The 48,896-nt window shown below is 65.4% G+C and carries 45 protein-coding genes and 2 tRNA genes (1 of these 47 cut by a window edge); 37 read left to right on the forward strand and 10 right to left on the reverse strand.

The window, feature by feature from the left end; translation table 11 throughout:
- The 5 genes from OOZ63_RS04750 to OOZ63_RS04770 form a co-directional block, all read left to right on the forward strand.
- On the forward strand, positions 1-1,017 hold the 3' portion of the coding sequence (locus tag OOZ63_RS04750) for a hemolysin family protein (RefSeq protein ID WP_137944019.1). Its footprint begins 285 nt before the window's first position; only the last 1,017 of its 1,302 coding nucleotides appear in the window; its start codon lies beyond the left edge, outside the window; its stop codon occupies positions 1,015-1,017.
- Entirely contained in the window at positions 1,014-1,766 is a 753-nt protein-coding gene (locus OOZ63_RS04755; protein ID WP_266004219.1) for a SapC family protein, read from the forward strand. The genes OOZ63_RS04750 and OOZ63_RS04755 overlap by 4 nt, the downstream gene beginning before the upstream one ends.
- A gap of 101 nt (positions 1,767-1,867) precedes the next feature.
- On the forward strand, positions 1,868-3,250 hold the full coding sequence (pcaB, locus tag OOZ63_RS04760) for a 3-carboxy-cis,cis-muconate cycloisomerase (RefSeq protein ID WP_266004221.1): 1,383 nt from the start codon (positions 1,868-1,870) through the stop codon (positions 3,248-3,250).
- Complete coding sequence (locus OOZ63_RS04765) at positions 3,247-4,494, forward strand: alpha/beta fold hydrolase (RefSeq protein ID WP_266004222.1); 1,248 nt, start codon at positions 3,247-3,249, stop codon at positions 4,492-4,494. Before pcaB ends, OOZ63_RS04765 begins: the two co-directional genes overlap by 4 nt.
- 173 nt (positions 4,495-4,667) lie before the next feature.
- Positions 4,668-5,435 (forward strand): N-acyl amino acid synthase FeeM domain-containing protein, encoded by a 768-nt coding sequence (locus OOZ63_RS04770; RefSeq protein ID WP_266004225.1) that lies wholly within the window; start codon positions 4,668-4,670, stop codon positions 5,433-5,435.
- On the opposite strand, the gene OOZ63_RS04775 is transcribed toward OOZ63_RS04770, so the two are convergent.
- Both OOZ63_RS04775 and OOZ63_RS04780 read right to left on the reverse strand, forming a co-directional pair.
- Positions 5,417-6,013 (reverse strand): nucleotidyltransferase family protein, encoded by a 597-nt coding sequence (locus tag OOZ63_RS04775; protein WP_266004226.1) that lies wholly within the window; start codon positions 6,011-6,013, stop codon positions 5,417-5,419. The two genes, OOZ63_RS04770 and OOZ63_RS04775, sit on opposite strands and share 19 nt — an antisense overlap.
- Positions 6,013-6,792, reverse strand: coding sequence for an IclR family transcriptional regulator (locus OOZ63_RS04780; RefSeq protein ID WP_266004227.1), 780 nt, complete (start codon positions 6,790-6,792; stop codon positions 6,013-6,015). Before OOZ63_RS04780 ends, OOZ63_RS04775 begins: the two co-directional genes overlap by 1 nt.
- A gap of 144 nt (positions 6,793-6,936) precedes the next feature.
- Here OOZ63_RS04780 and OOZ63_RS04785 point away from each other — a divergent pair, with 144 nt between their 5' ends.
- Genes OOZ63_RS04785 through fahA form a run of 7 tightly spaced genes read left to right on the forward strand, consistent with a single transcriptional unit; the run spans position 6,937 to position 13,891 of the window.
- Entirely contained in the window at positions 6,937-7,902 is a 966-nt protein-coding gene (locus OOZ63_RS04785; protein WP_266004229.1) for an MBL fold metallo-hydrolase, read from the forward strand.
- Positions 7,903-7,915: 13 nt separating this feature from the next.
- Positions 7,916-8,461, forward strand: coding sequence for a VOC family protein (locus tag OOZ63_RS04790; RefSeq protein WP_266004231.1), 546 nt, complete (start codon positions 7,916-7,918; stop codon positions 8,459-8,461).
- A 9-nt stretch (positions 8,462-8,470) separates the two neighbouring features.
- Entirely contained in the window at positions 8,471-10,057 is a 1,587-nt protein-coding gene (locus OOZ63_RS04795; RefSeq protein WP_266004233.1) for an FAD-dependent oxidoreductase, read from the forward strand.
- Positions 10,054-10,260, forward strand: coding sequence for a DUF2783 domain-containing protein (locus OOZ63_RS04800; protein WP_262970902.1), 207 nt, complete (start codon positions 10,054-10,056; stop codon positions 10,258-10,260). Before OOZ63_RS04795 ends, OOZ63_RS04800 begins: the two co-directional genes overlap by 4 nt.
- Before the next feature lie 37 nt (positions 10,261-10,297).
- On the forward strand, positions 10,298-11,260 hold the full coding sequence (locus OOZ63_RS04805; protein WP_266004234.1) for a Bug family tripartite tricarboxylate transporter substrate binding protein: 963 nt from the start codon (positions 10,298-10,300) through the stop codon (positions 11,258-11,260).
- A gap of 7 nt (positions 11,261-11,267) precedes the next feature.
- Positions 11,268-12,572, forward strand: coding sequence for a homogentisate 1,2-dioxygenase (gene hmgA, locus OOZ63_RS04810; RefSeq protein ID WP_266004235.1), 1,305 nt, complete (start codon positions 11,268-11,270; stop codon positions 12,570-12,572).
- Positions 12,569-13,891 carry a fumarylacetoacetase gene (fahA, locus tag OOZ63_RS04815; protein ID WP_266004236.1) on the forward strand — a complete coding sequence of 441 codons (1,323 nt, stop codon included), beginning with the start codon at positions 12,569-12,571 and terminating at the stop codon, positions 13,889-13,891. The genes hmgA and fahA overlap by 4 nt, the downstream gene beginning before the upstream one ends.
- Before the next feature lies 1 nt (position 13,892).
- Here the strand turns inward: fahA and OOZ63_RS04820 are convergent, their stop codons facing one another.
- Genes OOZ63_RS04820 through egtB form a run of 3 tightly spaced genes read right to left on the reverse strand, consistent with a single transcriptional unit; the run spans position 13,893 to position 16,363 of the window.
- Positions 13,893-14,174: a DUF427 domain-containing protein gene (locus OOZ63_RS04820; RefSeq protein WP_266004238.1), complete on the reverse strand. Its 282-nt coding sequence runs from the start codon at positions 14,172-14,174 to the stop codon at positions 13,893-13,895.
- Positions 14,175-14,192: 18 nt separating this feature from the next.
- On the reverse strand, positions 14,193-15,143 hold the full coding sequence (gene egtD / locus OOZ63_RS04825) for an L-histidine N(alpha)-methyltransferase (RefSeq protein ID WP_266004239.1): 951 nt from the start codon (positions 15,141-15,143) through the stop codon (positions 14,193-14,195).
- The gene (gene egtB, locus OOZ63_RS04830) at positions 15,140-16,363 is read right to left on the reverse strand and encodes an ergothioneine biosynthesis protein EgtB (protein ID WP_266004240.1); all 1,224 of its coding nucleotides are present in this window, start codon (positions 16,361-16,363) and stop codon (positions 15,140-15,142) included. Before egtB ends, egtD begins: the two co-directional genes overlap by 4 nt.
- Before the next feature lie 170 nt (positions 16,364-16,533).
- On the opposite strand from egtB, the gene OOZ63_RS04835 reads away from it, so the two are divergent.
- From OOZ63_RS04835 to OOZ63_RS04855, 5 genes are all read left to right on the forward strand, one after another.
- Positions 16,534-17,565: a TRAP transporter substrate-binding protein gene (locus tag OOZ63_RS04835; protein ID WP_266004241.1), complete on the forward strand. Its 1,032-nt coding sequence runs from the start codon at positions 16,534-16,536 to the stop codon at positions 17,563-17,565.
- A gap of 5 nt (positions 17,566-17,570) precedes the next feature.
- Complete coding sequence (locus OOZ63_RS04840) at positions 17,571-18,053, forward strand: TRAP transporter small permease (protein WP_266004242.1); 483 nt, start codon at positions 17,571-17,573, stop codon at positions 18,051-18,053.
- A gap of 73 nt (positions 18,054-18,126) precedes the next feature.
- Complete coding sequence (locus tag OOZ63_RS04845) at positions 18,127-19,446, forward strand: TRAP transporter large permease (protein ID WP_266004244.1); 1,320 nt, start codon at positions 18,127-18,129, stop codon at positions 19,444-19,446.
- Positions 19,447-19,518: 72 nt separating this feature from the next.
- Positions 19,519-20,313 carry a helix-turn-helix transcriptional regulator gene (locus OOZ63_RS04850; RefSeq protein WP_266004246.1) on the forward strand — a complete coding sequence of 265 codons (795 nt, stop codon included), beginning with the start codon at positions 19,519-19,521 and terminating at the stop codon, positions 20,311-20,313.
- A 91-nt stretch (positions 20,314-20,404) separates the two neighbouring features.
- Complete coding sequence (locus OOZ63_RS04855) at positions 20,405-21,304, forward strand: TIGR02285 family protein (protein ID WP_266004247.1); 900 nt, start codon at positions 20,405-20,407, stop codon at positions 21,302-21,304.
- Between the two features lie 12 nt (positions 21,305-21,316).
- Here the strand turns inward: OOZ63_RS04855 and OOZ63_RS04860 are convergent, their stop codons facing one another.
- The 5 genes from OOZ63_RS04860 to prfB all read right to left on the reverse strand — a co-directional run bounded on the left by OOZ63_RS04860 (position 21,317) and on the right by prfB (position 26,773).
- The gene (locus tag OOZ63_RS04860) at positions 21,317-21,703 is read right to left on the reverse strand and encodes a VanZ family protein (RefSeq protein WP_266004249.1); all 387 of its coding nucleotides are present in this window, start codon (positions 21,701-21,703) and stop codon (positions 21,317-21,319) included.
- Positions 21,704-21,784: 81 nt separating this feature from the next.
- A tRNA-Thr gene (locus OOZ63_RS04865) sits at positions 21,785-21,860 on the reverse strand.
- A gap of 26 nt (positions 21,861-21,886) precedes the next feature.
- Positions 21,887-22,900, reverse strand: a complete 1,014-nt coding sequence (locus tag OOZ63_RS04870) for a class 1 fructose-bisphosphatase (RefSeq protein ID WP_266004251.1) — start codon at positions 22,898-22,900, stop codon at positions 21,887-21,889.
- A gap of 20 nt (positions 22,901-22,920) precedes the next feature.
- The gene (gene pepN, locus OOZ63_RS04875) at positions 22,921-25,608 is read right to left on the reverse strand and encodes an aminopeptidase N (RefSeq protein WP_266004252.1); all 2,688 of its coding nucleotides are present in this window, start codon (positions 25,606-25,608) and stop codon (positions 22,921-22,923) included.
- A gap of 60 nt (positions 25,609-25,668) precedes the next feature.
- Positions 25,669-26,773 (reverse strand): peptide chain release factor 2 gene (gene prfB / locus OOZ63_RS04880; RefSeq protein ID WP_266004254.1). Its coding sequence is split into 2 segments (ribosomal slippage): positions 25,669-26,691 and positions 26,693-26,773, totalling 1,104 coding nucleotides; the frame shifts between segments, so codons are not numbered across the junction.
- Between the two features lie 210 nt (positions 26,774-26,983).
- On the opposite strand from prfB, the gene OOZ63_RS04885 reads away from it, so the two are divergent.
- The 20 genes from OOZ63_RS04885 to ltrA all read left to right on the forward strand — a co-directional run.
- Positions 26,984-27,280 carry a hypothetical protein gene (locus tag OOZ63_RS04885; protein ID WP_266004256.1) on the forward strand — a complete coding sequence of 99 codons (297 nt, stop codon included), beginning with the start codon at positions 26,984-26,986 and terminating at the stop codon, positions 27,278-27,280.
- Complete coding sequence (locus tag OOZ63_RS04890; protein ID WP_266004257.1) at positions 27,271-27,861, forward strand: tetratricopeptide repeat protein; 591 nt, start codon at positions 27,271-27,273, stop codon at positions 27,859-27,861. The genes OOZ63_RS04885 and OOZ63_RS04890 overlap by 10 nt, the downstream gene beginning before the upstream one ends.
- Before the next feature lie 108 nt (positions 27,862-27,969).
- Entirely contained in the window at positions 27,970-28,227 is a 258-nt protein-coding gene (locus OOZ63_RS04895; protein ID WP_266004258.1) for a DUF4212 domain-containing protein, read from the forward strand.
- A gap of 1 nt (position 28,228) precedes the next feature.
- Positions 28,229-30,355 carry a sodium:solute symporter family protein gene (locus OOZ63_RS04900; protein ID WP_266004259.1) on the forward strand — a complete coding sequence of 709 codons (2,127 nt, stop codon included), beginning with the start codon at positions 28,229-28,231 and terminating at the stop codon, positions 30,353-30,355.
- A 77-nt stretch (positions 30,356-30,432) separates the two neighbouring features.
- Positions 30,433-32,325, forward strand: a complete 1,893-nt coding sequence (locus OOZ63_RS04905; protein WP_266004260.1) for a DUF294 nucleotidyltransferase-like domain-containing protein — start codon at positions 30,433-30,435, stop codon at positions 32,323-32,325.
- The gene (locus OOZ63_RS04910) at positions 32,322-32,972 is read left to right on the forward strand and encodes a PolC-type DNA polymerase III (protein WP_266004261.1); all 651 of its coding nucleotides are present in this window, start codon (positions 32,322-32,324) and stop codon (positions 32,970-32,972) included. The genes OOZ63_RS04905 and OOZ63_RS04910 overlap by 4 nt, the downstream gene beginning before the upstream one ends.
- 178 nt (positions 32,973-33,150) lie before the next feature.
- Positions 33,151-35,490, forward strand: coding sequence for a Tex family protein (locus tag OOZ63_RS04915; protein WP_266004295.1), 2,340 nt, complete (start codon positions 33,151-33,153; stop codon positions 35,488-35,490).
- Between the two features lie 185 nt (positions 35,491-35,675).
- Positions 35,676-37,829: a TonB-dependent receptor plug domain-containing protein gene (locus OOZ63_RS04920; protein WP_266004262.1), complete on the forward strand. Its 2,154-nt coding sequence runs from the start codon at positions 35,676-35,678 to the stop codon at positions 37,827-37,829.
- A gap of 11 nt (positions 37,830-37,840) precedes the next feature.
- Positions 37,841-38,911: a patatin-like phospholipase family protein gene (locus OOZ63_RS04925; RefSeq protein WP_266004264.1), complete on the forward strand. Its 1,071-nt coding sequence runs from the start codon at positions 37,841-37,843 to the stop codon at positions 38,909-38,911.
- A 72-nt stretch (positions 38,912-38,983) separates the two neighbouring features.
- Positions 38,984-39,448: a glycine zipper 2TM domain-containing protein gene (locus OOZ63_RS04930; protein WP_266004265.1), complete on the forward strand. Its 465-nt coding sequence runs from the start codon at positions 38,984-38,986 to the stop codon at positions 39,446-39,448.
- A 209-nt stretch (positions 39,449-39,657) separates the two neighbouring features.
- Positions 39,658-41,577: a threonine--tRNA ligase gene (thrS, locus tag OOZ63_RS04935; RefSeq protein WP_266004266.1), complete on the forward strand. Its 1,920-nt coding sequence runs from the start codon at positions 39,658-39,660 to the stop codon at positions 41,575-41,577.
- A gap of 66 nt (positions 41,578-41,643) precedes the next feature.
- Positions 41,644-42,189: a translation initiation factor IF-3 gene (gene infC / locus OOZ63_RS04940; protein WP_266004296.1), complete on the forward strand. Its 546-nt coding sequence runs from the start codon at positions 41,644-41,646 to the stop codon at positions 42,187-42,189.
- A gap of 121 nt (positions 42,190-42,310) precedes the next feature.
- Positions 42,311-42,514: a 50S ribosomal protein L35 gene (gene rpmI, locus OOZ63_RS04945; RefSeq protein WP_137943977.1), complete on the forward strand. Its 204-nt coding sequence runs from the start codon at positions 42,311-42,313 to the stop codon at positions 42,512-42,514.
- Positions 42,515-42,543: 29 nt separating this feature from the next.
- On the forward strand, positions 42,544-42,900 hold the full coding sequence (rplT, locus tag OOZ63_RS04950) for a 50S ribosomal protein L20 (protein WP_102766472.1): 357 nt from the start codon (positions 42,544-42,546) through the stop codon (positions 42,898-42,900).
- A 118-nt stretch (positions 42,901-43,018) separates the two neighbouring features.
- Positions 43,019-44,056 carry a phenylalanine--tRNA ligase subunit alpha gene (gene pheS, locus OOZ63_RS04955; RefSeq protein WP_266004268.1) on the forward strand — a complete coding sequence of 346 codons (1,038 nt, stop codon included), beginning with the start codon at positions 43,019-43,021 and terminating at the stop codon, positions 44,054-44,056.
- A 34-nt stretch (positions 44,057-44,090) separates the two neighbouring features.
- The gene (gene pheT, locus OOZ63_RS04960; protein ID WP_266004269.1) at positions 44,091-46,526 is read left to right on the forward strand and encodes a phenylalanine--tRNA ligase subunit beta; all 2,436 of its coding nucleotides are present in this window, start codon (positions 44,091-44,093) and stop codon (positions 46,524-46,526) included.
- A 26-nt stretch (positions 46,527-46,552) separates the two neighbouring features.
- Positions 46,553-46,924, forward strand: a complete 372-nt coding sequence (locus tag OOZ63_RS04965) for an integration host factor subunit alpha (RefSeq protein WP_266004270.1) — start codon at positions 46,553-46,555, stop codon at positions 46,922-46,924.
- A gap of 34 nt (positions 46,925-46,958) precedes the next feature.
- Complete coding sequence (locus OOZ63_RS04970) at positions 46,959-47,390, forward strand: MerR family transcriptional regulator (protein ID WP_266004272.1); 432 nt, start codon at positions 46,959-46,961, stop codon at positions 47,388-47,390.
- A gap of 31 nt (positions 47,391-47,421) precedes the next feature.
- Positions 47,422-47,498 (forward strand) — tRNA-Pro (locus OOZ63_RS04975).
- A gap of 453 nt (positions 47,499-47,951) precedes the next feature.
- A partial coding sequence (gene ltrA / locus OOZ63_RS04980; protein WP_266004298.1) for a group II intron reverse transcriptase/maturase occupies positions 47,952-48,896 on the forward strand: 945 nt, incomplete at its 3' end.

The raw sequence follows: 48,896 nt of genomic DNA on the forward strand, positions 1-48,896 counted from the left end.
GCGCAGTACACGGCCACCGGCTTGGTCGTCGTGATATTGACCGTGGCCACCATCATCTTCGGCGAGCTGGTGCCCAAGCGACTGGGCCAGATGTTTCCGGAGACGGTGGCCCGCCTGGTGGCGCCGCCGATGGACTTTCTGTCCCTGGTGGCACGCCCGCTGGTGGTGTTTCTGAGTTTTGCGACCAATGCGGTGCTGGGTCTGCTGGGCCTGCGTGGCAGGGCGCAGCGCGGCGTTACCGAAGAGGAGATCGCGGCCAGCCTTGAAGAGGGGCTGGACGCCGGCGTGATCGAGGAGCAGGAGCACCAGATGGTGCGCAATGTGTTCCGGCTCGATGAGCGCCAGGTCGGCTCGATGATGATTCCCCGTGCCGAGATCGCCTGGCTCAATATCCATGACGAGGCGCCTCAGGTGCTGGCGATTCTGCAAGCGCATGGCTATAGCCGCTACCCGGTCTGCCGCGAGGGTCTGAACGATGTGATCGGGGTGGTCTCGGCTCAGACCCTGCTGCAGCGCGCGCTGTCGGGCCAGCCACTGAACTTGGGCGACGATCTGGAGGCGCCCATCTTTGTGCCCGAGACCTTGTCGGGCATGGAGCTGCTGGACCATTTTCGCGGCTCGGATGCACAGTTGGTCTTCGTCGTCGACGAGTACGGCGAGGTCCAGGGTGTGATCTCGGTGCGTGATGTATTGGAAGCGATCGCGGGCGAGTTTTCGGCGCCCAGCGATGGCGACGCCTGGGCGGTGCAGCGCGAGGACGGGAGCTGGCTGATGGACGGTCTGATTCCCAGTCCCGAGCTGAAGGACCGCCTGGACCTGAAGGAACTGCCCGAAGAGGATCGTGGGCGCTACAACACCCTGGCCGGCATGATCATGCTGCTCTTGGGACGTTTGCCGCGCACGGCCGATGTGGTGGAGTGGAACGCCTGGAGATTCGAGGTCGTGGACCTCGACGGCAAGCGTGTGGACAAGGTGCTGGTCGAACGACTGGCTCAAGATGGAGATGATGAGAAATGAGCAACCCCCCTCTGTACGGCTCGCTGGTGCCGCTGGACCGTGAACAGCACAAGAACCTGCGCCTGCAGGCCGAACTGCCGACGCTCGAGCGCGTCGCCGGCCTGAACTCGCTGTTCCTAACGGCAGTCGAATTCGCCGACGCCTGCAAGGAGTTCCCTATTGTGTTCGTGCGCGTCGGCGAGAGCGCGCAGCAGCCGGCTGAAGGCGCCAAACCCGCGGTGGCCCCGCTGGCCGTTTTCGGCCTGAAGCCCGGCAGCAATCTGTTCTTGAAGGATGGCAAGTGGACCGGCAACTACCTGCCCGCCTATCTGCGCCGCTACCCCTTCGCGATGGCCCGCATCAACAACAGTGACGACATCGCCGTCTGCTTTGACGAGCAGTGGAAGGGCTTCTCGCAGACCGAGGGTCAGCTGCTGTTCGCCGCCGACGGTCAGCCTACCGAGTTCACCGTCAATGCGAAGAACTTCCTCGAGAGCTTCGAGCGCGAAGCCGAGCGCACCCGCATGGTCTGCGCCCAGTTGCAGGAGTTCGACCTGCTGCAGGACATGCGCTTCGAGGCCACGCTGCCCAATGGCGAAAAGATCGATGTCGACGGCTTCCTGGCCATCAACGAAGACAAGCTCGCGCAGCTGGAGGACGAGAAGGTGTTGCAGCTGCACCGCAGCGGCTTGCTGGGTCTGATCGAGATGCACCGTGTCTCGATGGGCAATATGAGCCGTCTGGCACAGGCGCACAGCGCCGCCGCCTGAGTCCGCAGACGACGCCGGGGCAAACCCGCTGCGGGTAAGCCCCGGGCTCGCAGTCCTGCCAGCCCTCGTTAGCATCGCTGCAAAGATCCTCAGGATGGGTGATGTCAGTGCTGGTATTCGAGGGTTTTTTGTCCACGCCGCAGATGCTGGCGCTCTTCGACGAGAGCGCTATCGTGCAGGCCATGATGGACTTCGAGGCGGCGCTGGCGCGTGCCGAGGCCAAGGCCGGCGTGATCCCGCAGTCGGCCGCTCAGGCGATTGCCAGCCTGTGCCGGGCCGAGCTCTACGATGTTGCCGGTTTGGTTGCGGCCAGCGGCCGTGCCGGTAGCCTGGCGATCCCCTTGGTCAAGAAGCTCACCGAGACGGTGGCCTTGTTCGACCCCGCCGCCGCCGGCTATGTGCACTGGGGTAGCACCAGCCAAGACGTGATCGACACGGCGATGGTCTTGCAGACCCGCCGCGCGCTGCGCCTGATCGACGACGACTTGCTGAGCCTGTGCGGCCATTTGCTGGACCAGGCCGAGGCCGCCGATGCCACGCCGATGCTGGCCCGCACGCTGATGCAGCCGGCCCTGGTCAGCAGCCTGCGCTGCAAGCTGCTGAACTGGTTGATGCCGCTGCTGCGTTCGGCCCAGGCCTTGCGCGCCCAGGCCGACGAGGCCTTGCTGCTGCAGCTGGGCGGGGCCGCCGGCACGCTCGCCTCGCTGGGCGACAAGGCCGACGCGGTCGCCAGCCAGGTCGCGGCTGAGCTGCGCCTGCGCCTGCCGGATCAGAGTTGGCATACCCAGCGCGACCGCTGGGTGCGCCTTGGTGCCGAGCTGGGCGTGATGTGCGGCTCGCTGGGCAAGCTGGCGCGCGATCTGTCGCTGCTGGCCCAGGCCGAGGTCGGCGAGATGACGGAGGGCGCCGCCGGTGGGTCCAGCGCCATGCCGCACAAGCGCAACCCGGTCGCCTGCATGCAGGCGCTGGCGGCGGCCCAGCGCGCGCCGCAGCGGGTCGCGGCGCTGCTGGCTTGCATGGGCCAGGAACATGAGCGCGGCCTGGGCGGCTGGCAGGCCGAGCTGGCCGAGTGGACCGGCCTGCTGCTGAGCAGCCATGGCGCGCTGCAGGCGCTCGCCGGGGCGTTGGCGGGGCTGCGCATCGAGCCCGAGCGCATGCGGGCGAATATCGAGCGTCTCGATGATCTGGTCGCCGCAGAGGGCCTGGCCCTGCTCCTGGCGCGGGTCTGCGGCAAGGCGCGCGCGCATCAACTGGTCGAGGGCTTGTCTCAGCAAGTCGCGGCCCAGGGCCGGCCCTTGCGGGCGTTGGCCCAGGGCTTGTGGCAGGGCGATGCCGAATTTTCGCGCGGCATCAGCGCAGACGAGCTCGATGCGGTGTTCGATGTGCAGGCCGTCGCCCGCCATGCCGACGCCCGCGTGCACAAGGTGCTGCTGACAGCACGCTCACAATGGCAGTCCCTGATGGACCAACCGCTGGCACCATGACCGATTCCCCCGATTCCCCCGACCAACGCGACGACGATTTCGACCGCGGCCTTGTCAACCGTCGTCAGGTCCTGGGTGAGGACTGGGTGCGGCGCTCGACCGCCGGCGCCACCGCCTTCAACGCCGACTTCCAGGAGTTCATCACCCGCTACGCCTGGCATGAGATCTGGGGCCGGACGGGCCTGGACAAGCCGACCCGGCGCCTCTTGGTGCTGGGCATGACGATGGGCCTGGCGCGCTGGGAGGAGTTCGAGCTGCACTGCCGCGCGGCCGTTCGTGCCAGCAAAACCGGGGGCGGCGTGAGCTTGACGATGATCCAGGAGACCCTGCTGCAGGGCGCAATCTACTGCGGCGTGCCGGCCGCCAACACCGCCTTCAAGATCACCAGCGAGATCCTTAAGGCCGAGGGCCTCGGGCCGCTGCCGGCGCCGCTCACCCGCGCGCTGCGCCCGCGCGCGCAGCACACCTTCAGCCAGCCGCAGCTGCATCTGCTGCTACAGGGTGAGGGCAGCGGTGTGCCCATCGTGTTCGCCCACGCGCTGGGTCTGGACGCCCATCTCTGGGACGGCCTGGCCGCCGCGCTCGGCGGGCAACACCCGACCTTGCGCTATGACCAGCGCGGCCATGGCGAGTCCGCGCGGCCCGCCGGCCCCTACAGCCTGGACGAGCTGGTCGACGATGCCGCGCGGCTGATCCGCGAATGGGGTCGCGGGCCGGTCTGCTTTGTCGGCCTCTCGCTGGGTGGCATGGTAGGGCAGGGTCTGGCCCTGAAGCATCCCGAGCTGCTGCGCGGCCTGGTGCTGGCGCACACGACGGCGCAGTATCCCGAGGCCGCGCGCGCGGCATGGGCCCAGCGCATCGCGGCGGTCGAGGCCGGCGGCATGGCGGCGGTTGCCGGCATGGTCACCGAGCGCTACTTGCATGCCGATTTCCGCGCCGCCGAGCCCGAGGCCGCTGCCTTCTTGCACGGCCGTTTGCTGGCCCAGGATCCGGCCGCCTACATCGCCGCCTGTCAGGCGGTGCGCAGGGTCGACTATCTGGGGGCTTTGAGCGGCGTGCGCTGCCCGACCCTGGTGATCGCCGGTGCGCTGGACCAGGGCGCGACGCCGGCGATGGCCGAGGCCATCGCGCAGCGCATCCCGGGCGCGCGGCTGGAAGTACTGGCAGGTGCTTCGCACCTGAGCCCGCTCGAGCAGCCCGAGGCCTTGCTGGGCCTGCTCGGGTCATTTGCCGCCGGGCTTTGAGTTGCCCCCCCTGGAATCGGGGTTTCCCCCTTGAGTGGGGCTTGCAGTTGTAAGTTTCTTGTGTCAATTGTTTGGGTGACATGTCTTGCCACGATTTCGGTACTTCCTCACGCTAGACTCCGCCGCAGCGCGTTGGAACAGCAAAGGATGTCATGCAGCAAGACGGTTTTGCCATGGGTACACAAGAGGGCCTGCAGCAGTTGGTGGGACTGCAAGCACTGAGGTCCGGAGCTCATGGTGGTAGTTTTGCCATGTTCAGGGAACGCGCTACTCACCCCCATGTCAATGGCTTTGCCATTCATGCGGCGCATTCGAGCCATCACCGTGCGCTGGCTGGCCAACTGGTCCAGCAGCGCTATGCGGAGCGCGGCTATCGCGTCCATCAGGCGATGGGCGCGTCGCATGCGACACCGGAGTTGCTGACCCTGAGCGCGACCTCGCCCGAGGGCACGCTGGGCACTCTGGGCATACGCTATGACTCCGCACGCGGTCTGAATGCCGATGCGGTGTTCGAGCAGGAAATGAATGCCTTGCGTAGCCAGGGGCGAATCCTGTGCGAATTCACCCAGCTGGCTCTTGACGCGCAGGCCGCTTCCAAGCGCGTGCTGGCCGCCTTGTTTCACAGCGCCTACCTGCATGCCTCGCACCTGCGCGGCGCGGAGTTGCTGGTGATCGAGGTCAACCCGCGTCATGTGGCTTATTACCGCCGCATGCTGGGTTTCAAGGTTTGCAGCGAGGCCCGGCTGAACCCACGAGTGCATGCGCCGGCCGTGCTGATGGTGCTGGAGTTCTCCCACATCGCACAGCAGATCGCCCGCTACGGCGGCCAGCCGGCGCTGGCCACGGTGGCTCGCACCCTCTACCCCTACGCCTTCGATCCGGTCAAGGCGGCCGAGGTGTTGGCGAGCCTGCGCGACGAGGCTCAGCCGCAGATCTGCTGAGAAGGCTCGGCCGGGATGACGGTCACATCCGGCCAGCGTTGCGCGTAGCGCTTTTGCGCGACACGCTGGCGGTAGGTTTGAATGCTGACCCGCCGCGGGTTGCGCCTGACCACCATGCCGAACAGGTCGTCCAGACCAAGCGGTGCGATCACCGTCAGGCCCTCATCGGCCTCCAGTCGCACGCCTACCGCCGTCGCATACTCGGGCCACGAGGCCACCGCGTCCTCCAGTGAGGCCAGCGGCCCTACTGCATGGCCGAACACCGATTCGAACCAATGGTGCACGCCGGCTTGGTTGGTGACTTCCCAGGGAATGCCCGGCAGGGCCTGCTGCAAGCGAGCCTGCAGCGCCGCGTCGCGGGCCGGGGAAGTGTTCTGCTCATCGAAGAACACCAGATCCAGATCGGCCAATGGGGAGGGCTCCGTGTGGCCGTGCAAGGCATCCCAGACCAGGTTGCGCAGTACCCCGGCGCCGATGCACCAGGGCGGCAGTTCGAGCGAGCGCGCAGCACGCAGCGCGGTCATCAGCCAGGGGCTTGCACGCACCAGCGCACGCAGGGCCTCCTCATGCGTGCTCATCAGGCCGCCACGGCGCGCCAGCCAAGCTGACGCGACAACTCCAGCCCGACCCGTTTAAGTGTCTGTGCCAGTGCGCCATCCAGCCGCAAGTCGAAGCTGCCGCTGGGACCGATGGCGGTCAGGCTCAGGACCATGCGACCCTGGTCATCGAATACCGGCGCGGCCAGCGCGCTGACGCCGGCGACGACGCCGTCATGCGAGTGGGCGATGCCCAGCAGCCGCGCCTGCGCCAGATGGTCGTCCAGCGCGGCATCGAAGACGATGGCCGGGTCGGCTGACAGCACCTGCTCGCGCGGTAGATGGGCGGCGAACAGCCGGCCCGAGGCGGTACCGGCCAGGCTCATCACCGTGCCGTGGCGCATGCTGATATGAACTGGACTTGAGGCCTCGGCGACCCGCACAATGGTGGGCCCCCGATTGCCCCAGACGGCGATCGCCACCGTGTGACCCAGCAGCAGAGCCAGCTCCTCGATGCGCGGCGTCGCCAGACGCACCGGGTCGTACTGCTGCAGGCTGATCAGGCCCAGTTGCAAGGCCAACGGGCCCAGACCGTATCGGCCGCTGCCTGCCTCCTGCTCAACCAAGCCCAGCTTGATGAAACTGACCAAATAGGGATGTGCCTTGGCCGGGGGCATCTCGGCCTGGCGGGCCAGATCCTTCAGCGCCAGCGGCCGTCCATGATGAGCCAGCGCGATCAGCAACTGGCCGCCGACCTCCACGCTCTGGATGCCGCGTGGGCCGCGTTCGGTCGGGTTCGTCTCTGCGGTGCTGGGCTTCACTAGGGTTTCCACCTAAAACAATCAATTAGACATTAACAAACGCGATGACTAAGATCAAGCTGTTGATTCGTTATAGGCGAATGAATTTGTCAAAGGTTAAATTCATTCCTGACCTGCCAGCCACCCGAACCGAGCCGTCGCCACATGAACACCAAAACTTTTGCGTCCCACGCCGATCTGGAGGTCAAGAAGGTCAGCTTCGACAAGCTGTCCGACCATGCCTGGGCCTACACGGCAGAGGGCGATCCGAACACTGGCATCGTGATCGGCGATGACGCGGTGATGGTGATCGACACCCAGGCCACACCGGTGATGGCCCAGGACGTGATTCGCCGCATCCGCGAGGTCACGGACAAGCCGATCAAGTATGTGCTCTTGAGCCACTACCACGCGGTGCGCGTGCTGGGTGCCAGCGCCTATCAGCCCGAGCACATCATCGCCAGCCAGGACACGTATGACCTGATCGTCGAGCGCGGCGAGCAGGACAAGGCCAGCGAGATCGGCCGCTTTCCGCGGCTGTTCCAGGCAGTCGAGTCGGTGCCGCCGGGCATGACCTGGCCCACGATCACCTTCACCGGCAAGATGACGATGTTCCTCGGCAAGCTGGAGGTGCAGATCCTGCAACTGGGCCGTGGCCACACCAAGGGCGACACGGTGGTCTGGCTGCCGCAGGACAGGGTCTTGTTCTCCGGTGATCTGGTCGAGTTCGACGCCACACCCTATGCCGGCGACGCCTACTTCAAGGACTGGCCGCAGACCCTGGACAATATTGCCGCGCTCAAGCCCGAGAAGCTGGTGCCCGGACGCGGACGGGCGCTGCAGAACCCTTCCGAGGTGGCGGCCGGCCTTTGCGGCACGCGCGCTTTTGTCTCGGAACTGTACGAGAGCGTCAAGGCCGGGGCCAGCGCCGGCCTTGACCTGAAGACGGTGTACCGCGAAACCTATGAGCGTCTGGCACCGAAGTACGGTCAGTGGGTGATCTTTGCCCACTGCATGCCTTTCGATGTGACCCGTGCCTACGACGAGGCCACCCAGTACCCCGACCCGCGCATCTGGACTGCCGAGCGTGACATCGCGATGTGGCAGGCGCTGGAAGACATCAAGGCCTGAGAAAGAGCTTGCCATGAAGATCGAACGCATCCACCACGTCGCCTACCGCTGCCTGGACGCCAAGACCACGGTGCAGTGGTACGGCAAGCATCTGGGCATGGACTTTGTGCTGGCCATTGCCGAGGACAAGGTGCCCTCCACCAAGGCCGAGGATCCGTATATGCATCTGTTCCTCGACGCTGGCGGTGGCAATGTGCTGGCCTTCTTTGAGTTGCCGACCGCCAAGCCCATGGGCCGCGACGCCAACACGCCGCAGTGGGTTCAGCACATCGCGTTCAAGGTCGGCAGCGTAGCCGAGCTGGAGGCCAAGAAGGCCGAGCTGCAGGCCGCGGGCATCGAGGTGATCGGCATCACCGATCACACTCTCTTTAAGAGCATCTACTTCTTCGACCCCAACGGCCACCGCATCGAGTTGGCGGCCGATGTCGGCACACCTTCGATGTATGCGCAGCTCGATGCCTGCAAGTGGCAGATGCTGGAGGAGTGGAGCCAGACCAAGCGCGCACCCAAGCATGCGGCTTGGATGCATGACAAGGAATTCCAGGCCCAGGCGCACTGAGGCCGGCCCATGCTGAAGACCTATACCTTTCCGGTCTACGACTACCGGCAAAGCCCGGCCCAGCGCGAGAGCCAGGTCTTGCGCCATCCGGTAGTCATCATCGGTGCAGGCCCGGTGGGGCTGACGGCCGCGCTGGACTGTGCCGCTCGCGGCATCCCGGTGCTGCTGCTGGACGACAACAACAGCGTCAGCCAGGGCTCGCGCGCGGTTTGCTATGCCAAGCGCTCGCTAGAGATCTGGGACCGGCTGGGCGTCGGTGCCGGGCTGGCCGGGCAGGGCGTGCGCTGGCAGGTCGGCAAGGTGTTCTTCCGCGACGAGCTGGCCTACCAGTTCGACCTGCTGCCCCAGCCGGCCCACCAGTTGCCGGCCATGATCAATCTGCAGCAATACCATCTGGAAGAGCGCCTGGTCGCGGCCTGCGAGGCTCAGCCGCTGATCACGCTTGAGTGGAAGCATAAGCTGGTGGCCCTGGATCAGGGCGAGGAGGCCGCGATGCTGACGGTGCAGACGCCGGACGGGCAGTTCCAGATGGAAGCTCAGTGGCTGCTGGCCTGTGACGGTGCCGGCAGCGACACCCGCCGCATGCTAGGTCTGGACTTCGAGGGTCAGGTCTTCCAGGACCGATTCCTGATCGCCGACGTCATCATGAAGGCGGACTTCCCCACCGAGCGCTGGTTCTGGTTCGACCCCCCATTCCACCGCAATCAGTCGGTGCTGCTGCACAAACAATGCGACGGCGTCTGGCGCATCGACTTCCAGTTGGGCCGCGATGCTGATCCTGCTGAGGAGAAGAAGCCCGAGAAGGTGATCCCGCGCATCCAGGCCATGCTAGGTCCGGATGTCGAGTTCGAGCTGGAATGGGTGTCGGTCTACCAGTTCGCCTGCCGGCGCGCCCGGCGCTTTCGCCAGGGCCGGGTGCTGCTGCTGGGCGATGCGGCGCACCAGGTCTCACCCTTTGGCGCACGCGGCGCCAATAGCGGTGTGCAGGATGCCGACAACCTGGGCTGGAAGCTCAAGGCGGTGCTGGAAGGGGCCGCGCCTGACTCACTGCTGGACAGCTACCAGGTCGAACGTGCCGCTGCGGCCGACGAGAACATCCTGAACTCGACCCGCTCGACCGACTTCATCAGCCCCAAGAGCCGCGCTTCGCTGCGCTTGCGCAATGCGGTGCTGGAGCTGGCCAAGACCGAGGCGTTTGCCCGGCCGCTGGTCAATAGCGGTCGGCTGTCCATGCCCACCCATTACGCCAGTTCGCCGCTGAATACGCCCGACGAGGATGAGTTTGCCGGCGCGTTGCGCCCTGGCAGCCCCTGTCTCGATGCGCCGCTGGGCGAGGGCTGGCTGCTCCATCAGCTGGGCCGGGAGTTTTTTACGCTGCTGAGCTTCGGCCCGGCCGAGCCGGTCGGCGTCGGCACCACTGTGGCCGTGCCGCTGATCGTGCCTGCCGATGGTCTGCTGGCCGAGCGCTATGACGCGCGGCCTGGCAGCGTCTACCTCATTCGCCCCGACCAGCATCTGGCTGCGCGCTGGCGCCGCTTCGACGCGGCCAAAATCCAAGCCGCGCTGCGGCGTTGCCTGGGAGTTTTGCCGTCATGAGTCGACTCATACGCAGCCCCCATATCGCCGATCCCGACGGCTTTTACGAAGCCTTGATCGAGGCCCAGCGCGACCTGGGCGACGAGCAGGCCGACATGCTGCTGGCCAAGCTGGTGCTGATACTGGCCAACCACGTCGGCGAGCGCGAGGTGCTCGATGAAGCCCTGGCGCTGGCCCGTGCCAACACGCTGGCTGCTTCCTGATTTCTTTTCTCCTCTTCTTCCAAACGAGTCCTGATCCATGTCTGTTGTGTCCCGCCGTTCCCTGCTCCTGAGTATGGCCGCCGCTGCCGCCACACCGGCTTTTTCCTACCCCGACAAGCCGGTCGAGTGGGTCGTGCCCTACCCGGCCGGCGGTGGTGCCGATGTGGTGGCCCGCAGCCTGGCCGAGGCCATGGGCAAGACCCTGGGCCAGACCCTCATCATCAATAACAAGCCCGGCGCGGCCACCAATATCGGCGCGGACTATGTGGCCAAGTCCAAGGCGGATGGCCAGGTGCTGCTGACCGCCGACACTGCCACCCTGGCGGCCAATCCCTGGCTGTACAGCAAGCTACCCTACAAGGCCGAGCAAGACCTGGCCCCGGTGGGCCTGGTGGCACGTTTTCCGATGCTGCTGGTCGTCAACGCCGCTGTGCCGGTGAAGAACTACAAGGAGTTCCTGGCCTGGGCCAAGACCCAGGACGGGCTCAACTATGCGACCCCCGGTGCCGGCAGTCCCCATCATCTGGCCACCGAACTGCTGCGTGACCGTACCAAGCTGAGTTTGACCCATATTCCCTACCGCGGTGCGGCGCCGGCGGTGCAGGATGTGATCGGAGGCCAGGTGCCTTTCATGTTCGTCGACACCGCGGCCGGCTATCCGCACATCCTCTCGGGCAAGCTGCGCGCGCTGGCCGTGGCCAGCCCGGCCCGCATCAAGACCTTTGCCGAGGTGCCGACATTTGCCGAGCAGGGCCTGCCCGGTTTCGAGGCCTATGCCTGGCAGGGCCTGGTCGTTCCGACCGGCACGCCGGCCCCGGTGATCGCGACGCTGAACAAGTCGCTGCAGGATGCGCTCGCCAGCACCGCCGTGAAGGCGCGCTTCCAAACCTTGGGCCTGGAGGCGCTGGGCGGCACGCCCGAGCAGATGCGCGCCTACTGGAAGCAGGAGCTGGCCAAATGGGGGCAAGTGATCAAGGCCGCCAACATCAAACTGGACTGATGCGCAGATGAGCGAACTCAAGTACCAATCGGGCTTCGGCAACGAGCACGCCAGCGAGGCCCTCGCTGGCAGCCTGCCGATCGGGCGCAACAGCCCGCAGCAGGTGGCTCACGGCCTCTATGCCGAGCTGATCTCGGGCACGGCCTTCACCGCGGCGCGCGCCGAGAACTTGAGGACCTGGATGTACCGGCGCCAGCCCTCGGTAGTGATCGGCGGCTATGCGCCGCTGGACCATGCCTGGCTGAAGACGGGCGCAGCCCAGGGGCAAGTCGTGCCGCCCGATCCGCTGCGCTGGGCGCCCACGCCTGTTCCCCAGGCGCCGACCGATTTCATCGAGGGTCTGCGCACCCTGGTCGTCAACGGCGATCCCGATGCCCAGGTTGGCATGGCCGCCCATCTGTATCTGGCCAATCGCTCGATGGGCCGGCGCGCCTTCGTCAATGCCGACGGCGAGTTGCTGATCGTGCCGCAGCAGGGCGGCCTGAGCATCCGCACCGAGTTGGGCCGGCTGGCGGTGCAGCCCGGCGAGATCGCGTTGATCCCGCGCGGCCTGGCCTTCAAGGTCGAGGTGGACGGGCCCTCGCGCGGCTATGTCTGCGAGAACTATGGCGCGGCGCTGCGCCTGCCCGAGCTGGGACCCATCGGCTCGAACGGGCTGGCCAATCCGCGCGACTTTCTGGCGCCCGTCGCAGCCTTTGAGGACGAGGTCGGCCAGGGTTCAAGCGATTACGAGATCGTCAAGAAGTTTGGCGGCCGGCTGTGGTCCGCACGCCAGGACCATACGCCGTTCAACGTCGTCGCCTGGCATGGCAATCTGGCGCCGTATAAGTACGACACGGCCCACTTCATGACCATAGGCTCGATCAGCTTTGATCATCCGGACCCCAGCATCTTCACGGTGCTGACCTCGCCCTCTGACACCGCGGGCTGGGCCAATTTGGACTTCGTGATATTTCCGCCGCGCTGGATGGTGGCCGAGGACACCTTCCGTCCGCCCTGGTATCACCGCAACGTGATGAGCGAGTTCATGGGTCTGGTGACCGGTCAGTACGACGCCAAGCCTGGCGGCTTCAAGCCGGGCGGGTCCAGCCTGCACAATGCGATGGTGCCGCACGGGCCCGACACCGAGGCCTTCGCCAAGGCCAGCGGCGCGGATCTGAAACCGCACAAACTGGACAACACCCTTGCCTTTATGTTTGAGACCCGCTGGCGTCTACTGCCGACCGAGTTCGCCATGAAGGGCGGTGCGCTGGACGACGGCTATGCCGACTGCTGGCGCGATCTCAAAGACAACTTTCCCGCACAAGCATGAGCTCCATTGACCACACCCATGACGCCGCCGCCCAGAGCTGGGTGGCCTGTGCCAACGTCGCCGACAGCGAATTCCCGATCCAGAACCTGCCCTATGGCCTGTTCCGCCGTGCCGGCACGAACGAGAGCGCACGCGTCGGCGTCGCGATCGGCGATCAGATCCTCGACCTGAGGCTTGCTGCCAGCGCCGGGCGCTGGAGCAGCGCGGTTCAGGTGCTGCTGCAGCCGCTGGCCGAGGGCGATCTGAACGCCTTCATGGCCCAGCCTGCCGATAAGCGCCGGCTGCTGCGCCATGCCTTGTTCGACGTGCTGGCCGCCGACAGCAAGCAGCAGGCCGCGCTGACGCCCTGCCTGCTGGCACAAAGCGCCGCGCAGATGGCCGTGCCCTGCCGCATCGGCGACTACACCGACTTCTACACCGGCATCCACCATGCGACCACGGTGGGCAAGCTGTTCCGTCCGGACAACCCGCTGCTGCCCAACTACAAGTGGGTCCCTATCGGCTATCACGGCCGCAGCTCCTCGATCGGTGTCTCGGGCCAGCAGGTTCGCCGCCCGCTAGGCCAGTTGATGCCGCCGGGCGCCACCGTGCCGCAGCGCGCGCCCTGCAAACGGCTGGACTACGAGCTGGAACTGGGCGTGTTCGTCGCCGGTGGCAATCTGCTGGGCGAGCCTATTGCCATCGAGCAGGCCGACGCGCATCTATTCGGCCTGACCTTGCTCAACGACTGGTCGGCCCGCGATATGCAGGCCTGGGAATACCAGCCGCTGGGCCCCTTCCTGGCCAAGAACTTCGCGACCACGATCTCGCCCTGGATTGTCACCATGGAGGCGCTGGAGCCATTCCGCTGCGCCTTTGCCCATCCGGCAGAGGATCCGCAGCCGCTACCCTACCTGGATTCGGCGAAGAACCGCGCCGAGGGCGGCTATGCGATCGAGCTGGAGGTCTGGCTGCAGACCGCGCAGATGCGCGCGGCCGGTCAGGCACCGACCCGACTGATGCGCTCCAATTTCGGGCAGTCGGCCTACTGGACCCTGGCCCAGATGCTGACGCATCACGCCAGCAATGGCTGCAATCTGCAGCCCGGCGATCTGCTGGGTACCGGCACGCAGAGCGGGCCGCTGGCCGAGGAGGGCGGCTCGCTATTGGAGCTGTCGCAGGGCGGCAAGCAGGCCCTGACTCTGGCCAACGGCGAGACGCGCACTTTCTTGCAGGACGGCGACACCCTGATCCTGCGCGGCTACGCGCACAAGGACGGGGCACGCCGCATCGGCTTCGGCGACTGCGCGGCCACCGTGCTGCCGGCGCTGACCCCTTGAGTTACTCGGTAACCTGTACGCCCTTCCAGAACGCGACCCGGCCGGCGACCATCTCGGCGCCCGGCTTGGGGTCGGGGTAGTACCAAACCGCATCGGGATTGAGCTCGCCCTTGACCATCAGCGACAGATAGCTGGCCTGGCCCTTCCATGAGCACATGGTCTTGTGATTACTGAAGCTGGTGTACTCGCGCTTGAGCGCGCTGTCGGGGAAGTAGTGGTTGCCTTCGACAACCACGGTGTCATCGCTCTCGGCGATCACGGTGTCGTTCCAGATTGCTTTCATCGTCCGTCCATCCTTTGCTCAGTCGGGAGCTTGCAGCCAGTGCAGACTGAACCAGTCGCGCTCATCGGTCCAGACTGTAGCGGCTTTGAACCCGGCCCTGCCGGCCAGGGCCTGGAAGCCCTCGATGCTGAATTTGTAGGAGTTCTCGGTGTGCAGTGTTTCGCCGGCCTCGAACTCGTAGACGCGATGCTCCAGCCGCAACTGCTGGCGGCGGCGGCTTTGCAGATGCATCTCGATGCGCTGTAGCGGCGCGTTGTAGAAGGCGCTGTGCGCAAATCCATCGGGATCGATGTGTGCGCCCAGTTCCTGGCGCGCGCGGGCCAGAATGTTGAGATTGAAGGCGGCGGTCACGCCGGCCGCATCGTTGTAGGCCGCATGCAGCAGGGCAGGTTCCTTGATCAGATCCACCCCGATCAGCAGCGCGCCGCCGCGCAGCTGCTGGGCGGCCATGCGAAGAAAGTCCAGCGCCTGCTCGGGCGCGAAATTGCCGATGCTTGAACCCGGAAAAAAGCCGATGCGCCGCCCGAGCGCCGGACGCGCTGGCAGGTCATGCGGCCTGGTGAAGTCGGCGATGACCGGCTGCAGTGCCAGCGCCGGGAACTCGGCCTGCAGCGTGCGGCAGGCCCCAAGCAAATGCGGGCCCGAAATGTCCACCGGCACAAAGCTGTGGGGCGCGATCAGGTGTGCCAGCAGCAAGCGCACCTTGCGCAAGGCGCCGGCGCCATACTCGACCAACTGGGCGCCGGGCCCGATCAGCGTCGCCATCTCGGGAGCGTGGCGCTGCAGCAGGGCCAGCTCGGTGCGGGTCGGGTAGTACTCGGGCAGCTCGCAGATGCGCTCAAACAAGGCCGAGCCGACCTCGTCGTAGAAGTATTTGGGCGAGATTGTGCGCGGGCGCTGGCGCAGCGCGCGGTGCAGGTCGGGGGCAAAGCCCTCGTCGTCGGGGACCAGTTGCAGCAGTGGCTTCATTGCGGGGCTCCTTGTTGGGACTCACGCGCCAGGCGCAGGCCGCTGAACTGCCAGCGCGCGGCCGGCGGAAAGAAATTGCGGTAGGTCGCCCTGGCATGGCCGGGCGGCGTCGCCAGGCTGGCACCGCGCAGCACCAGCTGACCCACCATGAACTTGCCGTTGTACTCGGCCGCTGGCCCGGCCAGCGGCCTGAAGCCGGGGTAAGGGTGGTAGGCCGAGCGGGTCCACTGCCAGGCACAGTCATACAGCTGCACCAGTCCGGGCAGGGCGGTGGCTGCCGCCTCCCACTCGAACTCGCTGGGCAGTCGTGCCCCCGCCCAGTCCGCATAGGCGGCGGCCTCGTAAAAGCTCAGCTGCAGCACCGGCGCCGCCGGGTCCATGGCCCGGGCGCCGCCGAGACCGAAAACGCGGCCGTCGGTCAGCCAGTAGGCCGGCGCCTGCCAGTCCAGGGCGCGGGCCAGCGCCCAGCCGTCCGACAGCCAGAGCTCGGACCGGCGGTAGCCGCCATCGGCAATGAAGTCGGCAAACTCGCCGCAAGTCACCAGCCGGTTGGCGATCTCGAAGGGTTGCAGCAGGACCTGATGGCGCGGGCCTTCGTTGTCAAAGCAGAAGCCTGTGCCCGAGTGGCCGATCCCGACCACGCCGCCCGGATGGCTCAGCCATTGCAGCGCCGGCCCGGGCGGCAGCGCCGGCAGGTTTGGCATTTGGCCGTAGGCGGGCCACAGCGGATTGCAGGAGAAGGCATGCAGGATATCGGTCAGCAGCAGTTCCTGGTGCTGTTGCTCATGCTGCAGGCCCAGCGCCAGAACGGGCTCGCCGCGGGCCCAGCTGTCCGCGTCGCAGTGGGCGATCCAGTCCAGCACAGCCGCATCCACATGGGCTCGATAGGCGCGCACCTCGTCCAGCCCGGGCCGGCTCAGCAGCCCCCGCTGCGGGCGAGGGTGGCGCGGGCCCAGGGCCTCGTAATAGGAGTTGAAGAGGTAGAGGAACTGCTCGTTGAAGAGCCGGTAGCCGGGCTGCAGCGGCTTGAGCAGCAGGGCCTCGAAGAACCATGTGGTGTGGGCCTGGTGCCATTTGGCCGGGCTGGCATCGGGCATCGATTGCAGCGCCTGGTCCTCGGCGCTCAGCGGCGCGGCCAGCGCCAGCGTGTGGGCGCGTACGGCCGCGTAGCGTTGGGCGAGGTGCTGGGCTTGGTGCTGGCGGGAACTTGCTGCGGGCATCAGTGACTCCCTGTCGCGGTCTTCGCAGCGTAGCGCATCACGCCGCCTGAATCTGTCAGCAGCCGTACCGGTCGGCCCACAGGGCTAATCTCGATGGCGATGCGGTTCGCTGGGCATACGATAGGGTCTCATAACAAACATTTGCGGAGACAAGCGTGAGTGGAAAACAGATGCCCCGAACCGCGCTGCGCGCCCTGCTGGCATTGGCCGGCGCCCTGGGTGCCTCACTGGCGCTGGCGCAAGAGGTGACCCTGAAGGTTCATCACTTCTGGCCGCCCGGTGCGATGCCGCCCAGCAAGATCCTGCAGCCCTGGTGTGACAAGATCGCGGCGGACTCGGGTAACAAATTGAAATGCCAGATCTTCCCGGCCATGCAGCTGGGCGGCACGCCGGCCCAGCTGATCGACCAGGCCAAGGACGGTGTCGTCGACATTGCCTTTACCTTGCCCGGTTACACGGCCGGCCGTTTCCCCATCATGGAGGTGTTCGAACTGCCCTTCATGAACAACTCTGCCGAGGCCGGGGCGCGCGCCGCTTGGGACTTCTATGGCAAGTACGGCACGAAGGAGTTCCCGGGCATCAAGCCGCTGATGTTCAGCATCCATGACGAGGGCTATCTGCACAGCCGCGACAAGCCCATCAAGACGCTGGCCGACCTCAAGGGCATGAAGCTGCGCGCGCCGACCCGCCAGACCAACAAGCTGCTGGCCTCGCTGGGCGCTACGCCGGTGGGCATGCCGTTGCCGGCGGTGGCCGACGCGGTCAGCAAAGGCACGATCGACGGTTTCGCGCTGCCCTGGGAGGTGATCCCCTCGGTCAAGCTGCACGAGATGGTCAAGTACCACACCGAGACCGATGCCTCGCGCCCGGCGCTGTATTCGGCGCTTTTCATCCTCGCGATGAACCAGGCCAAGTACGACAGCTTGCCGGCCGATCTGAAGGCCGTGATTGACCGCAACAGCGGCGCGGCGCTGTCGCAGCAGGCTGGCAAGACCTGGGACGAGAGCCAGGCGGTGGGTCGCAAGCCGGCGGTGGAGCGCGGCAACACCTTCTACAAAGTGCCGGCAGCCGAGGTGGACCTGTGGATCAAGGCCAGCCTTCCGCTGTATGACGACTGGGTGGCCGATATGGACAAGCGCGGCCTTCCCGGCAGGCCGATGCTGAAGGACGCGCAGGACTTGCTGGCCAAGTACAAGAAGTGAGTTTGATGGGGGTCTTGCGGCGGCTGGCCCTGTGGAGCGCGCTGGCCGGCTGCTTGTGCGCCTGCCTAGTGGCGCTGCTGACGGTGGCCAGCATCGTCGGCCGATCCTGGCTGTCGCGGCCGATTCCCGGTGATGTCGAGTTGAGCCAGTTCGGCATCGCGCTGTGCATCGCGCTGTGCCTGCCCTGGTGCCAGCTTCAACGGGCCAACATCATCGTCGACTTCTTCACGCAACAGCTTGGCCCGCGCTCGCGCGGTCTGCTGGACGGCATCGGCGCACTGCTGCTGGCGCTGATGGTGGGCCTGCTGGCTTGGCGCACTGGCGTCGGCGCGCTGGCTGTGCGCGAGGCCGGCGAGACCACGATGATTTTGGATCTGCCGATGTGGATCAGCTATGCGGTGCTGGGGCCGGGTCTTGCGCTGACCGCGCTGATCGCACTGGTGCAGATGACTCAGGACCTGCTGGGCATGAAGGGGGCAGGCTCATGAGCGCGGCGACGGGCCGTCCCGGGCAAGTTCGCTCCCGCTTGACCGCACAGGCCGCAGGCCGCAGGGTGCGCCGATGAGCGGCGCCGGTCTGGGCGCCAGCATCTTCGCCGCGATGCTGCTGCTGATGGCGCTGCGGGTGCCGATTGCGGCTGCCATGTTCATCCCGGGCGCCGTCGGCTATGCGCTGATGACCAGCGATATGGCCTTGCTGAACACGCTCAAGGGCAGCGCGGTGGCCAGGCTCTCGGTCTATGACCTGTCGGTGATTCCGCTATTTTTGCTGATGGGCCAGTTCGCGACTCAAGGGGGATTGAGCCGGGCGCTCTTCAAGGCGGCGGCGGCCTTTGTCGGCCATGTTCGCGGCGGCCTGGGCATGGCGGCCATCCTGTCGGCGGCGGCCTTCGGTGCGGTTTGCGGCTCGGCCGTAGCCACCTCGGCGACCATCACCCAGGTGGCCTATGGCCAGATGAAGGCCCACGGCTATGCCGGCCGGCTCTCGACCGCCGCGCTGGCCACCGGCGGCACGCTGGGCATCCTGATTCCGCCCTCGGTGCCCCTGGTGGTCTATGCCATCCTGACCGAGCAGAACATCGCCAAGCTGTTTGCCGCCGCCACACTGCCGGGGCTGCTGGCGGCGCTGGGCTACATCGTCGTGATCTGGCTTTACTGCCGGGCCCGGCCCGAGCTGGCCACGCCCAGCGAGCCGTTGCCCTGGAGCGAGCGCTGGCAGGCGCTGTGGGGCGTCTGGCCCATCGTCGTGATCTTCGGCCTGGTGTTCGGCGGCATCTATGGCGGGGTGTTCTCGCCGACCGAGGGCGCGGCGGTTGGTGCGGCCGCGACCTTGCTGCTGGGTCTGCTCAAGCGCGAGCTGGGCTGGGCCGGCATCAAACGCAGCTTTTTGGGTACGGCCGAGACCACGGCGATGGTCTTCATGATCTTTCTGGGCGCCGACATGATGAACGCGGCACTGGCGCTGACCCAGATGCCTGCCCACCTGGCGGCCTGGGTCGGACAGCAAGACGTGGCCCCGCTGCTGATCGTCGCCGGCGTGCTGTGCTTCTACATCGTCCTGGGCTGCGTGATGGACGAGCTGTCGATGCTGCTGCTAACGATTCCAGTGATCTTTCCAACCATCATGGGGCTGGATCTGTGGGGGCTGAGTGCCGAGCACAAGGCGATCTGGTTCGGCGTCCTGGTGCTGACGACCGTGGGCATCGGCCTGCTGGCGCCACCGGTGGGTCTGAACGTCTATGTGGTCAACAGCCTGGCGCGTGAGGTGCCGATGAGCGAGACCTACAAGGGCGTGCTGCCCTTCCTGGCCTGGGACGGGCTGCGCCTGGCCTTGCTGCTGTTTTTCCCGGCGATCACATTGGCGCTGGTGAAAATGTTGTAGCGGGCGCTGCATTTCAACAAGCCGTCATGTGGGCCGTCTAAGCTGAGTAATTAGCAGCACGCCCGGCCACCCATGTCAGCCCAGTCCTCGGACGATTTCTACGGATCAACCCTGCTGAACCAAGCGCAGGTGCTGGCCCTGGTGCGCACGACCGAGGCTGCGCTGAGTCTGCGTCATGGCGCCCAGTTCTTTGTCTGGACCCAGGGCAGCCTGCAGCAGTTGCTGCCACATCAATTGCTGCTATGCGGCGCCTACCAGCGCAGCCATCGCGAGCTCGGCTTCGAGCTCTTCAACAGCAAGCCGCTGCCGGCCGCGCTGGCCACTTTGCTGAGCAGCCGTGGCGCTGCCTTGCCGGCTCAACTGCAGTCACTGTGGCTGAGCGGCGGCTGCAGGCCGCTGCGTGTACAGCTGCCGGCTGACAGCGGCGAGCCGGTGTGCGGCCTGCTGCGCCAGGCCGGCTATGGCGAATTGCTGGTGCACGGCGTGTCGCGACCGCAGCGCCCCAGCGAGATCGAGAGTTTCTTCGTGCTGGCGCGCCAAGATGGCGGCTACAGCGAACACCAGCAGGTGCTGCTGCAACTGCTGATGCCGCATCTGCACAGCAGCTGGTTGCGTGTCCGGGCCGAGGTGCCGGAGCCCGCTGCCGGGCCGCAAGCGGGCGTGAGCCTGACCCAGCGGGAGCTGGAGGTGCTGGAAGGCTTGCGTCGGGGCCTGAGCAACCACGATATCGGCCGCAGCCTGGACATCAGCGCGCTGACCGTGAAGAACCATGTGCAGCGCATTCTGCGCAAGCTCGGCGCGAGCAATCGCGCCCATGCCGTGGCGCTGGCACTCAAGCCCTGGGATGGCGGTGTCCAAGCCCGTTGATGCAGCGATTGGCCGCGCCGTGCTCGCCTAGCCTGCGCGTCAGCAGGGGCGCATCGACGCCTCGCTGAGCGTCATCGTGAGGGAGTGCCGGATGTTGAGAACGAGGAGGCTGCTGCTGTTGCGCCTTGGCCTGCTGTGCATGGCCATGCTGGCAAGGCCGGTGGTGGCCGAGCCCACCATCACCTGGAACCTGTCCGACTGGCCGCCGTTTCATCTGCTGCCCGGCGGCCAGGCGCCGGCGACGGCCGAGCAGCTCGGCGAGGGGCTGATGGACGGTTTTCTGCGCCTGGTGCTGCGACAGCTGCCGCAGTACCGGCACCGCTTCGTCGTTCTCAACGGCCCGCGTGCCGAGGTCGAGCGCAAGGCCGGCCTGCAGCTGTGCTCGCCGACCTCGATGCGCACGTCCGAGCGGCTGGCGCAGCGCCTGTTCACCCCGGCCCTGCTGGCCGGCCAGCTGCAGTTGGTGCTGCGACGCGACCGGCTGCAGGAGATTGCGCAGGGGCGCAGCAGCATCTCTCTGCGCGAACTCTCGTCGCGCGCCGAGCTGCACGGACTGGTGATGAGCCAGCGCCACTACGGCGCCGATCTGGCACCCTGGCTGAAGCCTGCACCGGACGGCAATGTGCAGTCCATGGTGGCGCCGCGCGCGGGCAGTCTGCTGACCATGCTCAGCGCCGGCCGCATGGACTACACGCTGGAATACCCGATGGTGGTCGGCTATCACCAACGGGGCCGGCCAGCCGAGCTGGTGAGCCTGCCGATCGAGGAGCTCGGCGAGTCGCCGGTCGGCTATTTCTCCTGCAACCGCAGCGACTGGGGCAGGGCGGTGATCACGGACATCGACCGCGCGCTGCGTGCGGTGGCGGCGCGGCCCGAGCAGGTCTTGCCGCTGTACCGGCGCTGGCTCAACGAGGAGCAGTACGCCCGGGCTGCGCCGGAGCTCAAACGCTTTCTGGCGCATCGCGCCCGCAGCGGGCCGAGCATCGAGTAGTCGGCATCGCGCTCAGCGGCGCCGCGCCAGGGCTTGTGCCGACGCGGCCAGTGCCAACCCGACAGCCAGGCCCAGTGCATCGGCCAGCACGTCGCGCCAATCGGCCGAGCGCGGCGGCAGCTGCGATTGCAGCAGCTCGATCAGCACACCATAGCCCAGCAGACCCAGCGGGCCCCACACCCAGCGAGTCCGCGCGGCGCCAGCGCCCATAAAGCCACAAAAGCCCAGCGCAGCGAACGCCAGCAGGTGATTGAGCTTGTCCCAGCCGCTGTCCAGTTTCGGTGGCGGGGCGGAGGACAAGGCCAGATAGCTGATCACCAGCAGCAGTACGGCCAGCACGATGTGCCAGGCCCTGCGGTGGTGCGGCGCGGTCAGCCAGGCTGCCAAGGCTTGGGACAAGATCAGTGCTCCATGAACAAAAAAGCCACCCCCTCTCGGGAGTGGCTTCTTGCGCTTTTTCTGCGCTTTCTTGCATTTATTTGGTGCCGGAGAGATGAATCGAACACCCGACCTTCTCATTACGAATGAGCTGCTCTACCGACTGAGCTACACCGGCTATCAAGCCCGCGATTCTAGCAGGAACTATTTTGTCGAATCAAGATGGTATGCCGTGACTCGCTCGACTTCGTTCTTCGAGCCCAAAACGACAGCCACCCGCTCATGCAGCTTGCCCGGCTGCAGCTCCATGATGCGCTGGCGCGCATTGGTGGCCGCGCCACCGGCCTGCTCGACCAAGAAGGCCATGGGATTGGCCTCGTACATCAGGCGCAGCTTGCCGGCCTTGCCAGGCTCGCGCTTGTCCCAGGGGTAGAGGAAGACCCCGCCGCGCGTCAGGATGCGATGCACATCGGCCACCATGGAGGCGATCCAGCGCATATTGAAGTCCTTGCCGCGCGGTCCGGTGGTGCCTGCCAGGCATTCGTCGATGTAGCGTGTCACCGGGGCGTCCCAGTGGCGCATATTCGACATATTGATCGCGAACTCCTTGGTGTCCTCGGGGATCTTGATGTCGTCGGCGGTCAGCACCCAGGAGCCTTGCTCGCGGTCCAGCGTGAACATCGCGACACCATCGCCCACCGTCAGCACCAGCGTGGTTTGCGGGCCGTAGACGCAGTAGCCAGCGGCGACCTGGGCCGTACCGGGCTGCAGAAAATCGTCCTCGCTGACGCCCTTGCTGCCTTCGGGCTTGGTCAGCACCGAGAAGATCGTACCGATCGAGACGTTGACGTCGATATTGGACGAGCCGTCCAGCGGGTCGAACATCAGCAGGTACTCGCCTTGCGGAAAGCGGTTGGGCACGACGTAGATGCCCTCCATCTCCTCGCTGGCCATGGCCGCGAGATGGCCACCCCATTCATTGGCCTCAATCAGCACCTCGTTGGCGATGATGTCGAGCTTCTTCTGCACCTCTCCCTGCACGTTCTCCGAGCCGGCCGTGCCCAGCACATCGCCGAGCGCGCCCTTGTTGACGCTGATGGCGATGCGCTTGCACGCGCGTGCCACCACCTCGATCAGCAGGCGCAGCTCCTGCGGGATGTGGCCGTGCTGGCGCTGTTGTTCGATCAGGTACTGGGTCAGGCTGATGCGACGGGTCATGGGGTCAATCCTTAGAGTCTTCAGGAACCGGAGGCCAGCGCGCGCTCGACGATCTCGCGCACATCGTTGGACAGATCGGGTTTGGCCGCGACGCGAGCGATGGCTTCGCGGGCGGCGCTGCGATAGGGCTCGGCCAGCGCGGTCCAGCGGTCCATGCCGCGCGCCAGGCGGCTGGCGACTTGCGGGTTGATCGCATCGAGTGCCAGTACCTGCTCAGCCCAAAACACATAGCCGGCCGCGTCGGCCCGGTGGAAAGCCGCCGGGTTGAACAGGCACAGCGAGAAGATCAGGCTGCGCGCACGGTTGGGGTTCTTCAGGCTGAAGTCGGGGTGCTGCAGCAACTGGCGCACCTTGGCGAAGGTGCGGCCGCCGTGCTCGGCGGCGCGGGCCTGGAGCGCAAACCACTTGTCGATCACCAGCGCGTCGTCCTTGAACAGCGCGTGGAACTTGGCCAGCGCCGGCTCTGCCAGCTCGGCATGGCCGTTGACCAGGGCGGCCAGCGCGCCCAGGCGGTCGGTCATATTGCCGGCGTCCTTGAAGCGCTGGTAGGCGCGGCCCAGCCAGACACCGGCATCGGGCCGGCTCTGCGCTTTCGCATCCAGCACCAGCATGGCCAGCGCCAGATTGGCCAACGCACGCTTGCCCGAGGACACCGGGTCGGGCTTGTAGCCGCCCTTGATCTGGTTGGCCTCAAAGACTGCGATCCAGTCCTCGCGCAGCGCGGCGGCGAGCTGGATCTGTGCGGCCTCGACAGCGGCATGGATGGCTTGCGGATCGACCACCTCCAGCTGCTCGGCGATGTAGGCTTCGCCCGGCAGGGTCAGGGCCAGCTCCTTGAAGGCGGCGTCCAGCTCGGCGTGGTTGAGCACCGCGCGCATCGCGGCGATGAAAGCTGCGTCCAGCTGCACGGGCTGGCCACTGCGCACCGCGCCGAGGATTCGGTTCAGTGCCAGGCGCTGGCCGGCCTCCCAGCGGTTGAAGGCATCGGCGTCATGGGTCAGCAGCACGAGCAGTTCGGCGTCGCTCAGGCCGTCGTCCAGCAGCACCGGGGCCGAGAAACCCCGCAGCAGCGAGGGCACCGGCGCCTGATCGACATTGACGAAGACGAAAGCCTGCTCGGCCTGATCGAGCACCAGCAGGCGCTCCACGCCTGCGGGCTGCGCCTCGTCCTGCAGTTGCAGCGCGAGGGAGCGACCCTCGTGCGAGAGCAGGCCCATCAGCACCGGAATCACCTGGGGCAGCTTCTCGTCCTGGCCGGGGCTGGGCGGGTTGCTTTGCTGCAGGCTCAGGGTGTAGGTCCGGGCGGCGGCGTCATAAACCCCGCGGGCGCGCACACGCGGCGTGCCGGACTGCGAGTACCAGCGCTTGAAGGCCTCCAGACGGGTCGTCAGCGCCGAGCCGGGGTTGGCGTCGGCGATCGCGGCGGCGAAGTCATCGCAGGTGACGGCCTGGCCGTCGTGGCGCTCGAAGTACAGGCTCATGCCCTTCTCGAAGCCGGCACGTCCAACCAGGGTCTGGTACATGCGGACGACCTCCGAGCCCTTCTCATAGACCGTCGCGGTGTAGAAATTGTTGATCTCTACATAGCTGTCCGGACGCACCGGGTGCGCCATCGCGCCGGAGTCCTCCGGGAACTGCATTGCGCGCAGGCCGCGCACATCCTGGATGCGGCAGACCGCCCGGGCGCTGGGCGTAGCGGCCATGTCCATCGAGAACTCCTGATCGCGGAACACGGTCAGGCCTTCTTTGAGCGAGAGCTGGAACCAGTCGCGGCAGGTGACGCGGTTGCCCGTCCAGTTGTGGAAATACTCATGGGCGACGATGGACTCGATACGGCCGAAATCGGCGTCCGTAGCCGTGGCCGGTGAGGCCAGCAGGGCGCTGGTATTGAAGATGTTCAGGCCCTTGTTCTCCATCGCGCCCATATTGAAGTCGGACACGCCAACCACCATGAAGCGCTCCAGGTCCAGCGGCAGCTTAAAGCGCGCTTCGTCCCAAACCATCGAAGCGATCAGCGAGTTCATCGCATGCTCAGTCTTCTCCAGATCGCCGCGGCGCACATAGACCTGCAACAGATGGTCCTTGCCGGCGCGGGTGCGCACGCGCTGTTCGCGGGCCACCAAGTCGCCCGCGACCAGCGCGAACAGATAGGAGGGCTTGGGGAAGGGGTCATGCCACTTGGCGAAGTGCTTGCCGCCGGCCAACTCACCGCTCTCCAGCAGATTGCCGTTGGACAGCAGCACCGGGTACTTGGTCTTGTCGGCGCGCAGCAGCACCGTGTAGACCGCCATCACATCCGGGCGGTCGAGGAAATAGCTGATGCGGCGAAAGCCCTCGGCTTCGCACTGGGTGAAGAAGCCGCCGCCCGAGGTGTAGAGCCCGCTCAGCGTGGTGTTCTTGTCCGGCGCGCAGCTGTTGCGGATCTCCAGCGCGAAGTCGGCGTCGGGCGCGTTGTCGATGATCAGCTCGCTGCCTTCTTGGCGGAAGGACACGCTCTCACCATTGATCAGCACACGCAGCAGGTTCAGCTCCTCGCCGTGTAGGCGCAGCGGGCCGTGCGGCACGGCGTGGTTGCGCTCCAGCTGCATCTTGCTGGTGACCAGGGTCTTGGCCGGGTCGAGATCGAAGGTCAGATCGACCGTGCGGATCCAGAAGGTCGGCGCCAGATAGTCTTCGCGGCGGATCAAGGTGGCAGAGCCTTCACGCATGGTGCTTGTTCTCAGTGTTGTTGTGTGGCCCGGCGCGCTGCGCCGGGTATCTCGTCTGTCTCAGACGCCTTGCTTCAGGCTCTCGGTGATGAACTGATCGAGATCGCCGTCCAGAACTTTCTGTGTGGCCGAGGTCTCGTAGTTGGTGCGCAGATCCTTGATGCGGCTCTGGTCCAGCACATAGCTGCGGATCTGGTGACCCCAGCCCACGTCGGTCTTGGTGTCCTCGAGCTTTTGCTGCTCTTCCATGCGCTTGCGCATCTCATGGTCGTACAGGCGCGAGCGCAGTCGCTTCCAGGCGACATCGCGGTTGCTGTGCTGGCTGCGACCGTCCTGACACTGCACGACGATGCCCGTCGGGATGTGGGTCAGGCGCACCGCCGAGTCGGTCTTGTTGATGTGCTGGCCGCCGGCGCCGGAGGCGCGGAAGGTGTCAGTGCGCACGTCAGCCGGGTTGATGTCGATCTCGATCGAGTCATCGACCTCCGGGTAGACGAACAGCGAGGCAAAGCTGGTGTGGCGGCCGCCCGAGCTGTCGAATGGGCTCTTGCGCACCAGGCGATGCACGCCGGTTTCGGTGCGCAGCAGGCCGAAGGCGTACTCGCCCTCGACTTTGATCGTGGCGCTCTTGATGCCGGCCACATCGCCGTCGGTCTGGTCTTCCAGGGTTGTCTTGAAACCCTTGCGCTCGGCGTACTTCAGGTACTGGCGCAAGAGCATGCCAGCCCAGTCGCAGGCTTCGGTGCCGCCGGCGCCGGCCTGGATGTCGATGAAGCAGTTCAGCGGATCGGCCGGGTTGTTGAACATGCGGCGGAATTCCAGCTGCTCGACGATTTCGGCCAGCTTCGCCGCGTCGGCCTCAATACCTTCAAGGCCGGCGAAATCGTCTTCGGCCTTGCTCATCTCGTAGAGCTCGAGGTTGTCGGCCAGATTGCTGCTCAGGTGGTCAATGGTCTGGACCACGTTTTCCAGCGTGCGCTTTTCCTTACCGAGTTCTTGGGCGCGCTTGGGCTCGTTCCAGACGCTGGGGTTCTCCAGTGCGGCGTTGACCTCGTTCAGCCGCAGTGCTTTGCGGTCGTAGTCAAAGATACCCCCTTAGCGCGTCAGTACGCGCTGTCAGGTCGGCTAGGCTGGCGCCGATGGTGTTGATGCGTTCGATGTCCATGGTATTCCGTGGTTGGGTTGCCGGCGCGGGAGCGCTCGCAAGCGCGCTATTTTTACATGGCCGACCCGGACGGGATTTCCCTGTGTGCCGAGGCCGCCGCCACGGCTTTGAGGGTTATCGATAGTGGGGCTGCCCCAGGGTGGGGCGCATTTGTCAGAAATCTGTAAGCGCTGCGGCCGCACAGTGCGGTCAGCGCCCGCGAGACCCACCATGCTTTTGCTGACATCATCCTTAAAGCTGATTGCCGAGATCGCCTTACTGGCCATGGCCGGTCAATGGCTGTTAGGCCTGCTTGCCGGCCAAAAGCGCGATGGCAACTTCTTCTACCGCCTGCTGCAGGTACTAACGCAGCCCTTTGTGAAGCTGACCCGGGCCATCAGCCCGCGCGTCGTACTGGACCGCCACATCCCGCTGGCCGCATTCCTGCTTGTGCTGAGCCTGTGGCTGGTTGTGACGCTCGTCAAGATCAATCTCTGCTTGCAGATCGGAGTGGCGCAATGTCAGTGAACACCCAGCAATCCGGCAAGACCTGGCCCTATCGCCTGCTGAAGCTGCGCGCCATCACCGCCCTGGTGTTCGGCCGCCGTGAGCAGGCCGAGCAGATCTTTGACGAGATGTTGCGGCGCTGGCCGCAGGACAGTTATGCGCTGGCCAGCCGTGCCCATCTGCGCTCGCAGCGCGGCGCGCGCGCGCAGGCGATTGCTGATCTGCAGGCCCTGGTGGCGCTGGCGCCGCAGCGCAGCGCCGGCGACTGGTTCAACCTCGCCTACCTGCTGGAGGCCGAGAGCCGGCTCGAAGAGGCCGAGGCCGCCTTCCGCCATGCCGTGGCGCTGGACGCGAAGCTGGACCGGGCCTGGTACGGCCTGGGCCTGTGCCTGATACGCATGCAACGCTTTGAGGAGGCGCTCGCTGCCCTCAAGCGCAACACCGAACTGCAACCCATGAGCCCATACGGCTGGTATCAGCTGGCCCGGGTGCATGTGGACCGTCAGGAGCCCGACGAGGCACGGCGCATCATCGCCCACCTCAAGGGTTTCGAGCCCAAGGTCGCCGCGCAACTGGAGCGCGAGACCGGCCTGCTCGCCTGACGGGCGTTCCCACGCAGGCTGCGCGCTGTTGGCGCAGGGGGACGCATCGGTGCCCGGACCGCCGTCAAGCGGGCCGGCCTTGCTTACAACGCGATGGAGACGACAGCGATGCAGTTATCCGAGAGACACCACCAGTACTGGCGAAAGAACCTGCGCATCACCGGGGTTCTGCTGGCGATCTGGTTCGTGGTGACCTTCGTCGTGGGCTTTTTTGCCCGCGAACTGGACTTCACCTTTTTTGGCTGGCCGTTCAGCTTCTGGGTCGCATCCCAGGGCGCGCTGATCGTCTACTGCCTGATCATCTGGTACTACGCGAACTACATGAATCGCCTGGACCAGGAACACGGCGTTGCCGAGGACGAATGACATGGCAGGCTCAACACCTTCAAGCGCAGGCGGCACCTTCAGTGCCAATTCCAACGCTGCTTTTAAGAAGCAGCTCAACAAGGTCTACACCTGGTACACGGGCGGCTTCATCGTCTTCATCATCGCGCTGGCGATCCTGGAGCAGATGGGCTTGCCGCGTCAGTACATCGGCTTCATCTTTCTGATCGCGACAGTGCTGCTGTATGCGGGCATCGGCTTCATGAGCCGCACCTCGGATGCCAGCGAGTACTACGTGGCCGGGCGGCGGGTGCCGGCGGTCTACAACGGCATGGCCACCGGCGCCGACTGGATGTCGGCCGCTTCCTTCATCGGCATGGCCGGTACGCTCTATCTGACCGGCTACGGCGGCCTGGCCTTCATCATGGGCTGGACCGGCGGCTACTGCCTGGTGGCGCTGTTCCTGGCACCCTATCTGCGCAAGTTCGGCCAGTTCACGATTCCCGACTTCCTGGGCGCGCGCTATGAAGGCAATCTGCCGCGCATCCTGGGTGTGGCGGCGGCGATCCTGTGCTCCTTCACTTATGTGGTGGCGCAGATCTACGGTGTGGGCCTGATCACCGCACGACTCTCGGGTCTGGCCTTCGAGATCGGGGTCTTTGTCGGTCTGGCCGGTATCCTGGTCTGCTCCTTCCTGGGCGGCATGCGCGCGGTCACCTGGACTCAGGTGGCCCAGTACATCATCCTGATCATTGCTTACATGATTCCGGTGGTGTGGCTGTCGGTCAAGCAGACCAATGTTCCGGTGCCGCAAGCCATCTACGGCTACCAGTTGCAGAAGGTGACCGAGGCTGAGAAGAAGCTCAAGTCCGACCCCAAAGAACAGGAGGTCATCGATATCTTCAAGGCCCGTGCTGCGGAGTTCGACGCCAAGCTCAAGGACGTGCCGGCAGCGCTGGCCGCGGACAAGGCTGCGGCCGAGGGCAAGCTGGCTGCGCTGAAGGCGGCCAATGCTCCGGCGACCGAGGTCGAGGCCGCGGAGAAGGCGCTGGCGGCCGTACCGACCAACGAGGCTGATGCCAAGAAGGCCTGGACGGCCGGCAAGACGGCCAATGAGGCAAGAGCCAAACCGCTGGCCGGCATGGTGCCCCATGCCCAGCAGTTTGCCGGCGATCCGAACGGCGACGAGAAGGCGAAGAAGACTTATGACGAGTCGCGTCGCAACTTCCTGGCCTTGGTGTTTTGCCTGATGGTGGGGACGGCCGCGCTGCCGCACATCCTGATGCGCTACTACACCACGCCTTCGGTCAAGGAAGCCCGTGAGTCGGTGACCTGGAGCCTGTTTTTCATCTTCTTGCTGTACTTCACCGCGCCGGCCCTGGCCGTGCTGGTCAAGTACGAGGTCTTCACCGTGCTGGTGGGCACGCCGTTCGATCAGTTGCCGGCCTGGATCAACAACTGGGCGAGGGTCGACCCGGCCCTGTTGGCGGTGGCCGATGTCAACAAGGACGGCATCTTCCAGCTCGGCGAGATGAGGATCGGTGGCGACATCATCGTGCTGGCCACGCCGGAGATCGGCGGTCTGCCCTATGTGATCTCGGGCATGGTGGCGGCCGGCGGTCTGGCGGCGGCGCTGTCCACCGCCGACGGCCTGCTGCTGACCATCGCCAACGCGCTGAGCCACGATGTCTACTACAAGATGATCGACCCGAACGCCTCGACCGCCCGCCGCGTCACCATCTCCAAGATGCTGCTGCTGGTGGTGGCGCTGGCTGCGGCTTATGTCGCGGCGCAGAAGCCGGCCGACATCCTGTTCTTGGTCTCCGCTGCGTTCTCGTTCGCGGCCGCTGCCTTCTTCCCGGCGCTGGTGCTGGGGGTGTTCTGGAAGCGCGCCAACAAATGGGGCGCGTCGCTGGGCATCGCCTCGGGTCTGGGCATCACCTTCTACTACATGGTGACGACCCAGCCTTGGTTGCGCGGCGTGTTCGGCGTGACCTCGCCGATCGAGCTGTGGTGGGGAATCCTGCCGATCTCGGCCGGCCTGTTCGGTGTGCCGCTGGGCTTTGCGGTGATCATCATCGTCAGCCTGCTCACACCGGCACCGAGCAAGGACACGCAGGAACTGGTCGAGCATGTGCGCTACCCCGACTTGCGTCTGGGCAAGGCCTGACGACTTTTCTGGTTAAGCCTTGATCTGAATCGGCCCCGCAGCTTGCTGCGGGGCTTTTTTTTGCGAATGATCACTCCATGACCGATCCACCTCACGTCACGCCGTCCGCCAGTCTGCTGGGCCATCTGCGCAGCGAGCTGAGCGTGCATGCCCCGTTTGCGCAGATGCAGGCCGCCCATGTGGAACGCTTCCTGGCCGCCGCCAGCCAGGCCTATTACGGTCCCGGCGAGGTGCTGCTGGCCCCTGAGCATGGGCCGGTCGAGCATCTGCTCTTCGTGCGCCAGGGGGCGGTGACGGCCCAGCGCGGCATCGCCGAGGCCACCGGCGGCTTTCATTTCGAACCGGGCGAGTTCTTCCCGGTCGGCGCGGTGATGGGTGCGCGCGCCGTCACCGCCACCTACACCTCGCAGGGCGACACCTTCTGCCTGCTGCTGCCGGCGGCCGAAGTGCATGGCCTGGCCCGGGTGAGCGCGCCTTTTGCCGATTTCCTGAACCGCCGCGTCGCGCAGTTTCTGGCGCTATCGCGTCGTGCGTTGCAGGTGGCCTACTCCTCGCAGACCTTGTCCGAGCAGTCGATGGAGACGCCGCTGGCCCAGCTTGCCCGCAAATCGCCCACCGGCGTGGCGCCCGAGACCCCGCTGGCGCAGGCCCTGCTGCTGATGCACCAGCAACACATCGGCTCGGTGCTGGTGCTGGACGGCGCCGGCGCCCCGCTGGGCATCCTGACCCGCCACGATGTGCTGGCGCGGATCACCTTGCCGCAGCTGCCCCTGGCCACGCCGATTGCCGCCGTGATGAGCGCGCCGGTGCTGTGCCTGCGCGGCGATGACACGGCCCAGGACGCGGCGCTGCTGATGTCGCGCCACGGCCTGCGCCATGTGCCGGTGCTCGACGAGGGTGGTGCAGTCGTAGGCATCGTCTCAGAGCGCGATCTGTTTGCGATGCAGCGTCTGTCGCTTAAGCAGGTGAGCACGGCGATTCGCAATGCCCAGGATGTGGACACGCTGCGCGTGGTGGCCCAGGACATCCGGCGCTTCGCCCGCAATCTGTTGGGCCAGGGCGTGGCCGCGCGGCAGCTGACCGAGCTGATCTCCCATCTCAACGATGTGCTGACCCAGCGCCTGCTGCAACTGCTGGCCCAAGCCCATGGGCTGGACATGGGTCGGGCCTGCTGGTTGGCCTTTGGCTCCGAGGGGCGCGGCGAGCAGACCATTGCAACCGACCAGGACAACGGCCTGATTTTCGAGAGCAGCGACCCGACCGCCGACCGGCCGCGCTGGCTGGCGTTTGCGCGGGCGGCCAACGAGGCTCTTGACGCCTGCGGCTATCCGCTGTGCAAGGGCCAGGTCATGGCCAGCAATCCAGCCTGCTGCCTGAGCCCGCAGGAGTGGCTGGAAGCCTTCAGTGCCTGGATGGAACACGGGGCGCCGGAGGATTTGCTCAAGGCCAGCATCTACTTCGACTTCCGGCCGGTCTGGGGCGAGCCCGGGCTGGCGCGGCCGCTGCGCGCCCTGGTCAGCGACCATGCGGCGCGCCTGCCGCGCTTCATGCGCCAGATGGCAGAGAACGCGCTGCGCAACCGCACGCCGCTGAATTGGCTGGGTGCTGTCGAGGCTCAGCAGGTCGGCGGCCGAGAGGGCGTGGACCTCAAGCTCAGCGGTACGGCCCTCTTTGTCGATGTGGCCCGGCTCTACGCGCTGGCCCATGGTGTGGCCGAGACCGGCACCCGGGCCCGGTTCGAGGCTCTGGGCCGGGTGCTGCAGGCGCCCGCGAACGAGCGGGAGGGCTGGATCGGCGCCTTCGAGTTCTTTCAGATGCTCAGACTGCGCGTGCAGATGGATGGCGATGCCGCCCACCCCAACTGGATCGCCCTGGACGAACTCAATGACATCGATCGCCGTGTGCTCAAGGAGAGCTACAAGGTGGCGCGTCGCTTGCAACAGCGCTTGGAACTGGACTACTTGCGATGAGCGGCTGGTGGCAGCGCCTGAAAGGCCGCGGCGGCGCCGACGCGCAGCAGCGCTGGGTGGTGCTCGATGTCGAGACCACCGGGCTGGACCTGGCGCGCGACCGACTGCTGGCGATCGCGGCCATCGCGGTGGAGCTCAGACCCGAGCCCCGCATCATGCTCGGAGACAGCTTTGAGATCTTGCTGCGCCAGGATGAGGTCCGGCCCGTGCCGGCCGACTACAAGGCCAATATCCTGCTGCACGGCATCGGCCTGGCGGCCCAGCGCAGCGGCGTCGAGCCGGCGACGGCGTTGCGGACCTTCGAGCAGTGGGTCGGCGCGGCGCCGCTGCTGGCCTTTCATGCGGCGTTTGACGAGGGCATGATCCAGCGCGAGATGGGTCGGCTGCTGGGCCACCGCCTGACCAACCGCTGGCTGGACCTGGAGCCAGTGGCCGCCGTGCTGCATGCCCAGGGGCGGCGGCGCTCGCTGGACGAGTGGATGGCGCATTTCGGCATTCACTGTGCGCAGCGCCATCAGGCCGCCGCCGATACCCTGGCCACGGCTGAGCTGCTGCTGCGGTTGTGGCCGGCTTTGCGCGAGCGGGGCGAGACCCGCTTCAGTGACCTGCGCCGCATCGCCGACCAGCGGCGCTGGCTGGCCGCCTGAACCGTGGACGTGGCGTGGGTGACGGGCGACGGGTGATAGGTGATGGGTGATGGGTGATGGGTGATGGGTGATGGGTGATGGGTGATGGGTGATGGGTGATGGGTGATGCCCGCCGACCCCGGCCTCACCCCTGTGGCAAACTCGCGCGCTTCGAGATTTAGCCTTGGCTTTCGCTGTTTTGGACAAGATCCTGCTTCAAATCGCCGCCGAACTGAAGGTTCGCCCGGCCCAGATCAACGCGGCTGTGGAGCTGCTCGATGGCGGCGCCACCGTGCCCTTCATCGCCCGCTACCGCAAGGAAGTCACCGACGGCCTGGACGACATCCAGCTGCGCGAGCTGGAGTCGCGCCTGGGCTATCTGCGCGAGCTGGAGGACCGCCGCGCCGCCGTGCTCAAGAGCATCGAAGAGCAGGGCAAGCTGACGCCGCAGCTTCAAGCGGCAATCCTGGCCGTGCCGACCAAGCAGGAGCTCGAAGACCTTTATCTGCCCTACAAGCAAAAGCGCCGCACCAAGGGCATGATCGCTCGCGAGGCCGGTCTGGAGCCGCTGGCCGACAAGTTGTTTGCGGACCCGACGCTGGATCCCCAGGCCGAGGCGTCGGCCTTCATCAATGCCGAGCTGGGCTTTGCCGACGCCTTTGCCGTGTTGGACGGCGTGCGCGACCTGCTCAGCGAGCGCTGGGCCGAGGACGCCGTGCTGATCGGCAAGCTGCGCGAATGGCTGTGGGCCGAGGGCTTGTTCAAGTCCAAGCTGATGGACGGCAAGGACGAGAACAACCCGGACGTCTCCAAGTTTCGCGACTATTTCGATTACGCCGAGCCCATTCGCACCGTGCCTTCGCACCGGGCGCTGGCGGTGTTTCGCGGCCGCACGCAGGAGTTCCTTGATGCCAAGCTGGTGCTGGACGAGGAAACTGTCGCCGGCCAACCTGGCTTGGCCGAGGGCCGCATTGCCCGACACCTGGGCTGGAGCCCGGCCGGCCGGGCCGGCGACACCCTGATCCGCAAGACCGTGGCCTGGACCTGGAAGGTCAAGCTCAGCATGAGCCTGGAACGCGATCTGTTCTCGCGCCTGCGTGAGGAGGCCGAGAAGGTGGCGATCAAGGTCTTCGCCGAGAACCTGCGCGACCTGCTGCTGGCCGCACCGGCCGGCAAGCGCGTTGTGATGGGGCTGGATCCGGGCATCCGCACCGGCGTCAAGGTGGCGGTGGTGTCGGATACCGGCCGCGTGCTGGACACCCACACCGTCTACCCGCATGAGCCGCGCAAGGATTGGGAGGGCTCGCTGCACACGCTGGGCCGCCTGGTGGCCACGCACGGCGTCAACCTGATCGCGATCGGCAACGGCACTGCCAGCCGAGAAACCGACAAGCTGGCGGCCGATCTGATCAAGCGCATTCAGCAACTGGCACCGGGCACCGTGATCGAGAAGGTGGTCGTCAGCGAAGCCGGCGCCTCGGTCTACTCGGCCTCCGAGTTCGCCTCCAAGGAGCTGCCCGACCTGGACGTGTCGCTGCGCGGGGCCGTGTCGATCGCGCGCCGCCTGCAGGACCCGCTGGCCGAGCTGGTCAAGATCGACCCGAAGAGCATCGGTGTGGGCCAGTACCAGCACGACGTCAACCAGAGCGAGCTGGCCAGGACGCTGGACGCCGTTGTCGAGGACTGCGTGAACTCGGTGGGCGTGGATCTAAATACGGCCTCGGCGCCGCTGCTGGCGCGGGTCTCTGGACTGTCGGGCGCGGTGGCCGCTTCCATCGTGCGCTGGCGCGATGCCAACGGCGCCTTCAAGGATCGCCAGCAACTGCTGGCCGTGACGGGACTGGGGCCCAAGACCTTCGAGCAGTCGGCCGGTTTCCTGCGCATCCGCGACGGCGAGAACCCGCTGGACCTGACCGGCGTGCACCCCGAGACCTACCCGGTCGTGCAGAAGATCATGGCGGCGGTGCAGCGCCCGGTGGGCGACATCATGGGCAAGAGCGATGTGATCCGGGCGCTGAAGCCGGAGGCCTTTGCCGACGACAAGTTCGGCGCGATCACGGTCAAAGACATCCTGACCGAGCTGGAAAAACCGGGCCGCGACCCGCGTCCTGACTTCAAGGTGGCGCGCTTTAACGACGGCGTCGAGGACATCAAGGACCTCACCGAGGGCATGGTGCTGGAGGGCACGGTATCCAATGTTGCGCAGTTCGGCGCCTTCATCGATCTGGGCGTGCACCAGGACGGTCTGGTCCATGTCAGCCAACTGGCCAACAAGTTCGTGACGGATGCGCGCGAGGTCGTCAAGACCGGCGACATCGTCAAGGTCAGGGTGCTGGAGGTCGATCTGGCCCGCAAACGCATCTCGCTGACGATGAAGCTCGACGCCGCGCCGGCCCCGCGTGGCGCCGCGAAGGCCGACAACAGCTACCGTCCGGCCGCACGCCACGAGCGACCGGCCACCGGTCGCGCACCGGCCCCAGCGCCCAGCGGCGGCAATGCGATGGCTGCGGCCTTCGCCAAACTGCAGACCAAGCGCTGAGCCCAGCAAGGCATGCCGGCCTCGCAGCTGCTTGCCTCAATCTCGCAGTTTGTCGCGCCGCGGTGGCCTGCGTCATCCCCTTCGGCTATTGTGCGCGGCTGATCCCGATCTTGGAGCCCCTCTTGACTCGACACCCTATCGCCGCCGCCAGTGTTGTCGTTTGTGCGCTTTGCGCGCAACCTCTGATGGCACAAGACATGCCGGGTGGCCCGCCCGAGCCGGCGGCATCACCAAGCAACCGCTTGGACCGGGTTGAGATCCAGTCGCGCCCGCAAAGCGATACCGATCTGCGCCGCCGTTCTCCGGTGGCCAAGCAGATCTACGGTCGCGAGGAGATCGACAAGTACGGCGACCAGAACGTGGCCGACGTGCTCAAGCGCCTGCCAGGTGTCAATATGCAGGATGGCTCGCCGCGTATGCGGGGCTTGGGTGCCGGTTACACGCTGATCCTGATCAACGGCGATCCGGCACCGCCCGGATTTGCGCTGGACCAGCTCAACCCGGCCCAGGTCGAGCGCATCGAAGTGACCAAGGGCCCGAGCGCTGACCAGAGTGCCCAGGCGGTGGCCGGCGCAATTAATATCATCCTCAAGGAGGCGCCGCGCGTCTCGCAGCGCGATCTGCGCATGGCCCTTGGCTATAGCGTGCAGCGCCCGGTGCCCTCGGCCACCTTCACCTTCGGCGAGCGCATCGGCCCGGTGTCGCTGGCCGTGCCGGTCTCGGCGTTTGAGTGGCGCGGTCGCAATGAGTTCGTCATTGAGCGCTTTGCGCCCGGCATCGACGAGGATCGCATGCCCTCGCGTGCTATCCAGCGCCAGCAGCAGGCCTTCTGGGGTCATGGCTTCAACACTGCACCGCGCCTGACCTGGAAGCTCAGCGACGAGCAGACCCTGAGCCTGCAAGGCTTCGCCCAGCGTGGCTACTGGAACAACCGCAATCGCTTCGACGACGAGGTCCTGCTGGGTTCACCCAGCCTGGACGATGACAGCCACAACAACGGCACCTGGCAGGTGCTGCGTGGTAACGCCAACTGGGTGAACCGCTTTGCCGACTCGCAGCGCATCGAGTTGAAGGCCGGTGTTCAGGACGCGCAGAACCGCTTCACCAACCGCAGCTTCCGCAATGACGCGATCTGGCGCTTCTCGCAAGGCGATAACCATGATCGCAGCTTCACGCAGTCCGGCAAGTACGCCCGGCTGCTGGGCGAGGAACACAGCCTGACGGTGGGCTGGGATCTTGAGTGGCGCAAGCGCGACGAGCAGCGCAGTGTCACCGAGAACGGCAAGCCGCAGCTGGCCGAGATTGAAGGGCTGCCATTCAATGCGCGCATCGAGCGCCAGGCCTTCTTCGTGCAGGACGAATGGGAGCTGTCGCCGCAGTGGTCCACCTATCTGGGTCTGCGCACCGAACGCATCGCCACCGTGAGCCGCGGCAGCGAAGTGGCCTCGCGCAACACCAGCCGCGTGACAACACCGCTATGGCATCTGAACTACAAGCTCGACCCCAAGGGCCGCGATCTGATACGCGCCAGCGTGACGCGCAGCTACAAGGCGCCGGATCTGAATGCGCTGTTGGCGCGGCCGACCATCAACGGGCTGTTTGCGCTGGTTGATGCTGCCGGGCAGCCTCAGCGCAACGAAGAGCAGTATCCGGACCGCATCGGCAACCCCTTGCTCAAACCCGAGCTGGCCACGGGCCTGGATCTGGCCTTCGAGAAGTATCTCGAAGGTGGAGGCCTGGTCAGCGTTGGCGTGTTCCACCGCCGGGTCAACAATCTGATCCGCAATGTCTCAACATTGGAGAACGTCAGCTGGTCCTCGCTGCCGCGCTGGGTCTCGCGCCCGGTCAACTTCTCCAAGGCCAAGACCAGTGGCTTGGAACTGGAGCTCAAGGGCCGAGCCGGTGAGCTGATGCCCGCGCTGTTCGAGCCCAGGCTGGCGCTCAATCTGCGTGCCGCGCTGAGCTTCTACAAGTCCGATGTGGAGGCCGTCCAGGGACCCAATAACCGTTTGGACAGCCAGCAGCCCTGGTCGGGTAATTTCGGTGTTGACTACCGGCTCAGCAGCCTTCCGCTGCTGACTGGGGTCAGCCTGGTTTACACGCCGGGCTATACGACGCAGCAGACGGTGTCGCAGAGCCTGGAGCAGTCGCGCACCCGCTCGCTGGATGTCTTTGCGCAATGGAGCTTCAGCCGCACGGCCTCGCTGCGCCTATCGGCCAACAATCTCGCGCCCTTTGACACCCGCTCGACCACGACGCTGGCCGGCACCGGTTACGGCAGCAGCACCGAGCGCAGTACCCGGACGTGGTTCGGCGCGGCGCTGGAACTCAAGCTCTGAGGACAGGCGCGATGCAGGCGCTGCAGATCTACGCCGGCCCGCGCGCGCGCCAGCGCCTGCGCGAGCGAGGTCTGCGGCCCGGCGATGTGCAGGTGATCCCGGCCGCCGCCGGCGGCCCCAAGGGGTTGATCCTCGGGCCGCTGGACCAGTACATCTTCGGTCCCTGGTTGGGTCAGAGTGCTCAAGAGTTGCATCTGCTGGGCGCTTCGATCGGCGCCTGGCGCATGGCCACAGCCTGCCTCGGGGAACCGCAGACCGAGTTTGAGCGCCTGACCGAGGCCTATGTGCAGCAGCGCTACGACAGCCTGCCGGGCCGACGACCCAGTGCCGCCAGCGTCAGCCGCGGTTTTGCCGCGACGCTCAAGGATTGCTTTGGTGGCCGCGAGGGTCAGGTCTTGAGCCATCCACGCTACCGCCTGCATGTTTTCACCTCGCGCGGCCGCCACATCCTGGGCCGTGAAGGCCGGCTGCGCACTCCGCTGGGCTATGCCGGCGCGTTTGCGGCGAACTTGCTGGCGCGCCGCGCGATGGGCGGTTGGCTGGACCGGGTGGTGTTTTCGGACCCGCGTGCGCCGTTGCCAATGCCGCTGCATGATTTTCGCAGCCATCAGGCGGCGCTCGACGAGCGCAATCTGCTGCAGGCCATCCTCGCCAGCTGCTCGATTCCGTTTTGGCTGCAGGCGGTGCAGGACATCCCCGGTGGCCCGCCCGGCGCGTACTGGGATGGCGGGATCACCGACTACCACCTGCATCTGAACTACGCGGCCATGGTCGGCGATGGCCTGGTGCTGTATCCGCATTTCCAGCGACAGGTGGTGCCGGGCTGGTTGGACAAGGGGCTCAAGCGCCGACATGGCGCCAGCGCCTTTCTCGACAATGTCGTGTTGCTTGCGCCGAACCCGGCCTGGGTGGCAGGCCTGCCGCGCGCCAAGCTGCCCGACCGCGATGACTTCAAACATTACGGCGACGATGTGCTCGGCCGCGCCAAGGTCTGGATGCGGGCCGTCTCGGAGAGCCAGCGCCTGCGCGACGACTTCGCGGCAGCCTGCGAGCGGGGCTCGATCGACGCGCTGGCCTTGTAATCAAAGGTAAGGCCGGGACAACCCGGGGCGTGGTGCCGCGTTGAACACGCATCCCGATTTCTGGAGCCTGTCATGTTGTCCACGCCGCGCGCAGCCATCGTCATCGCCTTGATCTTCACGCTGGGCCTCAGCGGCTGCGCCCACCAGCGAGGGCATGCGAGAGATCGCCATGAGGACCGCGGGTATGACAGTGGCTTTGCCGAGGCGCGCTACGGGCGCGTGCAGAGCATCGAGCCGATGCAGGCGCGCGGCGAGGGCAGCGGCGCAGGAGCGCTGGCGGGCGGCTTGATCGGTGGGCTGATCGGCAACCAGATGGGCAAGGGCAATGGACGGGCGGCTGCCACGGCGATCGGGGCGGTGGGCGGGGCCATGCTGGGCCATGAGATCGAGCGGCAGAACCAGGGTGAGCGGCGTATTCACCGCGTCACTGTGCGCCTGGAGCGGCGCGGGGAGCAGCAATTCGATCTGGAGCACTTGGATGGTCTGCGTGTGGGCGATCGGGTGCGGATTGACAACGGCCGGCTGCAACGCTTCTGAATTCATCGCCTACAATTCCGCCATCTCCAAACAACAAGGGCGAGAAAGGCACGATGGTTATGACACCGCGAACTACGACCCCATCTTCACAGGTTTAGTCGGCCGCGGCTCGTCACGTCTTTTCTTAGCACCTCTCAAAAGCGCGGCATCCGGCCGCGCTTTTTCGTTTTCGGGTCGCCCAAGACCCCAGGATTTACGGAGTTTCCACGATGATTTCGATTCAATTGCCCGACGGTTCCAAGCGTGAGTTCCCGCAGGCCGTCACGGTGGCTGAGGTGGCCGCCTCCATCGGTGCCGGCTTGGCCAAGGCCGCGCTGGCCGGCCGCGTCGGCGCCGGTGAGGCTGCCCGCGTCGTCGACACCAGCTATCTGATCGAGGCCGACGAACAGTTGGCCATCATCACGGACAAGGATGCCGACGGCCTGGAGGTCATCCGCCACTCGACCGCCCACCTGCTGGCCTATGCCGTCAAGGAGCTGTTCCCCGAGGCTCAGGTCACGATAGGCCCGGTGATCGAGAACGGCTTCTTCTACGATTTCTCGTACAAACGTCCGTTCACGCCTGAGGATCTGGTGGCCATCGAGGCCAAGATGAGTGAGTTGGCCAAGAAGGACGAAAAGGTCCAGCGCCGCGTACTGCCGCGTGACGAGGCCGTGGCCTATTTCAAGGGCATCGGCGAGGACTACAAGGCCGAGATCATCTCCAGCATCCCGGCCGGCGAGGATGTGTCGCTGTACCGCGAAGGCGCGTTCGAGGATCTGTGCCGCGGCCCTCATGTGCCGTCGACCGGCAAGCTCAAGCACTTCAAGCTGATGAAGGTGGCCGGCGCCTACTGGCGCGGCGATCATCGCAACGAGATGCTGCAGCGAATCTACGGCACGGCCTGGGCCAGCAAGGATGATCTGCAGAAGTACTTGGTGATGCTTGAGGAGGCCGAGAAGCGCGACCACCGCAAGCTCGGCAAGGAACTCGACTTGTTCCACATCGATGAGCATGCGCCGGGCGTCGTGTTCTGGCATCCCAAGGGCTGGACGGTGTGGCAGGAGGTGGAGCAGTACATGCGCCGCGTCTATCGCGACAACGGCTACCAGGAGGTCAAGGGCCCGCAGCTGCTGGACAAGACGCTGTGGGAGGCCACGGGCCACTGGGACAAGTACCGCGACAATATGTTCACGACCGAGTCGGAGAAGCGCGACTACGCGCTCAAGCCGATGAACTGTCCCGGCCACATCCTGATCTTCAAGCACGGCATCAAGAGCTACCGCGACCTTCCGCTGCGCTTCGGCGAGTTCGGCCAGTGCCACCGCAATGAGCCCACCGGTGGTCTGCACGGCATCATGCGCGTGCGCGGCTTCACGCAGGATGACGGTCACATCTTCTGCACCGAAGACCAGATCCTGCAGGAGTGCGTCAACTACACGGTGCTGCTGCAAAAGGTCTACAAGGACTTCGGCTTTACCGACATCATCTACAAGGTCGCAACGCGGCCCGAGGCCCGCATCGGCTCGGACGAGGTTTGGGACAAGGCCGAGTTCGCGCTAATGGAATCGCTGCGCGCTTCCGGCGTCGAGTTCGTCATCGCACCCGGCGACGGCGCCTTCTACGGCCCGAAGATCGAGTACACACTCAAGGACGCGCTGGGCCGTCAGTGGCAGTGCGGCACGATGCAGGTCGACTTCTCGATGCCGGGCCGCCTGGGCGCCGAATACGTGGACGAGCACGGCGAGCGTCGCGAGCCGGTCATGCTGCACCGGGCCATCGTCGGCAGCCTGGAGCGCTTCATCGGCATCTTGATCGAGCAGCATGCCGGCGCGTTGCCCGCCTGGCTGGCGCCGGAGCAGGTGGTGGTGGCCAATATCACCGATGCGCAGGCTGATTACGTCACCGAAATCGTGAAATCACTGCAAAAACAAGGAGTTAGGGTCAAGGCGGATTTGCGAAACGAGAAAATCACGTATAAAATCCGCGAGCATTCTTTGCAGAAGGTTCCGTTCATCCTCGTCGTAGGCGACAAGGAAAAGGCAAATGGAGCCGTTGCGGTGCGCGCCCGTGGCAATCAAGACCTGGGTGTGATGCCCCTGGAGAGCTTCCTGGAGAAGCTCTCGGGTGATATCACGCAGAAGGTCTAGCTCTGGGCGCGCTTTTGCTTGTGTTTGGGCCTCTATGCCTTGGAGGCCTGTTGAAAGGTATGCACCATCGCTACTTTTGCTGATCGTCGTGCGATTCCCGAGCGTAAGCATCGGCTGAACCGTGAAATCCTGGCTCCCGAAGTCCGCCTGAACGGCCCCGAGAACGAGCCCCTGGGTATCGTGAGCATCATGGAAGCCCTGCGCATGGCGGGCGAGCTGGATGTGGACTTGGTCGAAATTTCCGCGACGGCGACACCTCCGGTGTGCCGCCTGATGGACTACGGCAAGTTCAAGTACATCGAGCAGAAACGGGCGGCCGAGGCGAAGTCCAAGCAAAAGGTCATCGAGATCAAGGAAGTCAAGTTCCGCCCGGGTACGGACGAAGGCGACTACCAGATCAAGATGCGCAATCTGCGCCGCTTCATCGCCGAAGACGGTGACAAAGGCAAGGTGACCCTGCGCTACCGTGGTCGCGAGATCACGCACCAGGACATCGGCATGCGGCTGCTGGAGCGTATTCGCGACGAGCTGTCGGATGTGGCCGTGGTGGAGAACATGCCCAAGCTGGAAGGCCGGCAGATGATCATGGTGCTTGCACCGAAGAAGCGCTAACGCGCTTGAGCAGTTTCAGCCCGCCGATCTGGTCGTCGGCGGGCTTATTAGTCTCCAGAGGCTGAACAAGTGCAGCGAGGAATCGCTGACGCCCCTGGGACATCTTAAAAGGAGCAATAACATGCCCAAAATGAAGACCAAGAGCAGCGCGAAAAAGCGTTTTCGCGTTCGTCCGGGTGGCACCGTCAAGCGCGGTCAAGCGTTCAAGCGCCACATCCTGACCAAGAAGACCACGAAGAACAAGCGCCACCTGCGTGGCACGACGACCGTGCACGAAACCAACATGGGTCACATCGCTCAGATGCTGCCCTTTGCTGGTCTGTAATTCCACCATTTAACTAAAGGAGATTTAATATGCCTCGCGTTAAACGTGGTGTTACCGCTCGTGCCCGTCACAAGAAGGTCCTGGCTCTGGCCAAGGGCTTCCGTGGTCGCCGTAAGAATGTCTTCCGCATCGCCAAACAGGCGGTGATGAAGGCAGGTCAATACGCCTACCGTGACCGTCGCGCCAAGAAGCGTGTGTTCCGTGCGCTGTGGATTGCTCGTATCAACGCAGCAAGCCGTGGCCTGGGTCTGACCTACAGCAAGTTCGTGGCCGGCCTGAAGAAGGCCCAGATCGACATCGACCGCAAGGTTCTGGCCGACCTGGCCGTGAACGATCCGGCCGGTTTCGCTTCGATCTTCGCCAAGGTGAAGGCCGCTCTCGCTTAATTGCCGGGGCCGCAGCAATGCGGCCGTGGTGGCCCTGGCGCAAGCCGGGGCGCGACCTTTAGGGGCCGACACCCAGGTGTTCGGCCCTTTTTCATTTCTGATACGAACTCGCCCCGCGATGAACGATCTCGATCAACTGCTACAGAGCGCGCAGGCAGACTTTGCCGCCGCAGCCACGCCCGCCGACCTGGAGAACGCCAAGGCCAGATTCCTGGGCAAGTCCGGTCGCGTGACCGAGCTGATGAAGGGCCTGGCCGCACTGACCATCGACGAGAAGAAGACCCGCGGGGCCGAGATCAATGTTCTCAAGGTCGGCATCGAGGCCGCACTGAGCCAGCGCCGGCAGGCCCTGGCAGACGCCGAGCTCGAGATCCAGCTGAAAGCCGAGGCCCTGGATGTGAGCCTGCCTGGCCGCCAGCGCGGCACCGGCGGCCTGCACCCGATCACGCGGGCGATGGAGCGCATCGAGGCGATCTTCGGATCGATGGGTTTCGACGTGGCCGACGGGCCTGAGATCGAGAACGACTGGTTCAACTTCACTGCGCTGAACACGCCGGCCGATCATCCGGCCCGCTCGATGCACGACACCTTCTATGTCGAAGGCGGGCATGTCTTGCGCACGCACACCAGCCCGATGCAAATCCGCTATGCGGTCCAGCATGTCAAGCGCCACAAGGCCTTGATCGATGCGGGTCAGCCCATGCCGGAAATCCGAGTGATCGCGCCGGGCCGCACTTACCGAGTCGACAGCGATGCGACCCACTCGCCGATGTTCCATCAGGTCGAAGGCCTGTGGGTAGGCGAAAACATCTCGTTCAAGGACCTGAAGTCGGTCTATGTGAACTTTCTGCAGCAGTTCTTCGAGACGACGGACATGCAGATTCGTTTCCGCCCCAGCTACTTCCCCTTTACCGAGCCCAGCGCCGAGATCGACATGATGTTCGGCACCGGCCCGCTGAAGGGTCGCTGGCTCGAGGTATCGGGCTCGGGCCAGGTGCATCCGCAGGTGATCCGCAACATGGGCCTGGACCCGGAGCGCTACATCGGCTTTGCCTTCGGCTCAGGCATCGACCGGCTGGCGATGCTGCGTTATGGCGTCAACGATTTGCGCCTGTTCTTTGATGGCGATCTGCGCTTCTTGTCGCAATTCAAGTAAGCAGCCTCCGCCATCCAAGACGAGATCAAACATCATGCAATTCCCTGAATCCTGGCTGCGGTCATTCTGCAACCCCGCGCTGAACACCCAAGAACTGGCCGAGCTGCTGACGATGAGCGGCCTCGAGGTCGAAGAGTTGCGCCCGGTGGCGCCGCCTTTTCACGGTATCGTGGTTGCCGAGATCCTGACGGCCGAGCAGCACCCCAATGCCGACAAGCTGCGTGTCTGCGCGGTCAATGCCGGCGGCCCAGAGCCCTTGCAGATCGTCTGCGGCGCACCGAACGCGCGGGCCGGCATCAGGGTGCCGCTGGCCATGGTGGGCGCGGAACTGCCCCCGGGCGAAGATGGCAAGCCCTTCGGCATCAAAGTCGGCAAGCTGCGCGGCGTCGAGAGCTTTGGCATGCTGTGCTCGGCCCGCGAACTCAAGCTCAGCGAGGATCACGGCGGCCTGCTGGAGCTGGCCGCTGATGCGCCGATCGGCCAGAACATCCGTGATCATCTGAAGCTCGACGACACGCTGTTCACCTTGAAGCTGACGCCCAACCTGGCCCATGCACTGAGCGTTTACGGCATCGCCCGCGAGGTCTCCGCGCTGACCGGCGCGCCGCTGCTGGCGCCGGCGTTCACGCCCGCCGAGGTCAAGCACCAGGACAAGCTGCCGGTACGCATCGAGGCTTCCGATTTGTGCGGTCGTTTCTCGGGTCGCATCGTGCGTGGCGTCAACACCCAGGCGCGAACGCCTGCATGGATGGTTGACCGCCTCGCTCGCTGCGGCCAGCGCTCGGTCTCGCCCCTGGTCGATATCTCGAACTATGTGATGTTCGAGCTGGGTCGCCCCAGCCATATCTTCGACCTCGACAAGATCGACGGTGAGTTGGTCGTGCGCTGGGGACGCAAGGGCGAGCAGCTCAAGCTGCTCAACGGCAACACGATCGAAGTCGACGAGAGCGTCGGCGTGATCGCCAATCAGGGCGCAAACGGACAGGTCGTCGAGTCGCTGGCCGGCATCATGGGCGGCGACCATACGGCCGTCTCTAACGACACGAAGAACATCTATGTCGAGGCAGCGTTCTGGTGGCCCAAGGCGGTGATGGGTCGTTCGCGGCGCTACAACTTCTCGACCGATGCGGGCCATCGCTTCGAGCGCGGTGTGGATCCGGCGCAGACCGTCGAGCACATCGAGCGCATCACGCAGCTGATCATCGAGATTTGCGGCGGTGAGGCCGCGACGATGGATGACCAGATCACCGCGCTGCCTGAGCGCAAGCCGGTGACGCTGCGGGTGGCGCGCGCCGCCAAGGTGATCGGCATGCCGCTCACCCAGGCGCAGTGCGCCGGCGTGTTCAAGCGCCTGGGCCTCGAGTTCGTCGAAAGTGACGCTCATGGGGGCACGCTGACCGTGACGCCGCCGAGCTCGCGCTTTGACATCCAGATCGAGGAAGACCTGATCGAGGAAGTGATACGCGTGCTGGGCTATCCGAATCTGCCCGACACGCCACCGCTGGCGCCTGTGGTTGGCAAGGTGGCCTCGGAATCGCGCCGGTCCATTCATGCGCTGCGACACGCTTTGGCCGGCCGCGACTACTACGAAACCATCAACTTCAGTTTCGTTGAGGCACGCTGGGAGCAGGAACTGGCCGGCAATGACAGCCCGATCCAGTTGCTGAACCCGATCGCCGCACCGCTGGCCGTGATGCGCTCCAGCCTGATTGGCAGCTTGATCAATGCGCTGCGCTACAACCTGACCCGTAAGGCGCCGAGGGTGCGCCTGTTCGAGATCGGGCGGGTGTTCCTGCGCGATGCCACCGTGGTTGAGAGCGACACAACGATCGCCGGCGTTCGACAGCCGATGCGGGTGGGAGGGCTTGCCTTCGGCGCGGCCGATCAGCCGCAATGGAGCCAGCGCGACCGCAGCGTCGATTTCTTCGATGTGAAGGGCGATCTGGAGGCTTTGTTCGCGCCCCGCCAGCTGCGCTTTATCGCTGCCGACCATCCCGCGCTGCACCCGGGCCGCAGTGCGCGTGTCGAGCTGGATGGCGAGGACGTCGGCGTGATCGGCGAGCTGCATCCGAAGTGGCGCCAGGGCTATGAGCTGCCCAGCGCCCCCATCGTGTTCGAGCTGGCGCTTGACGCCGTGCTGGCGCGTCGCTTGCCGCAAGGCCAGGGCGTTGCGCGTCAACAGTCGGTGCAGCGCGATATCGCGGTCGTGGTCGGCGAGGGCGTCACGCATGAAGCACTGATGACGACGATTGCCGGTGCGCATGACGGATTGATCCGCTCGGCGCGGCTGTTCGACGTCTTCAAGCCGACCCAGGCCGGCGGCGATCTGAAGGAGGGTGAGCGCAGCATGGCCGTCCGTCTGGAGTTGCTGGACGACGAGTCCACCCTGACCGATGAGCGCATCGAGCAGGCCGTGGCCGCCGTGCTCGCGGCGCTGGCTCAGCATTTGGGCGCGCGTTTGCGCGGCTAAGCGAATAAAAGGCGGGGAGGGTTTTGATGAGCGACGACAACAAGAACGAGACCGGGCCGGCGCGCGTGCTGCTGCCCAGCCTGGAAACGCCGACTTTGACCAAGGCCGAGCTCGCCGAACTGCTGTTCGACAAGCTGGGCCTGAACAAGCGCGAGTCTAAGGACATGGTCGAAGCCTTCTTCGACATCATCCATGGCCAGCTGGTGCAGGGACGTGACGTCAAGCTGTCGGGCTTCGGCAACTTCAATATCCGTCGCAAGGCCTCGCGCCCCGGGCGCAATCCGCGTACCGGCGAGTCGATCCCGATCAAGGCTCGCAATGTCGTTACCTTCCACGCCAGTCACAAACTCAAGGGACTGGTGCAAGGTGATACACCCGGCGAGGATGACTTCGAGTAGAGTCTGACCTCCCGACCTGAAGCCCTTGATTTGAATGGAAAAAGTGCTTCCTTCGATACCTGCCAAACGCTATTTCACCATCGGTGAGGTCAGCGATTTGTGTGGCGTGAAGCCTTATGTGCTGCGTTATTGGGAGCAGGAGTTCACGCAACTCAAGCCCATGAAGCGGCGTGGCAACCGCCGCTACTACCAGCACCATGAGGTGCTGCTGATCCGCCGCATCCGTGACCTGCTCTATGACCAGGGCTTCACGATCTCGGGTGCCCGCAACCAGCTCGCCGACGCGCCGGGTCTGCGCCTTGACGCGCTGCAGGCCTTCCGAGAGGAGGCCGCCGAGGCCGAGCGACTCGAGGCTGAGGAGCTCGACACGACCCCCTCCTTCGACATCAGCGGCGACGAAAAACTCTCGCTCGAACAGGTACGTCAAGAATTGCTATCTATTCGCGAGACATTGCTTGCGTTCTAGTTTTAAATCCGCCTATAATCTGAGGCTCAGTCGGGGCGTAGCGCAGCCTGGTAGCGCACTTGCATGGGGTGCAAGGGGTCGTGAGTTCGAATCCCACCGTCCCGACCAAAACAATAAGAGAATCAACGGCTTAGCAGCTTCGGCAGCTAGGCCGTTTTCCTTGTGCGCTCAGCATGAGCGCACTCTTGCGGGTGCAAGTCCCGCCGTAAGTTGATCACAGCGAACGAAGCGAAGCGCAACTGCACGAGGGCGACCGAATGTGGGGAGGAAGCGTGGAGCGAAGCTGCGAGCCGATGAACAAGAACCGGATAGAAGGCACTGCCGAGCAGGGCGAGCGGGCAAGGAACCGCGAAGCTCTTGTGATCAAGGCAAAGCGGTGTAAATCCGGCGGCTGTGCAGCGAAGGAGTGCGTTCTTACCTGAGGAAGCCTCGCCTCATGCCTGAAAGGGCGACGGCCATGCCGCAGCGAGGTGGCAGCAGAGGTCGTAGTAGCTGGGTAGCGGGGCCGCCGAGGCTGCCAGCGAGAGGCGAAGGACCGAACGAGAGCAAGTGACCGAGGACATAGGAATGTCAAAGGCCATGCGTCAGATGCCGGAGTCATCCGGGCGGGCGGGAGAAAGGGGCGGTGAAGCCGCGCTCGAACCTGTCAGCGACGAAGCCTGCGACCCGTCCCCTGAACACCAGGGCACAGGGTCGGCAAAGCAGACGGCGGGGGCTGGCACCCTGCTGGAGGCGGCGCTGACGAGAGAGAACCTGCAAGCGGCCTGGAAGCGGGTCAAAGCCAACAAGGGGGCAGCAGGCGTGGACGGGCTTGACATCGAGCACACCCACCACTTGCTGCAAACGACGTGGCCGCGGATCCGCCAGGAGCTGCTGGCGGGGACGTACCGGCCCTCGCCGGTACGCAGGGTGATGATTCCGAAACCAGACGGAAGCCAGCGGGAGCTGGGCATCCCGACGGTGACGGACCGGCTGATCCAGCAGGCACTGCTGCAAGTGCTGCAACCGCAGATCGATCCCACCTTCAGCGAGCACAGCCACGGGTTCCGACCGGGGAGGAGTGCGCACGATGCGGTGAAAGCTGCGCGGGCGTACGTCCAGTCCGGCAAGCGCGTGGTGGTGGACGTGGACTTGGCGAAGTTCTTCGACCGGGTCAACCACGACATCCTCATGGACCGGCTCAAGAAGCGCATCCCGGACACAGCCGTCCTACGGCTGATCCGTGCGTATCTGAACGCCGGGATCATGGAAGGCGGGGTCAAGGTGGAGCGAGATCAGGGCACGCCGCAAGGCGGTCCCCTGAGCCCGCTGCTGGCCAACGTGCTGCTCGACGAGGTGGACAAGGCGCTGGAGGCGCGGGGCTACTGCTTCGCGCGCTACGCTGACGACGCCAATGTCTATGTGGGCAGCAGACGGGCTGGGGAGCGGGTGATGGCCTGGCTCAGGACGCTCTACGGCACGCTGAAACTTCAGATCAATGAAGCCAAAAGTGCCGTGTGCAGCGCC

Origin of the sequence: Paucibacter sp. PLA-PC-4 (genome assembly GCF_026241155.1) — a bacterium.
Classification (GTDB): Bacteria; Pseudomonadota; Gammaproteobacteria; order Burkholderiales; family Burkholderiaceae_C; genus Roseateles_E.

Coding starts and splice junctions, on each gene's coding strand:
- OOZ63_RS04755 (WP_266004219.1), top strand. CDS start 1,014: ATGAGCAACCCCCCTCTGTACGGCTCGCTGGTGCCGCTGGACCGTGAA.
- pcaB (WP_266004221.1), top strand. CDS start 1,868: ATGTCAGTGCTGGTATTCGAGGGTTTTTTGTCCACGCCGCAGATGCTG.
- OOZ63_RS04765 (WP_266004222.1), top strand. CDS start 3,247: ATGACCGATTCCCCCGATTCCCCCGACCAACGCGACGACGATTTCGAC.
- OOZ63_RS04770 (WP_266004225.1), top strand. CDS start 4,668: ATGGGTACACAAGAGGGCCTGCAGCAGTTGGTGGGACTGCAAGCACTG.
- OOZ63_RS04775 (WP_266004226.1), bottom strand. CDS start 6,013: ATGAGCACGCATGAGGAGGCCCTGCGTGCGCTGGTGCGTGCAAGCCCC.
- OOZ63_RS04785 (WP_266004229.1), top strand. CDS start 6,937: ATGAACACCAAAACTTTTGCGTCCCACGCCGATCTGGAGGTCAAGAAG.
- OOZ63_RS04790 (WP_266004231.1), top strand. CDS start 7,916: ATGAAGATCGAACGCATCCACCACGTCGCCTACCGCTGCCTGGACGCC.
- OOZ63_RS04795 (WP_266004233.1), top strand. CDS start 8,471: ATGCTGAAGACCTATACCTTTCCGGTCTACGACTACCGGCAAAGCCCG.
- OOZ63_RS04800 (WP_262970902.1), top strand. CDS start 10,054: ATGAGTCGACTCATACGCAGCCCCCATATCGCCGATCCCGACGGCTTT.
- OOZ63_RS04805 (WP_266004234.1), top strand. CDS start 10,298: ATGTCTGTTGTGTCCCGCCGTTCCCTGCTCCTGAGTATGGCCGCCGCT.
- hmgA (WP_266004235.1), top strand. CDS start 11,268: ATGAGCGAACTCAAGTACCAATCGGGCTTCGGCAACGAGCACGCCAGC.
- fahA (WP_266004236.1), top strand. CDS start 12,569: ATGAGCTCCATTGACCACACCCATGACGCCGCCGCCCAGAGCTGGGTG.
- OOZ63_RS04820 (WP_266004238.1), bottom strand. CDS start 14,174: ATGAAAGCAATCTGGAACGACACCGTGATCGCCGAGAGCGATGACACC.
- egtD (WP_266004239.1), bottom strand. CDS start 15,143: ATGAAGCCACTGCTGCAACTGGTCCCCGACGACGAGGGCTTTGCCCCC.
- egtB (WP_266004240.1), bottom strand. CDS start 16,363: ATGCCCGCAGCAAGTTCCCGCCAGCACCAAGCCCAGCACCTCGCCCAA.
- OOZ63_RS04835 (WP_266004241.1), top strand. CDS start 16,534: ATGCCCCGAACCGCGCTGCGCGCCCTGCTGGCATTGGCCGGCGCCCTG.
- OOZ63_RS04840 (WP_266004242.1), top strand. CDS start 17,571: ATGGGGGTCTTGCGGCGGCTGGCCCTGTGGAGCGCGCTGGCCGGCTGC.
- OOZ63_RS04845 (WP_266004244.1), top strand. CDS start 18,127: ATGAGCGGCGCCGGTCTGGGCGCCAGCATCTTCGCCGCGATGCTGCTG.
- OOZ63_RS04850 (WP_266004246.1), top strand. CDS start 19,519: ATGTCAGCCCAGTCCTCGGACGATTTCTACGGATCAACCCTGCTGAAC.
- OOZ63_RS04855 (WP_266004247.1), top strand. CDS start 20,405: ATGTTGAGAACGAGGAGGCTGCTGCTGTTGCGCCTTGGCCTGCTGTGC.
- OOZ63_RS04870 (WP_266004251.1), bottom strand. CDS start 22,900: ATGACCCGTCGCATCAGCCTGACCCAGTACCTGATCGAACAACAGCGC.
- pepN (WP_266004252.1), bottom strand. CDS start 25,608: ATGCGTGAAGGCTCTGCCACCTTGATCCGCCGCGAAGACTATCTGGCG.
- OOZ63_RS04885 (WP_266004256.1), top strand. CDS start 26,984: ATGCTTTTGCTGACATCATCCTTAAAGCTGATTGCCGAGATCGCCTTA.
- OOZ63_RS04890 (WP_266004257.1), top strand. CDS start 27,271: ATGTCAGTGAACACCCAGCAATCCGGCAAGACCTGGCCCTATCGCCTG.
- OOZ63_RS04895 (WP_266004258.1), top strand. CDS start 27,970: ATGCAGTTATCCGAGAGACACCACCAGTACTGGCGAAAGAACCTGCGC.
- OOZ63_RS04900 (WP_266004259.1), top strand. CDS start 28,229: ATGGCAGGCTCAACACCTTCAAGCGCAGGCGGCACCTTCAGTGCCAAT.
- OOZ63_RS04905 (WP_266004260.1), top strand. CDS start 30,433: ATGACCGATCCACCTCACGTCACGCCGTCCGCCAGTCTGCTGGGCCAT.
- OOZ63_RS04910 (WP_266004261.1), top strand. CDS start 32,322: ATGAGCGGCTGGTGGCAGCGCCTGAAAGGCCGCGGCGGCGCCGACGCG.
- OOZ63_RS04920 (WP_266004262.1), top strand. CDS start 35,676: ATGGCACAAGACATGCCGGGTGGCCCGCCCGAGCCGGCGGCATCACCA.
- OOZ63_RS04925 (WP_266004264.1), top strand. CDS start 37,841: ATGCAGGCGCTGCAGATCTACGCCGGCCCGCGCGCGCGCCAGCGCCTG.
- OOZ63_RS04930 (WP_266004265.1), top strand. CDS start 38,984: ATGTTGTCCACGCCGCGCGCAGCCATCGTCATCGCCTTGATCTTCACG.
- thrS (WP_266004266.1), top strand. CDS start 39,658: ATGATTTCGATTCAATTGCCCGACGGTTCCAAGCGTGAGTTCCCGCAG.
- rpmI (WP_137943977.1), top strand. CDS start 42,311: ATGCCCAAAATGAAGACCAAGAGCAGCGCGAAAAAGCGTTTTCGCGTT.
- rplT (WP_102766472.1), top strand. CDS start 42,544: ATGCCTCGCGTTAAACGTGGTGTTACCGCTCGTGCCCGTCACAAGAAG.
- pheS (WP_266004268.1), top strand. CDS start 43,019: ATGAACGATCTCGATCAACTGCTACAGAGCGCGCAGGCAGACTTTGCC.
- pheT (WP_266004269.1), top strand. CDS start 44,091: ATGCAATTCCCTGAATCCTGGCTGCGGTCATTCTGCAACCCCGCGCTG.
- OOZ63_RS04965 (WP_266004270.1), top strand. CDS start 46,553: ATGAGCGACGACAACAAGAACGAGACCGGGCCGGCGCGCGTGCTGCTG.
- OOZ63_RS04970 (WP_266004272.1), top strand. CDS start 46,959: ATGGAAAAAGTGCTTCCTTCGATACCTGCCAAACGCTATTTCACCATC.